This is a genomic window from Nitrospirota bacterium (assembly GCA_040752355.1).
In the GTDB taxonomy this organism is placed as follows: Bacteria; Nitrospirota; Thermodesulfovibrionia; order Thermodesulfovibrionales; family Dissulfurispiraceae; genus JBFMCP01.
This window is the reverse complement of the sequence record JBFMHE010000005.1, coordinates 1-57098: the sequence shown is the minus strand read 5'-3', so window position 1 is coordinate 57098 and position 57098 is coordinate 1. Positions and strand designations below refer to the sequence as shown.

Annotated in this window: 51 protein-coding genes (1 of these 51 running past the window's edge); 14 read left to right on the top strand and 37 right to left on the bottom strand. The window is 62.1% G+C overall.

Annotated features, from left to right (window positions below):
- From AB1805_05030 to lipA, 6 genes are all read right to left on the bottom strand, one after another.
- On the bottom strand, window positions 1–378 hold the 5' portion of the coding sequence (locus AB1805_05030; protein MEW5744790.1) for a M67 family metallopeptidase. 24 nt of this gene lie to the left of the window's left edge; only the first 378 of its 402 coding nucleotides appear in the window; it begins with the start codon at window positions 376–378; the stop codon falls past the left edge of the window.
- 228 nt (window positions 379–606) lie between these two features.
- A complete protein-coding gene (gene moeB / locus AB1805_05025; GenBank protein ID MEW5744789.1) occupies window positions 607–1416 on the bottom strand; it encodes a molybdopterin-synthase adenylyltransferase MoeB in 810 nt (269 codons plus the stop codon).
- A gap of 4 nt (window positions 1417–1420) precedes the next feature.
- Window positions 1421–1657, bottom strand: a complete 237-nt coding sequence (locus tag AB1805_05020) for a sulfurtransferase TusA family protein (protein ID MEW5744788.1) — start codon at window positions 1655–1657, stop codon at window positions 1421–1423.
- Window positions 1658–1694: 37 nt separating this feature from the next.
- Window positions 1695–3014 carry a homoserine dehydrogenase gene (locus AB1805_05015; protein MEW5744787.1) on the bottom strand — a complete coding sequence of 440 codons (1320 nt, stop codon included), beginning with the start codon at window positions 3012–3014 and terminating at the stop codon, window positions 1695–1697.
- Window positions 3015–3025: 11 nt separating this feature from the next.
- On the bottom strand, window positions 3026–4204 hold the full coding sequence (locus tag AB1805_05010; protein ID MEW5744786.1) for an aminotransferase class I/II-fold pyridoxal phosphate-dependent enzyme: 1179 nt from the start codon (window positions 4202–4204) through the stop codon (window positions 3026–3028).
- A gap of 163 nt (window positions 4205–4367) precedes the next feature.
- Window positions 4368–5222 (bottom strand): lipoyl synthase, encoded by an 855-nt coding sequence (gene lipA / locus AB1805_05005; GenBank protein ID MEW5744785.1) that lies wholly within the window; start codon window positions 5220–5222, stop codon window positions 4368–4370.
- 459 nt (window positions 5223–5681) lie between these two features.
- Here lipA and AB1805_05000 point away from each other — a divergent pair, with 459 nt between their 5' ends.
- The 5 genes from AB1805_05000 to AB1805_04980 all read left to right on the top strand — a co-directional run bounded on the left by AB1805_05000 (window position 5682) and on the right by AB1805_04980 (window position 16019).
- Window positions 5682–7472, top strand: a complete 1791-nt coding sequence (locus tag AB1805_05000; protein MEW5744784.1) for an autotransporter assembly complex family protein — start codon at window positions 5682–5684, stop codon at window positions 7470–7472.
- Window positions 7469–10930, top strand: a complete 3462-nt coding sequence (locus AB1805_04995) for a translocation/assembly module TamB domain-containing protein (GenBank protein MEW5744783.1) — start codon at window positions 7469–7471, stop codon at window positions 10928–10930. Before AB1805_05000 ends, AB1805_04995 begins: the two co-directional genes overlap by 4 nt.
- 192 nt (window positions 10931–11122) lie before the next feature.
- On the top strand, window positions 11123–12283 hold the full coding sequence (locus AB1805_04990) for a glycosyltransferase family 4 protein (protein MEW5744782.1): 1161 nt from the start codon (window positions 11123–11125) through the stop codon (window positions 12281–12283).
- 320 nt (window positions 12284–12603) lie between these two features.
- Window positions 12604–14826: an EAL domain-containing protein gene (locus AB1805_04985; protein ID MEW5744781.1), complete on the top strand. Its 2223-nt coding sequence runs from the start codon at window positions 12604–12606 to the stop codon at window positions 14824–14826.
- Between the two features lie 62 nt (window positions 14827–14888).
- Window positions 14889–16019, top strand: coding sequence for a M20/M25/M40 family metallo-hydrolase (locus AB1805_04980; GenBank protein ID MEW5744780.1), 1131 nt, complete (start codon window positions 14889–14891; stop codon window positions 16017–16019).
- A gap of 84 nt (window positions 16020–16103) precedes the next feature.
- Here AB1805_04980 and AB1805_04975 read toward each other — a convergent pair whose 3' ends face one another.
- The 3 genes from AB1805_04975 to AB1805_04965 all read right to left on the bottom strand — a co-directional run bounded on the left by AB1805_04975 (window position 16104) and on the right by AB1805_04965 (window position 22925).
- Entirely contained in the window at window positions 16104–17129 is a 1026-nt protein-coding gene (locus tag AB1805_04975; GenBank protein ID MEW5744779.1) for a chemotaxis protein CheB, read from the bottom strand.
- Window positions 17130–17198: 69 nt separating this feature from the next.
- Complete coding sequence (locus AB1805_04970; protein ID MEW5744778.1) at window positions 17199–19880, bottom strand: EAL domain-containing protein; 2682 nt, start codon at window positions 19878–19880, stop codon at window positions 17199–17201.
- Window positions 19881–19892: 12 nt separating this feature from the next.
- Complete coding sequence (locus AB1805_04965) at window positions 19893–22925, bottom strand: chemotaxis protein CheB (protein MEW5744777.1); 3033 nt, start codon at window positions 22923–22925, stop codon at window positions 19893–19895.
- Window positions 22926–23220: 295 nt separating this feature from the next.
- Here AB1805_04965 and AB1805_04960 point away from each other — a divergent pair, with 295 nt between their 5' ends.
- The 3 genes from AB1805_04960 (at window position 23221) to AB1805_04950 (ending at window position 25352) form a co-directional block, all read left to right on the top strand.
- Window positions 23221–23565 carry a TusE/DsrC/DsvC family sulfur relay protein gene (locus AB1805_04960; GenBank protein ID MEW5744776.1) on the top strand — a complete coding sequence of 115 codons (345 nt, stop codon included), beginning with the start codon at window positions 23221–23223 and terminating at the stop codon, window positions 23563–23565.
- A gap of 119 nt (window positions 23566–23684) precedes the next feature.
- Window positions 23685–24113, top strand: coding sequence for an OsmC family protein (locus tag AB1805_04955; protein MEW5744775.1), 429 nt, complete (start codon window positions 23685–23687; stop codon window positions 24111–24113).
- Window positions 24114–24326: 213 nt separating this feature from the next.
- Entirely contained in the window at window positions 24327–25352 is a 1026-nt protein-coding gene (locus AB1805_04950; protein MEW5744774.1) for a trypsin-like serine protease, read from the top strand.
- A gap of 51 nt (window positions 25353–25403) precedes the next feature.
- On the opposite strand, the gene AB1805_04945 is transcribed toward AB1805_04950, so the two are convergent.
- On the bottom strand, window positions 25404–25637 hold the full coding sequence (locus AB1805_04945; GenBank protein MEW5744773.1) for a YtxH domain-containing protein: 234 nt from the start codon (window positions 25635–25637) through the stop codon (window positions 25404–25406).
- A gap of 168 nt (window positions 25638–25805) precedes the next feature.
- On the opposite strand from AB1805_04945, the gene AB1805_04940 reads away from it, so the two are divergent.
- Window positions 25806–27704, top strand: a complete 1899-nt coding sequence (locus AB1805_04940) for a UvrD-helicase domain-containing protein (protein ID MEW5744772.1) — start codon at window positions 25806–25808, stop codon at window positions 27702–27704.
- Between the two features lie 10 nt (window positions 27705–27714).
- Here AB1805_04940 and AB1805_04935 read toward each other — a convergent pair whose 3' ends face one another.
- The 8 genes from AB1805_04935 to AB1805_04900 form a co-directional block, all read right to left on the bottom strand.
- On the bottom strand, window positions 27715–28116 hold the full coding sequence (locus AB1805_04935; protein MEW5744771.1) for a type II toxin-antitoxin system VapC family toxin: 402 nt from the start codon (window positions 28114–28116) through the stop codon (window positions 27715–27717).
- Window positions 28113–28343 (bottom strand): type II toxin-antitoxin system VapB family antitoxin, encoded by a 231-nt coding sequence (gene vapB, locus AB1805_04930; protein ID MEW5744770.1) that lies wholly within the window; start codon window positions 28341–28343, stop codon window positions 28113–28115. The genes AB1805_04935 and vapB overlap by 4 nt, the downstream gene beginning before the upstream one ends.
- A 175-nt stretch (window positions 28344–28518) precedes the next feature.
- The gene (locus AB1805_04925) at window positions 28519–29910 is read right to left on the bottom strand and encodes an amidohydrolase family protein (GenBank protein ID MEW5744769.1); all 1392 of its coding nucleotides are present in this window, start codon (window positions 29908–29910) and stop codon (window positions 28519–28521) included.
- 157 nt (window positions 29911–30067) lie between these two features.
- A complete protein-coding gene (locus AB1805_04920; protein MEW5744768.1) occupies window positions 30068–30607 on the bottom strand; it encodes a hypothetical protein in 540 nt (179 codons plus the stop codon).
- Between the two features lie 39 nt (window positions 30608–30646).
- Complete coding sequence (locus AB1805_04915; protein MEW5744767.1) at window positions 30647–30943, bottom strand: hypothetical protein; 297 nt, start codon at window positions 30941–30943, stop codon at window positions 30647–30649.
- A 94-nt stretch (window positions 30944–31037) separates the two neighbouring features.
- Window positions 31038–32453, bottom strand: a complete 1416-nt coding sequence (locus AB1805_04910; protein ID MEW5744766.1) for a sigma-70 family RNA polymerase sigma factor — start codon at window positions 32451–32453, stop codon at window positions 31038–31040.
- Between the two features lie 239 nt (window positions 32454–32692).
- On the bottom strand, window positions 32693–34852 hold the full coding sequence (locus AB1805_04905; GenBank protein MEW5744765.1) for a carboxy terminal-processing peptidase: 2160 nt from the start codon (window positions 34850–34852) through the stop codon (window positions 32693–32695).
- A 185-nt stretch (window positions 34853–35037) separates the two neighbouring features.
- Window positions 35038–35247 carry a hypothetical protein gene (locus AB1805_04900; GenBank protein MEW5744764.1) on the bottom strand — a complete coding sequence of 70 codons (210 nt, stop codon included), beginning with the start codon at window positions 35245–35247 and terminating at the stop codon, window positions 35038–35040.
- Between the two features lie 180 nt (window positions 35248–35427).
- Here AB1805_04900 and AB1805_04895 point away from each other — a divergent pair, with 180 nt between their 5' ends.
- Both AB1805_04895 and AB1805_04890 read left to right on the top strand, forming a co-directional pair.
- Window positions 35428–36456 carry a beta-propeller fold lactonase family protein gene (locus AB1805_04895; protein ID MEW5744763.1) on the top strand — a complete coding sequence of 343 codons (1029 nt, stop codon included), beginning with the start codon at window positions 35428–35430 and terminating at the stop codon, window positions 36454–36456.
- A 52-nt stretch (window positions 36457–36508) separates the two neighbouring features.
- Window positions 36509–36775, top strand: coding sequence for a PilZ domain-containing protein (locus tag AB1805_04890; GenBank protein ID MEW5744762.1), 267 nt, complete (start codon window positions 36509–36511; stop codon window positions 36773–36775).
- A gap of 32 nt (window positions 36776–36807) precedes the next feature.
- Here AB1805_04890 and xseB read toward each other — a convergent pair whose 3' ends face one another.
- Genes xseB through AB1805_04870 form a run of 4 tightly spaced genes read right to left on the bottom strand, consistent with a single transcriptional unit; the run spans window position 36808 to window position 39120 of the window.
- Window positions 36808–37092 (bottom strand): exodeoxyribonuclease VII small subunit, encoded by a 285-nt coding sequence (gene xseB, locus AB1805_04885; GenBank protein ID MEW5744761.1) that lies wholly within the window; start codon window positions 37090–37092, stop codon window positions 36808–36810.
- Entirely contained in the window at window positions 37028–38353 is a 1326-nt protein-coding gene (gene xseA, locus AB1805_04880; protein ID MEW5744760.1) for an exodeoxyribonuclease VII large subunit, read from the bottom strand. The genes xseB and xseA overlap by 65 nt, the downstream gene beginning before the upstream one ends.
- Window positions 38354–38413: 60 nt before the next feature.
- Window positions 38414–38620, bottom strand: a complete 207-nt coding sequence (locus AB1805_04875) for a hypothetical protein (GenBank protein MEW5744759.1) — start codon at window positions 38618–38620, stop codon at window positions 38414–38416.
- A gap of 50 nt (window positions 38621–38670) precedes the next feature.
- Window positions 38671–39120, bottom strand: coding sequence for a hypothetical protein (locus AB1805_04870; protein ID MEW5744758.1), 450 nt, complete (start codon window positions 39118–39120; stop codon window positions 38671–38673).
- A 458-nt stretch (window positions 39121–39578) separates the two neighbouring features.
- Here AB1805_04870 and AB1805_04865 point away from each other — a divergent pair, with 458 nt between their 5' ends.
- Window positions 39579–39962, top strand: a complete 384-nt coding sequence (locus AB1805_04865; protein ID MEW5744757.1) for a hypothetical protein — start codon at window positions 39579–39581, stop codon at window positions 39960–39962.
- A 197-nt stretch (window positions 39963–40159) separates the two neighbouring features.
- Here the strand turns inward: AB1805_04865 and AB1805_04860 are convergent, their stop codons facing one another.
- The 12 genes from AB1805_04860 to AB1805_04805 all read right to left on the bottom strand — a co-directional run bounded on the left by AB1805_04860 (window position 40160) and on the right by AB1805_04805 (window position 50932).
- Window positions 40160–41272: a radical SAM protein gene (locus tag AB1805_04860; protein MEW5744756.1), complete on the bottom strand. Its 1113-nt coding sequence runs from the start codon at window positions 41270–41272 to the stop codon at window positions 40160–40162.
- A 124-nt stretch (window positions 41273–41396) separates the two neighbouring features.
- Window positions 41397–43040, bottom strand: coding sequence for a GMC family oxidoreductase (locus tag AB1805_04855; GenBank protein ID MEW5744755.1), 1644 nt, complete (start codon window positions 43038–43040; stop codon window positions 41397–41399).
- 91 nt (window positions 43041–43131) lie between these two features.
- A complete protein-coding gene (locus AB1805_04850; protein MEW5744754.1) occupies window positions 43132–43731 on the bottom strand; it encodes a gluconate 2-dehydrogenase subunit 3 family protein in 600 nt (199 codons plus the stop codon).
- Window positions 43715–44158 (bottom strand): hypothetical protein, encoded by a 444-nt coding sequence (locus tag AB1805_04845; GenBank protein MEW5744753.1) that lies wholly within the window; start codon window positions 44156–44158, stop codon window positions 43715–43717. The genes AB1805_04850 and AB1805_04845 overlap by 17 nt, the downstream gene beginning before the upstream one ends.
- Window positions 44159–44371: 213 nt before the next feature.
- Window positions 44372–45391 carry a glycosyltransferase gene (locus AB1805_04840; GenBank protein ID MEW5744752.1) on the bottom strand — a complete coding sequence of 340 codons (1020 nt, stop codon included), beginning with the start codon at window positions 45389–45391 and terminating at the stop codon, window positions 44372–44374.
- Window positions 45392–45548: 157 nt separating this feature from the next.
- The gene (locus tag AB1805_04835; protein ID MEW5744751.1) at window positions 45549–45869 is read right to left on the bottom strand and encodes a BON domain-containing protein; all 321 of its coding nucleotides are present in this window, start codon (window positions 45867–45869) and stop codon (window positions 45549–45551) included.
- 118 nt (window positions 45870–45987) lie between these two features.
- Window positions 45988–46677, bottom strand: coding sequence for a GNAT family N-acyltransferase (locus tag AB1805_04830; protein MEW5744750.1), 690 nt, complete (start codon window positions 46675–46677; stop codon window positions 45988–45990).
- Window positions 46678–46762: 85 nt separating this feature from the next.
- Complete coding sequence (locus tag AB1805_04825; protein ID MEW5744749.1) at window positions 46763–47236, bottom strand: hypothetical protein; 474 nt, start codon at window positions 47234–47236, stop codon at window positions 46763–46765.
- An 11-nt stretch (window positions 47237–47247) separates the two neighbouring features.
- Entirely contained in the window at window positions 47248–47394 is a 147-nt protein-coding gene (locus tag AB1805_04820) for a hypothetical protein (protein ID MEW5744748.1), read from the bottom strand.
- A gap of 268 nt (window positions 47395–47662) precedes the next feature.
- Window positions 47663–49021, bottom strand: coding sequence for a sigma-54 dependent transcriptional regulator (locus tag AB1805_04815; GenBank protein ID MEW5744747.1), 1359 nt, complete (start codon window positions 49019–49021; stop codon window positions 47663–47665).
- A gap of 16 nt (window positions 49022–49037) precedes the next feature.
- Complete coding sequence (locus AB1805_04810; GenBank protein MEW5744746.1) at window positions 49038–49571, bottom strand: hypothetical protein; 534 nt, start codon at window positions 49569–49571, stop codon at window positions 49038–49040.
- Entirely contained in the window at window positions 49514–50932 is a 1419-nt protein-coding gene (locus AB1805_04805; GenBank protein ID MEW5744745.1) for a HAMP domain-containing sensor histidine kinase, read from the bottom strand. Before AB1805_04805 ends, AB1805_04810 begins: the two co-directional genes overlap by 58 nt.
- Window positions 50933–51438: 506 nt before the next feature.
- On the opposite strand from AB1805_04805, the gene AB1805_04800 reads away from it, so the two are divergent.
- Together AB1805_04800 and AB1805_04795 are read left to right on the top strand one after the other, a co-directional pair.
- On the top strand, window positions 51439–52029 hold the full coding sequence (locus AB1805_04800) for a PEP-CTERM sorting domain-containing protein (protein ID MEW5744744.1): 591 nt from the start codon (window positions 51439–51441) through the stop codon (window positions 52027–52029).
- Window positions 52030–52541: 512 nt separating this feature from the next.
- Entirely contained in the window at window positions 52542–52868 is a 327-nt protein-coding gene (locus tag AB1805_04795) for a hypothetical protein (GenBank protein ID MEW5744743.1), read from the top strand.
- 54 nt (window positions 52869–52922) lie between these two features.
- On the opposite strand, the gene prsR is transcribed toward AB1805_04795, so the two are convergent.
- From prsR to AB1805_04780, 3 genes are all read right to left on the bottom strand, one after another.
- Complete coding sequence (gene prsR / locus AB1805_04790; protein ID MEW5744742.1) at window positions 52923–54305, bottom strand: PEP-CTERM-box response regulator transcription factor; 1383 nt, start codon at window positions 54303–54305, stop codon at window positions 52923–52925.
- 70 nt (window positions 54306–54375) lie between these two features.
- Window positions 54376–56457 (bottom strand): XrtA/PEP-CTERM system histidine kinase PrsK, encoded by a 2082-nt coding sequence (gene prsK / locus AB1805_04785; protein ID MEW5744741.1) that lies wholly within the window; start codon window positions 56455–56457, stop codon window positions 54376–54378.
- 148 nt (window positions 56458–56605) lie between these two features.
- On the bottom strand, window positions 56606–57098 hold a 493-nt coding region (locus AB1805_04780), incomplete at its 5' end, for a carboxypeptidase-like regulatory domain-containing protein (protein MEW5744740.1).

Below are 57098 nucleotides of genomic sequence, written 5' to 3'. Positions count from 1 at the left end.
GGCCACCTCGCCGCCGCGCAGGGAAAAGGCCTTCACCACCGGCTCTCCTTCAGCCAGGCCCACGATGACATAGAGGGAGTCCTCGTAGAAGGCGAGGCTCTGGTCTTTTGCCGAGGGGTAGGCCGGCGATTGAGGGTGGGAATGGAAAACGGCGAGCATCTGCATACCCTTTTCCCGCATATCCCGGAATGCGGTGAGCTGCTCCCCCGGCTCCATCAGGTAGCTCACCGGCGAGGGGTCGGCATTGGTCATCGTATAGAGTACGGCGACTTCACTTCCCGTACCCGCGAGAATGCCGCACGCCTCATCCGGCAGCCCCGCCCTGCAGTGGGCGACCATGCCGTCGAAAATATGCCGGGGAATTATCAACCGATCCATAATAGCCTGAATAATAGACGTAAGAGCGCAGCCTGTCCTCATAGGATGAGACTAGTCCGTGCACGCAAGGCGCATCGTCACGAGATCGAGCGAAGGGCTTTCTGTGCGAGGCGGAGGGGGAGAAGAGCCCGGAGGCGTAGCAGCGCTACGTCGAGGACTATGCTCCCCTGACAACGAAGCACGGGAACCCTGCAGCCGATCGCAGTAGATGTGCCTTGCGTGCACGGACTAAAGCCTGCAATACCCGCCCTCGTAGTCCTGGAGCTCGGTGATGGTCGGGTGCTCGCCGCAGACGCGGCAGTCGGGGTTCTTGGGGACCCTGACGCGCCGGAAGGTCGCCTTCAGGGCATCGTAGATCAGGAGGGCGTTCGTCAGCGCCTCGCCCTTGCCGAGGAGCACCTTGATCACCTCGATCGCCTGGAGCGAGCCGACCACGCCGGTGATGGCGCCGATGACGCCGGCCTCCTGGCACGAGGGCACGAGCCCCGCAGGCGGCATATCCTCGAAGAGGCAGCGGTAGCAGTGGCCCTTGCCGGGCATGATCGTGGTCACCTGTCCCTCGAACCGCAGGATCGCGCCGCTCACGAGCGGCTTCCGGGAGAGCACGCAGGCGTCGTTCACCAGGTAGCGCGTCGGGAAGTTGTCGCTCCCGTCCACCACGACATCGCAGTCCCTGATCAGGTCCATGATGTTGTCTCTCGAGATGCGCTCCTTGATGCCCACCACCGTGACATCGGGATTGAGGGTCTCGAAGGTCGCCTTGGCGGAATCCACCTTGAAGGCGCCCACCGTCTTCGTGCTATGGGCGATCTGCCGCTGGAGGTTGCTCAGCTCGACGGTATCGTTGTCGATCATCGCGATGGTGCCCACCCCGGCAGCAGCGAGATAATACCCCACCGGGCAGCCGAGCCCCCCGGCGCCGACGATGAAGACCTTTGCCCCGAGGAGCTTCTTCTGCCCCTTGCCGCCCACCTCGGGAAGGATGATATGGCGGCTGTACCGCTGCAGCTGATCGTCACTGAAATCGAAAGCGCTCATTCCCCTAGTCCCTCTCTTTTCGTATCACTACCACCCAGCTGGTATCGTTTACCTTGCTCACTCCCAGCACCGTGTGCCCGTGGATCTCCATCGATTGGGGGATGCTCCGGGACGCCTCCTCGTAGTCGAGGAGGATCTCGAGGACCTCCCCTGCATTCATCTCCTCGATGGCGAGCTTGGCCTTGACAAAGGTATACGGACAGACCAATCCCCTTATATCGATGCGCCTATCTATCTTCATCCCTTCCATATCGTTGGCCAGCAGCTGACAGCCGCCGCTATTCCTCTTTGCCCTCGACCCTTATATAGAGTGTCTTTTCGGTCACCACCGGCAGGGCGTCGATCTCTCTGAGCGCGCTGACGACATCCCGCTCGCGGGCGCGGTGGGAGAGGACGACCAGCGGGACCGCTCTGCCGACCCGCCTGCCTTTCTGGATCACCGAGGCGATGCTGATATTGTTGTTCCCGAGGATGCCCGATATCTTCGAGAGGACGCCGGGCTCGTCCAGGGCGGAGAAGCGGAAGTAGTACATGCTCTCGATATCCTCCATCTTCCTGATGCGCTTCGGCCCTGAACCCTGGACTCCAGCTCCGGATATGCCGGGGACTCTCATTACGCCGCCGCGGAGGATATTCCTTCCGATATCGACGATATCCGCGACCACCGCACTGCCGGTCGGCAGATCGCCCGCGCCCCTGCCGTAGTAGAGCGTCGAGCCGACGGCGTCGCCCTCGACATAGACCGCGTTGAAGACGCCGTCGACCTTCGAGATCAGGTACTCGTTCGGCACCATGGTGGGGTGCACCCGCATCTCGACCTCGCCGTTCGACGCCTTGGTAATGGCGAGGAGCTTCACCTTATAGCCGAGCTCGGAAGCGAACTCGATATCCTGGGCGGTTATCTTCGTAATCCCCTCTTTATAGACGCTCCCGTAGGAAAGCGGGATGCCGTAGGCGATCGAGGCGAGGATGGTCAGCTTATGCGCGGAGTCGATCCCCTCGATGTCGAAGGTCGGATCGGCCTCGGCATAGCCGAGCCGCTGGGCCTCCTGCAGGGTCGTTGAAAACTCGACCTTCTCCTCGGTCATCTTCGTAAGGATATAGTTGCAGGTCCCGTTGATGATGCCGTAGACCGCGACGACATTATTGGCGACGAGCCCCTCGCGCAGCACCTTGATGATCGGGATGCCGCCCGCCACCGACGCTTCGAAGCCGATCTCGACACCCGCCTTCGCCGCTTCCGCAAAGAGCTCGTTGCCCTCGGTGGCGAGCAGCGCCTTGTTCGCCGTAACCACATGCTTCCTGTTGCGCAGCGCTTCGAGGATGAGGTCCTTTGCCGGCCGGATGCCGCCGATGAGCTCCACGACGATATCGATGTCGGGATCGGTGAGGAGCGACCGGGCATCGGTCGTCAGCACCCCTTCAGGCACGGCGAATCCCCTGTCCTTCGTGACATCGAGATCGGCGATGCGCTTGAGCACGATGTCGAAGCCGGTCCGTTCCCGCAGAAGGCTCCTGTTCTCAAGCAGTATCCGTGCAGTCCCTGAGCCGACCGTCCCGAAGCCGATGATGCCAACCGATATGCTGTCCTTTTTCATAACCGCTGCGATTACCCCTTATTGAGCGCTTTTTTTATTCCTGCCGTCGCCTGACGAATACGATGCTCGTTCTCGACGAGAGCGAAGCGGACATAGTGATCGCCGCCCTCGCCGAAGCCGATGCCGGGAGATACCGCCACCTTGCCTTCGGTGATCAGGTATTTGCAGAATTCGAGGGAGCCCATCTTCCTGAACGGCTCCGGGATCCCGGCCCAGACGAACATGGTCGCTTTCGGCGGTTCCACCTGCCATCCGGCGCTCTTCAGCCCTTTGATGAGCGCGTTCCTGCGCGACTGGTAGACCGTGCGGATGTCCGCAACGCAGTCCTGCGGCCCCCGCAGCGCGACGATGCTCGCGATCTGTATGGGCTGGAACATCCCGTAATCGAGATAGCTCTTGATTTTTATGAGAGCAGCCACTACCTCTCTGCTGCCGCAGCAGAACCCGACCCGCCAGCCCGCCATGGAGTAGCTCTTGGTGAGCGAAAAAAACTCGACCGCCACCTCCTTCGCACCCGGCGCCTGGAGGATGCTCGGCGCGGTGTAGTCATCGAAGACCAGGTCGGCATAAGCGAAATCCTGGATCACGATGATGTTGTTCTCCCTGGCGAAGTCCACCACCTTCGTGTAGAAATCGAGTCCTTCGACAACGGTCGTCGTCGGGTTGTGCGGGAAGTTCAGGATCAGCATCTTGGGACGCGGCCAGGTCTTCTTGAGCGTCTTTTCGAGCTCCTCGAAAAAGTCGTATCCCGGTCCGATAGGCACAGTGATAATCTCCCCGCCGGCGATGATGACGCTGTAGGGATGGATGGGATAGGCGGGCGTCGGCGTCATCACCACATCGCCGGGCTGAATCGTGGCGAGGGCGAGATGCGAAAGCCCCTCTTTGGAGCCTATGGTCACCACCGCTTCCGATTCGGGGTCGATATCGACATCGAACCGCCGCTTGTACCATTCCGAGATGGCGCAGCGGAGCTGCGTGATGCCCTTCGAGGCCGAATAGCGGTGGTTTTTCGGGTTATTGGAGGCTTCGCAGAGCTTGTCGACGATATGCCTCGGCGTCGGCATGTCGGGATTGCCCATCCCGAGGTCGATGATGTCCTCGCCCTTCCTGCGGTAATCCATCTTGAGGGTGTTGACGATGGCGAACACATAGGGCGGAAGCCGCTTGATCCTGTTGAACTCGAACATCCGAAGCTCCTCCTGATCTAGCCCTCAGCTCATAGCTGACAGCTCACAGCAAAGCTAAAGATAAACACCAGGACTAATAAGTTACTAAAAAAGCACTCTGCAATAACTATGTACCCTCTGAGCCGTGAGCTGTTTGCTTTTGCCGTGAGCGGAGAGCTGAAGGCTATGGGCTACCGTACATTTCTTCTGCATTCATCGAGCTCCGCACCAGCGGACCCGAGGCGACGAATGCGAAGCCGAGGCCGAGCGCCCGCTGCCGGAGCAGCTCGAAGGTCTCCGGCCTTACGTATTCTACTACAGGAAGATTCTTTTTTGCAGGCCTCAGATACTGCCCCACCGTGAGGATATCGCAGCCCGCTGCCCTCAGGTCGCCGAAGAGCGCGAGCACCTCATCCATGGTCTCGCCGAGGCCGACCATCAGCCCTGATTTGGTCATGATGTCCGGCGCGATCTCCTTTGCGCTCCGCAGCGCCTCGAGCGACCGCCGATATTCGGCCTGGGGCCGCACCGTGGGATACAGCCTCGGCACGGTCTCGACATTGTGGTTGAATACATCGGGTCTCGCGGCGAGCACGACGGCAAGGGCCTCCCGGTCTCCCTTGAAGTCAGGCGTGAGCACCTCGACCTTTGCATCGGGGAGCAGCCCCCTCACCTCCCTGATCGTCGCCGCAAACTGCGCTGCGCCGCCGTCGGAAAGGTCATCGCGCGTCACGGAGGTGACTACCACATAGCGCAAGCCGAGCTCGGCTGCGGCAGCAGCAACCCGTCCGGGCTCGTCCGCATCGACCTCTGCCGGCCCTCCTGACGCTGCGCTCCCTTCCTGTACCGAACAGAAGGCGCAGCTCCTGGTGCAGCGGTCCCCGAGAATCATGAAGGTGGCGGTCGGCTTCGAGAAGCAGACGCCCCTGTTCGGGCAGCGCGCCTCCTCGCAGACCGTGGTGAGCCGGTGGTTTCTGAGGACATGCCTGGTGGCGTGGAGCCCCGTCGTTTTTGTTCTGATCCACTCGGGCAGATGCATGAAGCTCCTACAATACAGAAAAAGGGGATGTTATACAAGTGTAACAGCTTCTCTTCCCGGAAGCTATGCGCCCCCCGCGCCCCCATGGATCCGGAGAGGGGAGGAGGCGGGGCATTTGGAGCGGCACGGGCAGCCCAAGCGGAGCCAGGATGGCGGGAGCGGGCTGCCCCGCCTCGGAGACGGGCCGGATGCCCGTCGAGAATGAGCGCAAATGACTCGCCTCCTCCCCTCTCCTCGCTCAGAAGGACTAATGCGATTATCCCTATACAGCGATGGGACATTCGATCGAAAGTACGCGCAGTTGGGTCTTTGCCGGTGATCGGCTATAATATGAGAGTGTTGTTTTGTTTTCTCTTTTTCGAGCGGTGCAGCGCACCGCTCTCTGTACGCTTCGGCTCCGCAGGCTTCGGGCAACTCATCGGGAACAGGGCTGCTGTGCAGTTGTGCGCGAGGGCGTCCATGACCATTTCCAGAGCACTCATCAGGCTTCCGGTCCTCCTCCTGGCGCTGCTCCTCCGGATCGCTCCGGACGCATCGGCAGCAGAGCCCGCTGCGCCCCCGCGTGCAGCTCTCTCACCGGCAACTCTCTCGGTAGAAGTAATCGGCGTCGAGGACCCGCTGCTGGGCAACATCCTCTCCTTCCTCGCGATCGAGCAGGAAAAGAGCGATCAGGCCCTTACAGCGGAAAGGATCGAACGGCTGCACGAGCGGGCCCCGGAAGAGATCAGGCGGGCGCTCCAGCCCTTCGGCTACTATACGCCCGAGATACGCTCCGACCTGGTGCGGAGCGGCAGGCTCTGGACCGCACGCTATGTCGTGGAGCCGGGGAGACCGGTCCTCATCGGAGATATCGATCTGGTAATAACCGGCGAAGGCTCGGGTAACGACCGGATCGAGCGGGTGAGGAGAGATCTCCCCATAAGCATAGGAGACCGCCTGGTCCATCCCCGCTACGAAAGGGCGAAGCAGGAGCTGCTCGAGGCGGCGACCGATCAGGGATATCTCGATGCCGAGTTCCTGACGAGCGTGGTCGAGGTCTATCCGGAGCGGCATACCGCTGCCGTCACCCTGCATCTCGACACCGGTCCGCTCTACCGCTTCGGCGAGGTGACCTTCGAACAGGAAGCGCTCCGGCCGGAATTCCTCGCGCGGTATGTTCCCTTTGATGAGGGAGACCCCTTCCGGCTCTCCGGCCTGCTCGAGCTCCAGAATGCGCTCGGCGACAGCGACTATTTCAGCTCCGTCGAGGTGGAGCCCCGGTATGCCGAAGCCGAGGACCTGACCGTTCCCGTAGACGTAAAGCTCGTCCCGAGAAAGCGTCAGAGGTATACTGTCGGCGCGGGCTACGGTACCGATACCGGGTTCCGCGCCATTCTCGGCTGGGAGAACCGGCGGGTGAACCGCAGGGGACACCGCTTCACCAGCGAGCTGCGGCTCTCCGAGATCAGGCAGAGCCTTACCGCCCGGTATCTCATCCCCATGAAAAACCCCCGCACCGACCGCCTCGAATTTTCGACGGGCATCTCCGAGGAGGATACGAAGACGAGCGAGAGCCGGATCTATGCGCTCGGCGCGAGCTACACCCGCAAGCGCGGCGAGTGGCAGGCTACTTTCTATACCAACCTCCAGCAGGAGCGTTTCAGTGTGGGCGATGAGGAGGGCAGCTCGCGCCTCATCATCCCCGGGACGATATGGACCCGGTACAAGGCGAACGACCCGATCTACGTGACCCACGGCAGCAGGATAACCCTCGAGCTGAAAGGCGCGCATACGGCGCTCCTCTCCGACACCTCCTTCATCCAGTTCCGGGCCGCCACCTCGTTCATCCGCTCGCCCTGGCGGTCGGGAAGGGTACTGCTCCGCGCCGGCTTCGGCTTCAGCCAGGTCGAACGGTTCAGGGACCTGCCCGCCTCGCAGCGTTTCTTTGCCGGCGGCGACAGGAGCGTCCGGGGATACGGGTATAACACGCTCGGGCCCAAGCGCGACGGCAACGTGATCGGCGGCAAGCATCTCATCGAAGGCAGCGTCGAGTACGAGCGCCGCCTCACCTCCTCCTGGAGCGCCGCGGCCTTTTACGATGTGGGCAACGCGCTCAACAACCTCTCCGATCCCCTGAAGCAGGGCGCAGGGGTCGGGGTGCGGTGGAAATCCCCGGTCGGGCTGGTGCGCGTCGACGTCGCCCTGGCGCTCGACCCCGAGCCGGACGAGCGGCAGTGGCGCATTCACCTGAATATCGGGCCGGACCTATGAAACGCGCCCTTCTCGCGCTCTCTGCCAGCGGGGTGATCCTGCTCGCTGCCATCGCCGGCGGCATAGGGTTCCTCGTCGCGACCGAAAGGGGGCTGCAGTTGCTCTTGCCGCGGCTCGTCACCTTCCTGCCGGGCGAGGTATCGATAGAGGAGGCCCGCGGCCGCCTGATAGGCCCGCTCTCGCTCAACGGCGTACGCTACCGCGCCGGCGGGACAACCGTAACGCTCGAAAGACTCTCCCTCGACTGGATGCCGTATTTCCTCCTTTCGGGAGAGGTCTATGTGACGGAGCTCAACGCCAGGGGGATTACCGTTACGACCGCCGGCGCCGAAGAGGGGAAAGCCCCCTCTCCCCCGCAGCTTCCCGAGATCCGTCTCCCGCTCGCGGTCACCGTACGGAATGCGCTGCTCAGCGATATCACGCTCGTGCGAGGCGCTCCAGCGCCTCCGGTGATCATCAACCGCATCGCTCTCGATATGGACTCCGGCCTCATGCAGACGCTCCGCATCCGGAAACTGGATATAGAGATGCCTTCTCTCTCTGCACGCCTGAAGGGTTCAGTGCGCACGGCGCGGAACTATCCGTTCGACCTCACTGCCGAATGGACAGCGGCGTCCGAAGGGTATCCTCGGATGGAGGGAGGCGGGGCCGCCGAGGGCACGCTCGAACGGTTTATAGTGCGCCAGCAGCTGCGCGCACCGTTCGAAGCGACTGTCACGGCCGTGATAGCCGATCCCTTTACAACGCTGCGCTGGGGAGCGCATCTCCGCATACAGAAGCTCTCGCCCCGGACGATACGCGGGGAGTGGCCTGCCGTGCTCCTGCAAGGCGCCTTCAAGGGACAGGGCTACGGCTCATCCTTCGACATGGAAGGAGACTTCACCGCTGCCGATACCGGCTATGGAACCCTGAAAGGCGAGGTCTCCCTTTCCCGCGGCGAGGAAGAGCTGACGGTCCATCGCCTCGTCCTGGCGCTGCAGGAGAGCACGGCGAGGGCAACGCTGAGCGGCACGTATGTCCCCGCAGGTCCCGAAAAAGGGCGGGACCCGGTCTCGGCCCGCGGGTCGTGGAGCGGCCTCACCTGGCCGCTGCGGGGAAAGGACCCCGCGCTCGCCAGCCCGCAAGGGAGCTTCACCGTAGCAGGTTCTCCTGACGCCTACCGGTTCACCATCGATTTCGGTCTCGAAGGGAAGACGGCGGCTGCCGGAGGAGAGGGAATACGCTGGACCGCGCACGGGACCGCTGCCGGCCATGGAGATACGAGCTCCGTGACGGTGAAGACCTTCCAGGGCAGGACACTGGAAGGGACCGTGAGCGGCAGCGGGAGCATTGCCTGGAGACCCGCGCTCGACTGGACCGTATCGCTACGGGGGAAGGGAATCAACCCCGGCGTCCTGTGGCCGGACTGGCAGGGATCGATCGGTCTTCGCGCCTCCCTCTCGGGCAAGGACCGTTCGGGCGCCGTGCTGACGACGATCGATCTCCAGGAGGCGCGGGGGAAGGTGCGCGGGTATCCCCTCGCCGCAGCGCTGCGCCTCTCGATGAGCGGCAGCGCTTACTGGCTGCAGAAGGCGCGGCTCTCCTCGGGAGGGACCGTGATCACCGCTTCGGGAGCGGTCGCCGATACCTGGAATCTCTCGTGGGAGCTCGTCTCGCCCAAACTGGATGCGCTCCTGCCTGCAGCCAGGGGATCGCTCAAGGGCAGCGGGTCGGTGAACGGGCCGCGGGCCGCTCCCTTCATAGCAGCCGCCCTGTCGGGCAGAAATCTCGCCTTCCGGAACCATAGCGCGGAAGCCCTGGATGCAGAAGTCGGACTCGATATGCAGGATATCAGGCCGTCGCGTATCGATCTCAGCGCCGCCGGCCTGCGTATCGCGGGACAGACGGTCAGGGCAGCAGCGCTGAAGGGGACCGGCAGGCTGTCATCGCATACGCTCTCCGCAGAGATCAGGACCGGCCGGGTCACCCTCCCGTTGCGGGCTGAAGGCGGATACCGCGACAAGGTCTGGCAGGGCAGCCTGACCCAGGCGCGCCTCATCACCGAAGACTACGGCACCTGGACGCTCGCCTCTCCCGGACCGCTGGCGGTCAATACGGCGACCGGTGCGGTGAGGACAGGAGAATGGTGTCTCGCGAATGCTTCTTCCCGGCTCTGCCTGTATTTCACTTTTTCCTGGAATACCCAGGCGATAGAGGGGACGATAAACGCGGAGCTGAGAGAGCTCGGGCTCATCGCCGCTCTCGTCCCCACGCTTCAGAATACGAGCGGCCTCCTGAAGGCCGACCTCGCCTTTTCCGGCACTGCGGCCGAGCCGCAGGTTGCGGGACGCCTCGCGCTGGAGCAAGGAGCGGCGACCGTGCCGGACCTCGGCATCAGGCTCGTGGGAATACAGCTCAGCGCCTCGGGCAGCGGTGGCGGTCCGCTCAGGATCGAGGGGCGGGCTCTCTCGGGGCCCGGCAGCATAACGGTAAGCGGCACCGCGTCGCTGGGGCCCGGGCAGGCGCCGTCCCTTTCTCTTCGGGTTACGGGGAGAGAGTTCCTCGCCTATCGCAAACCGGATGCGCGCATTCTCGCTTCGCCCGATATCGCGGTGACTATCAAAGGACGCTGCGTCGAGGCATCGGGCGAGCTGCTCATTCCCGAGGCGTCGATAACGCCGCGCAGCGGAGCTGCGGCGGTGCCGGTCTCGGAGGATGTCGTTATTGTCTCCGAAAGGGAAGAGAGGAAAAAGAAGAGGGATGAAGAGGAGTGGAAGATCTATGCCCGTATCAGGATCGTGCTCGGAGACCGCGTCTCCTTCAGCGGGTTCGGGCTGAACGGAAACGTCAGGGGGAGCGTCCTCGTCGTGGACGAGCCGGGGCAGCTCACCACCGCCCAGGGAGAGCTGTCCATCGTCAACGGCCGCTACACGGCGTACGGCCGGTCGCTCCAGATCGACCGCGGGCGTCTTCTCTTTGCCGGCGGACCGGTCACGAACCCCGTGCTCGATATGAGCGCCGTGCGGAAAGCCGGCGACGTAACCGCCGGCGTCAGGGTCCAGGGAAATCTCAGGAACCCGCGCCTTACGCTGTTTTCCACGCCGACCATGGAGCAGACCCAGATACTCTCCTACCTCATCCTGGGCCAGCCCCTCCAGAGCGCGACGAGCGAGGAGGGGCAGCTGCTCTACCGGGCAGCCACGTCCCTCTCCCTCAGCGGCGGCGAGTTCCTGGCGCGCCGCATCGGCAGAACCTTCGGCATCCAGGATATCCGCATCGAGAAGGGCACCACGATAGAAGAGGCGGCACTCGTGCTCGGCACCTATCTCTCTCCGCGGCTCTACGTGAGCTACGGCATAGGCCTCTTCGAGCCGGCGGGCAGGCTCCTGCTCCGCTACGACCTCAGCAGGCGGCTCCAGCTGCGGGTCGAGTCAGGAGTCGAGAGCGGCGCCGACCTCCTGTATCAATTCGAGCGATAGGCAGTTCGAACGGTAGGCACTTCGAGCGAGAGAGATCATACGGAGCGCCTCGCCCCTTGAAGGGTGTAAGAGGGCTTTACACGTCCCGTCGGAGCTCCTTACAGAACGGGATCGCGGCGCCTTATCGTTTGTTGATCTTTCGAGGGAAAGCGCCCTGCGCCGCATGGCACGTCACTTGCTTTCAAGCAGGCCATGAGAGAGAGAAAGCAGGCAGCGCCGAAGAGCGATTTCAGGATTCTACAGAACCAGGACAGCTTCAGGAATGAGGAATACAGGGCGCATGCAGTGCCGCTCCTGGCCGTGCTGAGCGAGAGGGGGTATCCCGATGCCGTCAAACGGCTGCGCAGCAACGGCTTCATAGCAGGCCTGCTCCTGTATCTTTTTGCCCGTGAGTTCAAGATCATCGTCACCGTCGGCCACCGGGCGGCGATGGTGTACGGCCTGCTCGGCCGCCTCCTGGGCAGGCGGGGAAGGGTCCACCTTGCCAAGGAGTTCTTTTTCGAGAAGAGCGAGAGGCCCTCGCTCCTGAAAAAAATCTCGGCAGGGATCATGCGCTTCGCGCTCCGCGATGTCGATGCCGTGGTGGTGAACGCCTCTGCCGAAGCGCGCGCGTATGCCGGGGCCCTGGGGCTGCCCGAGAGCAGGCTCAGGTTTATTCCCTGGCCCACCAATATCGATCGTCCCGAGATGATCCCGGACAGCGACGGATCGATCGTAGCTGCCGGACGGAGCCTGCGCGACTGGCCCACGCTCTTTTCCGCAGCAGAAGGCATGGGCAGGCGCATCATCGTCATCGCATCACGACAGGACGTCGCCGCAGCAAGGCCGCCCTCATCGGTCGAGCTGCTGTGCGATATCCCTTATCACCAGTATATTGCGCTGCTGAAGAAAGCCGAGCTCGTGGTCATCCCCCTGTACGATACGCAGCGCTCGACGGGCCAGGCCTCGTTTCTCGAAGCCATGGCGTTCGGCAAAGCGGTCATCGTCGCCGATGTGGTCGGCGCCAGGGATTATATAGAGAACGGCGTGAGCGGGCTCCTCTACCGTCCGGGAGACGCCGCCGAGCTCCGGCGGAAAATGGAGGCGCTCCTCTCCGACAAGGAGCTGCGGGAGCGGCTTTCCCGTAGTGGATATGCAATGATAGTCGAACGCTTCAACAAGCAGCGCTATGTAAAGGAAATGCTCCGGCTCATACGGGAATGCAGGGCCAAGGCAGATCAGGAGGCGCTGCCCCGCTACACGGGCGAAGAGATACCCGTCCTGTCGATCCCCGGTCCGGCAGAGCCCGTCCTCGGACAGAAAGAGGCGGCGCACGGAGGCGGCGTGAAACCGCAGGAAAAAGACGCGGCATAAGCAGGCAGAGAGGCCGGCTGGGCGGCGCCGACCTCCTGTATCACTTCGAGCGATAGGAAGTTCGAGCAGTTCCCTTTCCCTCAGCGCATCCCGCGGAGCCCGCCATACGTTTCGCGTGTAAGGCGTTGTTCCAAAAAAAAAAAAAACACGCACACACTCACCCGCCGCCATATCGGGGCATGCACTCCTGCTCGATAAACGCTACACTTTAAGTAGACGCGATGCCTGTCAGTGCAGCACGCCGGATGAGCGTGCCCGTGCGCTGCGGCCCCTCCTCGGCAACCTGCCGCAACATACCCGCACTTTGAAAGGAATATTTCATGGACAAGGGAGAGAAGCCAGGCCATCGGAAGAAAGCGGCGGAGAGAGCTCCGGACAGCAGGAGAAAGCGGCGGCTCATCTGCCGCTTGGGGCGTACGGAGGAAAGGGCGAAGGGAGCGATCGATAGGGCGTATGCCGAGCTGGAAGAACGATTCGAAGAGAGGACGCGCGAGCTGGAGGAAAGCCGCGCCCTCCTCACCGAGATCGCCGACAACAGCCCGGCGGTCATCTACTCGAAGGACCTCGAAGGCCGCCTCATATTCATCAACAAGGAATATGCCCGACTCTTCGGCATCCCTAGGGAATGGATGATCGGCAAGACCGATTACGACATTCTCCCCGGGGATATTGCGGAAGAGATCCGCGCCAACGACCGGGAGGTGATCGAACGGGGCGCGCCGGCCGAATACGAGGAGAGCATCATCTCCGGAGGCGAGCGCCGCACCTATATCTCCATGAAATTCCCTTTGCGCGACGCAGCGGGGACTATCTACGGCATGGCAGGGGTATCCACCGATATCACCGAAAGGAAGCGCGCCGAGGAGGCGCTCCGGGAGAGCAAGGAGCGCTTCCAGACCCTGGCCGACAACATCGCCCAGCTCGCCTGGATGGCGGATGCATCGGGATGGATCTTCTGGTATAACAAACGCTGGTTCGACTATACGGGGACCACGCTCGAAGAGATGCAGGGATGGGGCTGGCGGAAGGTGCATCACCCCGACCACGTGCAGCGCGTCGTCGAGAAGATCGGCCGCTGCTTCCGGACCGGGGAGGTGTGGGAAGACACCTTTCCGCTCCGCGGGAAGGACGGGCGCTACCGCTGGTTCCTCTCACGGGCCATCCCGATCCGCGACGAGCAGGACCGTATCCTGCGGTGGTTCGGTACGAACACCGATATCACCGACCGCATGCTTATGGAGGAGGAGATCAGGCACATGGCGCACCACGACGCGCTCACCGGCCTGCCGAACAGGCGTCTCTTCCTCGACATCGTCACCATCGAGACAGCCCAGGCCCGCCGCCATGCTAAAAAGCTGGCGATCCTCTTCCTCGACCTCGACCGCTTCAAAGAGGTCAACGACACCCTGGGGCATGAGGCAGGCGACAGACTGCTCAAAGAGGTCGCCGAACGGCTCAGGGAGAGCGTCAGGGAGTCGGACACCGTGGCGCGCATCGGCGGCGACGAGTTCAATATCCTCCTTGCCGATATCGTCCATACCGAGGACATTGCCCTTATCGCCCGCAAGGTCGTGGACGCTTTCCGGAAGCCCTATACGGTTAACGGGCACGAGCTCTCCATCACCACCAGCATCGGCATCAGCGTCTATCCCGACGATGCCGAAGAGATAGAGCCGCTCTTCCGCTACGCGGATATCGCCCTGTATCATGCCAAGGAGAGGGGCAGGAACGCCTACCAGTTCTTCAGCGACGAATTGAACAGCCGGACTGTCGAGAGGGTGCGGATAGAGAGCGACCTGCGCCGGACCCTCGAGCGGGGCGAACTGACCGTGCATTACCAGCCCCAGATCGATATCGCCTCCCGCACGGTCGTCTGCGCCGAAGCGCTGGTGCGATGGCAGCATCCCGAGGAGGGGCTCCTCGGTCCCGTGCGCTTCCTGCCGGTCGCCGAGGAGACCGGGCTCGTCTCGGCCATCGACGAGTGGGTGCTGAGGACCGCATGCGCCCAGGTGCGCGGATGGCAGGAGGAGGGATGGTCCGGCCTCTTTATCACCGTGAACCTCTCGGGGCGTCAGCTCCACCACCCGGAACTGGGCACCCTCATAACGGGCATATTGGAAGAGACGGGGCTCACCCCGGAGTGCCTCGATATCGAGGTCGCCGAGCGTGTCGTCATGAGCAACATCGAGAGAGCGAGCACCCGCCTGAACGAGCTGGCCCGGAAGGGGCTGCGCATCTCGATCGACGACTTCGGCACCGGCTGCTCGTCGGTGATCCACCTGAAGCGCCTCCCTGTCCAGCGGCTCAAGATCGACCGCTCCTTTATCCACGACATCGCCACCGATCCCGACGACCGGGCGATCATCACCGCCGTAACCTCCCTGGCGCACAGCATGCAGATGAGGGTCGTGGCCGAAGGGGTCGAGACCGAGGAGCAGCTCTCGTTCCTCAGGGCGAGCCGGTGCGACGAGATGCAGGGACACCTCTTCAGCGCCCCGCTGCCTGCCGGGGAATTCGGAGAGCTGATGCGCCGCGGCGCGTAGGGCCACTCCTTTCAGCAAAAATTATATAATAGAGGGAACACTCCGCAGTGAAAGGAGCACCCATGTTCGCCCCTCATATCAACCGCAGCCGGCTGGTCGAGACCTTTACGGAGCTCGTCCGCATCAACGCGCCCTCCTTCGGGGAGCGGGAGATCGGCGCTGCCCTCGCCCGGATGCTCGAAGGGGCGGGATGCAGCGTACGCTTCCAGGAATACGGGCAGTCGTTCAACCTCATCGCCCTGAAAAAAGGAGAGAGACCGAATACCCCGCCGCTCCTCCTCAGCGCCCATATGGACACCATAGAGCCTACGGCAGGGATCAGCTTCACCGTGGACAGCGATGCAGTGCGGACCACCGGTCCCACCGTGCTCGGCGCGGACGACAAGAGCGCCCTCGCCCAGATCGTCGAGGCGGTGACGGCGCTCGACGAGCGCGCGATCCCGCACGGCGATATCGAGATCGTCTTCACCTCTGCCGAGGAGCGGGGGCTCGTGGGAGCGAAGCGGCTCGACTTCGGCAGGCTCGCGAGCCGGCACGCCCTGGTGCTCGACTCGAGCGGCGGCATAGGGAAGCTCATCACTGCAGCTCCCACCCAATATACCTACGAGATGCGGGTTACCGGGAGGGCGGCGCACGCGGGCATCGAGCCCGAGCGCGGCCTCAATGCCCTCAGGGTTGCGGCCGAGATCATCGCAGCAGTGCCCGACGGCAGGATCGATGCCGGGACGACCGCCAATATCGGCGTTGTCCGGGGAGGGACGGCGACGAACGTGGTGCCGCACGAGGCGGTGATCAAGGGCGAGTTCAGGAGCCACAGCGACGCGAGGATCGAGACGATCAGGCGGGATATATTCGATACCGCCCGCCGCATCGCTGCGCAGCGCGGCGCGCTCGTCGCGATCACGGAACAGGAGGAGTACCGGGCGTTCAGGATAGACGAGCGGGACGCGTTCTTCTCCTTCATGCACGGTGTGCTCGCCTCGTGCGGCATCACGCCGGTCGCCGCGCGCACCGGCGGCGGCTCGGATGCGAACGTATTCAACCGCCACGGCATCACCGCCCTCAACATCTCCAACGGCATGCAGAACGTCCACTCGACCGAGGAGTTCATCACCATCGACGACCTCTTCAACGGCTGCCTCGTCGTGCTCACTGCCATCGTCTCGTTCGGGGATCACTTCAAAAGGGCATAGCTCTCAGCCGTCAGCTCTCAGCGATCAGTCATCAGCCACAGACTATAGACCAAAGACGATACGCTATGGGCCATCGGCCATGAGCTAAGAGCTTCTGTCCGTTACGGCCTCTTGCGGGGCGTAGCCCTTCATGATCAGGTCCCTGATCTGCCGGGCGTGCGCCTTCGACTCCCCGGCCTCTTTCTCCCACTCGCGGGCGCTGCTGCTCCTGCCGCCCCGCTCCCTGCTGTTCCGGGCCATCCGCGAGAGGATGCCCGCCCGCTCTTCCAGGGAGCGTACCGCCGCCCAGAGGGCCGACTCGACAACATTGTTCTGGCTCGACAGCAGCGTGTTTTTGCTGTAGGCGTGGCCGGTGTTGCAGCGGTAGCGGAGCACGGTGTCGTTCTTCATCTCCCAGAGGCCGCCGCCGCACTCGGGGCAGACGAAGGGCGCTTTCTCGGCCATCGTGTCGATAACGCCGATGTCGCTCATCGCGCGTTCGGCAATCTGAGACTCCAGGATCACGTCTTCGGGTATGGGGACTTCCTTAGCCACAGGCTGCCGGGCGAGGCGGTCGAGGGCGGAGGGCAGTTCGCCCAAGGGCAGGCAGACGTCGATATCGACCGACTCGAGGGCGCTCCGTGGCATGCCGGGGAATTCGGCGTCGCGAGGGTCCTGTATGCAGCTTATGCCGCCGCACCGCTTTACGGTCGCGAGCCCTGCGGTGCCGTCGTCGAGCAGCCCGGTGAGAACGACACCTACCACATGCGCGCCGTACGCCGCGGCAGCCGAGCGGAAAAGGGGGTCTACGGCGGGACGGGTGCGGTTCTCCCGCGGCCCGCGAGAGAGCACGAGATGATCTTTCTTGACGATGAGGTGGCGGTCGGGAGGCGCAATGTAGACGGCGCCCGTGTGGAAGTGCTCGCCGTGCTCGGCGTATTTTACCGGGAGGCGTCCCGCGCGGCCCAGGATCTGGTCGAGGACGCCGGGAGATTCGGGAGAGACATGCTGCACGATGAAGAGGGGCGCGGGTATGTCTTCGGGCAGGGCTGCGATAACCTTCGAAAGCGCCCCGATGCCGCCGGCGGAAGCGCCGAGGGCGATGACTCTGTTTCCGGATCGTCCAGGCATGGCCGTCACCTCGGGAGGGGAGGGTTTACTAAAAGTGTAGCCGAAAAGAGGGCAAAAGGATAGGTGCGGTTATCTGTACAGCGCGGCCACTTTCATGAACTCTTCGGCGGGGAGGGCTTCGCTCACGACAAAGCCCTGCAGCTCGTCGCAGCCGGCGGAGCGCAGGTACGCCACCTGCGCTTCGGTCTCGACGCCCTCGGCGACGACGGCGATATGCATGCTGTGGGACATGCCGATGACCGCGTTCACGATCGCCTGGTCGTCGGGGTCCCCGGTCAGGCCCTTGATGAAGGACTTGTCGATCTTGAGCTTCGCGATGGGCAGCCGCTTCAGGTAGCTCAGGGATGAATAGCCGGTGCCGAAGTCGTCGATCGAGCACTTCACGCCCAGGCTGCTCAGTCCCTTGAGGTTGTCCATCGTAATGGCCGTTTCCTGCATGGCGATGGTCTCGGTGATCTCGATCCCCAGGTACTGCGCGCCGAGGGAGGTCTCCCTGAGGATGCGGCTGACCAGGTCGACGAGCCCCGGATGCTGGAACTGGCGGGCCGAGAGGTTGACGGTAACGCAGAGCGGCGGCGCCCCCTCGTCCTGCCACTGCCTGTTCTGCCTGCAGACCGTGTAGAGCACCCACTCGTCGATAGGAACGATGAACCCGATCTCTTCGGCAAGAGGGATGAACTGCTCGGGGCCCAGGAGCCCCAGTTCGGGGTGCTTCCAGCGCACGAGCGCCTCGGCGCAGCCGACCTGGCAGGTCGCGATATGCATCTGGGGCTGGTAATAGACCGTCAGCTCGCCCCGTTCCAGGGTGCGGCGGAGGCCGTTTTCGAGGATCATCCGCTCGATGGTCCTGATGTTGAGGGCGGGGCTGTAGAACTGGTAGTTGTTCCTGCCCTGCTCCTTGGCGTGGTACATCGCGATGTCCGCGTTCTTGAGCAGCTCGTCGGCATACTCGCCGTCCTGCGGAAAGACGCCGATGCCGACGCTGGCGCTGACGCTGAAGTCGTGGCTGCCGAACGAGAAGGGCTTCCGGAAAGAGGCCATCACCTTTTTTGCGATCGCCGCGGCGTCGTCGGAATACACGATGTCGGTGAGCAGGATAGTGAACTCGTCGCCGCCTATGCGGGAGACCGTATCGGACTCGCGGACCGCCGAACGGAGCCGTTCGGCGACCTGCTTGAGCAGCTCGTCGCCCACCCCGTGGCCGAGGGAGTCGTTGATCGTCTTGAAACGGTCGATGTCGAGGAACATGACGGCGAGCAGGGTGTGATGCCGCCGCGCCTGGGCTATTTCATGGTTCAGGCGGTCCATGAAGAGCGTCCGGTTCGGCAGGCCGGTGAGGAGGTCGTGGGACGCCTGGTAGCGTATGGCGTCTTCCATCTGCTTGCGCTCGGTGATCTCCCGCCAGGCGATGACGCCTTTCACGATCCTGCCCTGCCCGTCCCTGATGGGGCCGGCGTTGCAGAGGAGCATGAGCGTCGAGCCGTCCGGCTTCCGTACGGTCCACTCCTCGTTGATAATCACCGCGCCCCGCCGTATGGCCCTGAAGAGCGGAAGCTCTTCGGGTGAAGCGGGCGCGGCGCCGTCGGGCCTCATGACCCGCCACTCCTCGGGCCTGGCCCCTGCAATCGGGCCGATGATCTCCTGGCCGTAGCGGCTTATCATGCGGAGCGTTACATGGGGCGCGTCGGCGATGGCAATGCCCTCGGGGATGAACTCCAGGAGCGCGTCGAGTATCCGCCTGCCCTCCTCCGCCTCCTGCCGGGCGGCCCGCTCCCGGCGCAGCACCTCTTCGCGCTCTGCTTCGGCTTCCTTGATATCGGTGATATCGACCGTGCTGCCGACATAGCCCAGAAAACGGCCCTCCGGCGTGAAGCGGGGCCGGCCCGTCGATTTCATCCAGCGGTAGACGCCGTCGGCGCGGCGGAACCGGAACTGCGCTTCGAACGGCGCTCTCCGTGCAAAGCAGTCGAGATAGGCGGCGACGTAGCGCTCGCGGTCCTCGGGATGGACGAACTTCGCCCAGTCGTAGCGCCGGACCTCCACTTCCCGGGAAACGCCGACGAACTCGATATAAGCGCGGTTGACGAATTCGGCGCCTTCGAGCCCGTTCACCCAGATGAGCACCGGCGCGCTGTCAGCCAGGATGCGGAATCGTTCCTCGCTCTCTTTCAGCGACTGCTCGGCTCGGACCCGCTCGGTGATATCGATGAGGGCGGTGCGCATATGAACCGGGTGGTCGCCGAGGTCGAGGGCGGCGATGCTTTCGAGGCGGACAGGGAACTCGCCCTGCTCCGTGCTCCTGAGCCTCAGCTCGCAGGCCTGGCGGGTGAGCTGCGTGAAGACAGCGTCGATATGGCTCCTGAAGCGCGCATGGTCCTGTGCGACGATGTTCATCGAGAGACGGCGGCCGCGCAGGGTGCGCTTCGGTTTCTCGAGCAGGATTCCGGCGGTGTGGTTGGCCTCGAGTATCATGCCGTCGCGGTCCAGGGTGAGATAGCCCACGGGCGCGAAATCGTAGAGGTCGGCGTATTTGCGGCGCGACTCCTCGATCTCTTCCTGGGCCGCGCGCAGCTCCTCGTTCTGCATCTCGAGCTCGATCTGGTGCGTGCCGAGCTCGTGGACGAGCCGCTCGATATCCTGCTTCGACAGCTCGCGCAGCAGGGCCGTCTGCTGCCTGAGCCGCTCTTCGGCCCGCTGCCGCAGACCCGGGGTGCCGGCGGGGCCACCTGACTTTTTAGTGCGCTTTTTCATCGGTGGATACCCTTACTTTTTCCCCGTCACGTCCTCTATCGCCAGGAGGATGGTATTCGTCCTCTCTATCCGCCGCGCGTTCAGGAGCATCTTCCGCCTGCCGATGCGGGGGAAGTCGTGCTCCACGCTGAAGTCGACGAACTGTGAGCTCTCGGGGAGTATCTCCTCCAGGAGCTTCTTGAGGGCCGGGATGTCCCACTGCCGGCCGCCGAGCTCGTAGACGAGCTTTCCTTCCGTATCCTTCTCCAGTACCTTGAAGGTCTCGTAAAAGGCCCTGTTCGCCGCCAGCACCTTCAAGCTCTGGTCCAGCACCAGCAGGGGCTCGCGTACGGTCTCGACGATGCCCCGCGAGAATTCGAGGAGGTCGCCCAGCTCCTGCATCTTGCGCTGCACCTCGATGAAGGTGATCACGACGCCTTCGATGACATTGCCGACGGTGCGGTAGGGGATGATCCTCGTCAGGTATTGGAGGCCGTTACGGTGCTTGACGAGCCGCTCCCTGGAGGTGAGGGACTGGAGCACCTGGGCCGCGTCCCGCGCCAGCTCGGGATAGTCGAGCTTCGAGACGATGTCGGTCACGGGGCGGCCGATGTCGCCCTGGATGAGGTTGATTACGTCCGTTGCCGAAGGGGTAAAACGCTTGACCTTCAGCTCCTCGTCGAGGAAGATGGTGGCGATCTGGGTGCTGGCGAGCAGGTTGTTCATGTCGTTGTTCACCTGCGACAGCTCCTCCATCTTGTGCTGCAGCTCGGAGTTGACCGTCATCAGCTCCTCGTTGGTGGACTGCAGCTCCTCCTTGGAGGTCTCGAGTTCCTCGTTGGTGCTCTGCAGCTCTTCGTTCGACGACTGCAGCTCCTCGTTGGTCGCCTGGAGCTCCTCGTTCGAGGTCTCGAGCTCTTCGATCGTGGTCTGGAGATGCTCCCTGGTCGATTTCAGCTCGAACTCGAGGTCGGCGACGCGCCTGTCCATCTTCTCACGGGAAAGGGGGCGGCCCTCGGCCGCCTTCTCTATAGAAAGCGTCGGCATGTCCCTGAAGACGACCATCATGAGCCCCCGCAGGTTCTCGGGCTCCTTGAGGTAGCGCACTTCGAGGGTGATCATCTGGATGCTGCCGTTCGTCCTGACGCCGATCCCCTCGACGGTACTATCCTTCATCTGTTTGGAGACCTGGCGGAGGGCGGTCCGGAGCTCCATGCGGAGGCCTTCCCGCGCCATCTCGACGACATTGAGGGAGGCCTTGCCGGCAGCGGGCTCGAGGTACTTGCCGGTCTTGCCGTGGACATGAACAATGTCGCCGTTCCTGTCGACGACGACGCAGGGCGGCGAATAGTGGGTGAGCAGGAGGTCCGCGGTCAGCTCGCCGATATCCGGCTCGCCGGCCGCCTTCGGCGCGGCCGCCCGCACCCGCTTTCCGCCTTCGGGGAGAGGGACGCGCTGCAGCTCCAGCGGGATGAGCGCGGGCGTCTCGATCCTGCGGGCCCGGTAGAGCTTCCACTTCTTGTCGATGACGGTGAAGAGGTCGCTGTTGTCCCCCACGCTCTCCGAGGAGCCGAGGAAGAGGATGCCGCCGGGGTTCAGCGAGTAGCGGAGGATGGGCAGCACCTTTTTCTGGAGGTCGGCGCTCAGGTAGATGAGGAGGTTGCGGCAGCTTATCATGTCGAGCTTCGAGAAGGGCGGGTCCTTGATGATGTTCTGGGTGGCGAAGACGAGCAGCTCCCTGATCTCCTCTTTCACCCGGTACATGTTGTCCTTCCTGACAAAGAAGTTCGCCAGCCGCTCGGGCGAGACATCGACCGAGATATTCGACGAGTAGAGGCCGGCGCGGGCGATCTCGATCGCGCCGGCGTCGATGTCCGTAGCGAATATCTGGAGCTTGTAGCTGCCCTTGAGGGTCCGCATATATTCGCTGAAGACGATGGCGAGGGAATACGCCTCTTCGCCGGTGGAGCAGGCCGGCGCCCAGATGCGGACCTGGTGGCCGTGGGGTTTGTTCTCGAAGAGGAGCGGGAGCGCCTTGCTCTTGAGCGCCTCGAAGGCCTCGGGGTCGCGGAAGAAGTTGGTGACCCGGATGAGCAGCTCGCGGAAGAGCGTCTCGACCTCGGCGGTATGGTTGCGGAGGTACTCGTAGTATTCGGCGAGGACGCCGGCCTGGACCACGGCCATGCGGCGCTCGATGCGGCGCATGACGGTGTTGTGCTTGTAGAGCGAAAAGTCGTGGCCGGTCTGGGAGCGGATGAGCACGAATATCTTCTGGAGCGCGTCGGCGGGCTTGGCCCTCTCGGCCTCCCGCGGCGGCAGTGAGACCCTGCCGGTGGCGCTCCGCGCATACCGGAGGAGCTGCTCGGGCATCTTGTCGGGAGGCAGCACGTAGTCGACGAGGCCCGTGGCGGTGGCGCTCCGGGGCATGCCGTCGTAGCGGGCGGTCTTGGGGTCCTGGGCGATCACCAGGCCGCCGACGCCTTTGACCTCTTTAAGCCCCAGCGTCCCCTCGGTGCCGGTGCCCGAAAGGATAATGGCGATGGCGCGCTCTCCCTGGTCTGCGGCGAGGGAGCGGAAGAAGAAGTCGATGGGGTGGCGGAGGCCCCGCCGCTCGACCGGCTTGATGAGCTGGAGCCGGCCGTGGAATATGGACATGTCCTTGTCGGGCGGAATGATATAGACACGGTCGGGCCTCACCTGCACGCCGTCCCGGGCCTCGAATATTTCCATCTTCGTGTAGCGCCCGAGCAGGTCGCTCATGATGCTCTTGTGCTCCGGCGACAGATGGGGGATGAGGACGAAGCCCATGCCGCTGTCCGCGGGCATGGCGGTGAAGAACTGCTCGAAAGCCTCGAGCCCGCCGGCAGAGGCCCCGATGCCGACGACGAAGAAGCTGCCGTCCCGGTCTTTCAGAAGCTGGTCTCCGCTCTCCTGGGGGGCGGCCTTCGGCGCGGGCCGTGCGGCAGGGGGTGCGACAGCGCGGCTAGGACGCTCGGGTGCGGCCGGTTTTTTGACCGTTTTCTTTCCGCTCTTCGAAGCCGCGGGCTTGCTCTCCTTCCTTGCCACTGACGCGCTCTCCTCCTGACTGCCGGGGATGACGACTGCACTGCGACTAAAGAAGCTTACCGGAAAAACAGACGACGAATGGACCGAAATACGGCAAACCGTATTATACCTGCCCGGTCCTAATAAATTATACCTTGAATCATACCGTGAATCCCTCATAGAATTGCCCCCTTCAGCACGACAGCTGACGGCTGATAGCTGATAGCTGAGAGCTGAGAGCTGCCGTTGCTGCGTTGACGACCACGCGGCGATGCCGTAGAATGGAAAGAGAACATGCCTTTGCAGGAGGTGCATCATGCCGGTGATCGAGTACGGGAGCATGGCGGTCGCGGTCGATGACGAGGGCTACCTCGTCAACACTGACGCGTGGGACGAAAAGGTAGCCTGCGCGCTTGCGGAGCGGGAGGGGATCGATGAGCTGACGCCGGAGCGGATGGCGATCATAACGTTCATGCGGCAGTACTACCGGCAGTACAACGCCTTCCCCATCCTGCGGGCCGTCTGCAGGAACGTGCAGCAGCCGAAGGAGTGCTTCAGCGAGCACTTCATCGACCCGCTCAAGGCGTGGAAGATCGCGGGGCTCCCGAAGCCCGACGAGCATGTCATCGCCGACCTGCGGGGAGAGGGCGGGGTAACGTAAGCCCGCGTAATTGACTTTTCTTCGTGGTGTTGTAGACTTTAGGAGGAAGCGGGAGATGAACGCCCCTTCCTCACAACGGCCGTGATCGACAGGCCGTTATACCGCTGTGGAGGTAGGATATGCCGGTACGCAGGGCTGAAGCAGTGTGGGAAGGGGCGCTGAAGAACGGGAAGGGCAGCATGAAGCTCGGCAGCGGCGCCTTCGAAGGCGCTTATTCCTTCGCTTCCCGTTTCGAGGAGGGGACCGGCACCAATCCCGAGGAGCTGATCGCTGCGGCCCATGCCGGCTGCTTCTCGATGGCGCTGTCGTTCATCCTCGAACAGGCCGGGTATACGGCAGAACGCGTCCATACGATCGCAAAGGTAAAGATCGAGAAGGTCGGCGACGGGTTCGGCATCACCTCGAGCGCGCTCGAGACCGAAGCCCGGGTGCCCGGCATCGATGAGAAGACCTTCATGGAAAAGGCCGAGGCGGCCAAGAAGGGCTGCCCCGTATCCAAGGCGCTGGCAGGAACAGAGATTACGCTCAAAGCGACGCTGCTCACCTAGACACGCTCCCGGTTCCGGCAGAGGCGTCCCCTCCCCTCGAGATGAGGACGCCCGCTGCACCGCCGGTCACCAGTACTCTCTCTCATCACTCGTTCAGCATTCCGAACCGCTCGTCTCTCAGCACCCCTGCTCGCTCGTAACACGCCACCCTCAATGCTGCCGCCGGGGCAGCGGCACCCGCTCCCGCTGCGGCGCAATGAAAGGAGCAGAGGCATGATACGTACAGCTTGCATCCCAGACCGAACCGACAGAACAGTATCGGCCGCGCGCGCAACCGCCCTCTTTCTTTTCCTGCTCACGGTGATCCCCTGCATCCCGGTACAAGCGGCGGACGACCCCGGAGGGGGCTTTCTCTCCCTTCCCCCCTCCTCGCGCCCGGCGCTCACCACGGCAGGCGCTCCCGCAGACCGTGCGGTGACCCCGACGAGCTTCTACGACGGCGTTGCCCGGGTGCTCATCACCACCCCGGCCGGAACGGTCGGATGCACCGGCGCCCTCCTCAACAGCGGCCTCCATGTGCTCACCGCAGCGCATTGCCTCACCGACGATACGGGCAGGCTTGCCGCGCAGTCGGCGACAGCGAGCTTCTTCTTTTCGGGCGGAAGACAGGACGTTCAAGGTGCGTCGTATGCACTGCATCCCGGATGGAACGGCGATATCGGCCACGGCAGCGACATCGCGCTCATACGGCTCTCCGGAAGGGCCGGGACGCGCGGCTACGAGCTCTTCAGGGACGAGGAGTTCATCGGCGGCGTCGCCGACCTGGCGGGCTACGGCGATACAGGGACCGGCACGACGGGATCGGTAGAGGGCTCCTTCGGCGCCCTGCGCGCAGGGACGAACCGGCTCGACACCTTCTGGGACATCCCGGGCCTCCCCTTTGCCTACGACTTCGACGACGGGTCAGCGGAACGGGACACCATCGGCAATCTCTTCGGCGTCCCCGACCGGGGGACCGGTGCGAGCGAGGTGATGACCGCGCCGGGAGACTCGGGCGCGCCTGCCTTCATCGACTTCAAGATCGCGGGCGTCCACTCCTTCGGCGCTACGTTCGGCGTTCCCTTTGACATCGACAATGAGCTGAACGACACCTTCGGAGAGCTCGGCGGCGGCACGCGCGTCGCCCCATACGCCTCCTGGGTCGACGGCGTCGTTGCAGCGCCCGAGCCGGGCACCTTCGCCCTCTGCGCATTGGGCGCTATCGCCCTGATCTCGTACTATAGAAGAAAATCTCGATAGGGGGAGAGGGGGCGGGGAATGGTATGCCCCGCCCCCTCTCTCAAACAATTATTATTTTGACATCTTGCCCATGCTTTTCTGCACGCGCACTGCGTATTCTTTCGCATCGTCGGCCATGCGGTTCGCGTAGTCCCGCGCATCCTCGGCCATGTCGGTGATGCGCCGACGCATCTTCTTGCCCGAATGCGGGGTAAGGAGCATCGCCAGCCCCGCTCCGACAAAGCCTCCTATCAAAGCCGAGTAGATGATGCCGCTCCGCCCGTTGTCTCTTCCGCTGAAAAACATAGAGCACCTCCCTGACAGGAATAAAAACAGACGTTCTTACTTAAAGGGTACCACTAAGCTGCTCCATGGTCAATGAAAGGGGGCAATAAAGGCTCGGGGGAGGCCCGGGGCAACGGCATCGTGCCCGCCGGCGCCCCCAGCTGTTATAATAGCGGAGAGGCGTTTATTTTGATACTCGACGATCTGAATCCACAGCAGCGCGAAGCGGTCGAACACTTCGGCGCCCCCCTGCTCGTGCTCGCCGGCGCCGGCTCGGGCAAGACAAAGGTCATTACCCACAAGATCGCCTGGCTCATTCAGGAGAAGGGGATCAGGCCGAACCGTATCCTCGCCATCACCTTTACCAAAAAGGCTGCCCGGGAGATGCAGGAGCGCGTGGAGCAGCTGCTCGCCATCCGGCCGAAATGGATATCCACCTTTCATGCCTTCTGCGTGCGGGTGCTCCGCGAGAGCGTCGAAGCCCTCGACCGGGGCTTCGACCGGAAGTTCCTCATCTACGACGAAGACGACAGTATCAAGGTCCTGAAGGATATCCTGCGCGGTCTCAACAGGGATATCCGGGAGGCCGACAAGGCGAAGGCGGTCATCTCGAAGGCGAAGCAGGAATACCGGGAGAGTATCGTCGACTACGTTTCCCGGCTGGCCTTCCCCGCTTCGACCTATGCGGCCGTCGCCGGGCAGTACCAGGCCGAGCTCGAACGGAGCAATGCCATGGACTACGACGACCTCATTTATTATGTGGTAGACCTCTTCGTAAAGAAACCCGGGCTCCGGAAGCTCTGGCAGGAGCGCTTCGATTATATCCTCGTGGATGAGTACCAGGACACCAACAAGATCCAGTATATGCTGGTCAATCTCCTCGTCGGCGACCGGGGGAATATCTGCGTGGTCGGCGATCCCCAGCAGTGCATCTATACCTGGCGCGGCGCCCATCCGCTGAACATCCTCAATTTCGCCGAGGACCACGCGGCGCGCGAGACGAAGCTCGAGGTCAACTACCGCTCGACCAGGAAGATCCTCGACATCGCCAACAAGATCATCGCCCGGGCGGACCGGGTGTGGGAGGGCAAGATCCTCGAGCTCTCGACGGTCAGGGAGGACGGGGGCGAGGTGCGGTATACCCGCGGCTACGATGACGAGGCCGAGTGCTCCTTTATTGCCGAGAAGATCGGCGACCTCGCGGACCAGGGCTGCCGCTACGCGGACATGGCGGTCCTGATGCGCATGTCCTTCGTGTCGCGGGGGATCGAGCATACCTTCGTCCGCTACGGCATACCCTACGAGATCATCGGCGGCCCGGCGTTCTACGACCGGGCGGAGATAAAGGATATCCTCTCCTACCTCCGCGTTATCGCGAACCGGAGAGACAAGGCGGGGTTCGACCGGATCGTGAATGTCCCGCCCCGCTCGATTGGCGCGCAGACGCTGGCGAAGATAAAGGAACGGTTCGTCACGGACTGGGTGCAGGCGCTGCGGGATACGAAGCTCGGAGCGCGCCAGCGGGCCCATGCCGACCGGCTCGCCGATATCATCGAATCGTACGGGGACAGCGTCGAGGAGAAGCCCTACACGGTCATGATGGAGCTCCTGCGCGACCTGCACTACGACGATTACCTCGTCGACCATTACAAGGACGACTACGAGGACCGGAGGGGCAATATCTCGGAACTGGCCAATGTTCTGAAGACGGTGGAGAGCGAGGGAACGCCGTTTTCCGAGTTCCTCGAAGAGAACCTCCTCTCCCAGGACCAGGACCGGATCGGCGGCGGCGATACGGTGAAGGTGATGACCATCCATGCTGCCAAGGGCCTCGAGTTCCCGGCCGTCTTCGTCATGGCGCTGGAAGAGGAGATATTCCCCTCGGCGAGGGCGCTCGAGAGCCTCTCCCAGATGGAAGAGGAGCGGCGGCTCTTCTATGTCGCGGTCACCAGGGCGAAGGAGCGGCTCTATCTCTCCTCAGCGTCGCGCAGGATGCGCTTCGGCGACGTGATGTTCTCGCTCGAGTCGCGCTATATCGACGAGATACGGGACGAGCTGACGGCTCGGGAAGAGGAAGAGGCGTTCTGATCTCCTGCCGTTAGGCGGTCCAGTCGGTAACTTTCAATCCCTCTATTCGGCCGAATTCTCTCATATTGTTCGTAATGAGCGTCACGCCGAGGCTGAGGGCATGCGCTCCTATGAGCATATCCATTGAGCCGGCAGGCATACCGTTTTTCTCGAGCATCGATCGGACCGTGCCATACGCTTCCGCAGCACGCTCGTCGAACGCGGCGATCTCGAGGGGCAGGATGAATTCATGCAGCGCAAGCCGGTTTCTCTGGACATGCCGGCTCTTTGCAACACCGTACTCGAGCTCGGCAAGAACGATGGAGGAGATGCCGATATCGCCCACGGTGTACGCTTTGAAGCGATGCAGCACTTTTTCCGGCTTTTGTTTGATAAGGTAAATACAGGTATTGGTATCCAGCATGAACTTCACGAAAAGCTCTCCCGCGTCTCTGTCTTTGGCTGCACCCTCTCGGACATGAAATCATCCGAGAATTTTCTCAGGCTCTCTACGAGAGGATCCCAGGAGCTGCTCTTGGGGATAAGCACGACCGCGCCTCCTATTTTCTTGATGAATACCTGGTCGTCCTTGAACCTGAATTCTTTGGGCAGCCGCACCGCCTGACTCTGGCCGTTGCGGAATATTTTTGCCGTCTTCATTACCCCACCTCCATAATATATATTACGAGTATATACTTTGGCAGGGAAATACGCAAGGATGGCAAACGGCAGGGAGCTCCCCGCGTGCTCGATGAAGATCGTATCGGGCTCGAAGAAGTTCCGCGGCAGAGTCGCCTCTGCCGCGGAACCGTGAGCGAATAACGCGGTAAGTTTTTTATCGCTGCGCCTTCACCAGGTCGGGCCCTGCCTCGGTCTTCACCTTGTAGAGCCGCGCCCCGTTGCCGGCGAAGATCAGCTGCTTCACTTCGCCGTCGGCAGGACCGAGCGGCGTATAACCGAACTTTTTCTGCAGGTCGGCAGGGATCTCGATGCGGCGGAAGGCCTCGATCTGCCACTGGGGCGAGCCGTAGAACACCGAGTCCGTGCCCCAGAGCACATGGTCCGCGCCGAGCCCTTTGATCAGGGTGCCCAGTATTCCCGCACAATAGCGGGGGCTGCTGACCGCGGTAAGCGCAAAGGTGTTGCCTATCTCGCCGTAGACGTTCTTCACCCCGTACTGCTGGGGTATGGCCGCCAGCTCGCTCACCCACGGGATATGCCCCGTCCTCTCGAAATTCTTTACGTCATCCCTGGACGGCGGCTCTCCTTTCATGATGCCCGCGTGATAGATGATGAAGTTCAGCTGCGGCCAGTCCTTCGCCGCCTTCCCCACATCGGCGACCGAGCCGTACCGCCAGGTCTTCCCCATCGTCTTCTTGTACCCCGGGGGCAGCAGCCCCTTATGGATACAGACGTTGGTGATGCCCGCCTTCGCCATCCTCTCATAAGCGGGGTAGACGAGCTTCTCGTCATCCATCCTCCAGGGATACCGGGAGCTGTCGAAGGGCGCGCCGGTGGTGTAGCCCTTCCAGGCGTCAGGCTGGTACTCGACAATAGCCCGGTCCAGGGCCTCCCTCCACTCCGGATGCCCCGGCGTGAACACGGCATGGCTGTACATGATCTTCCTTCCCGCTTTCCTGTTCACCGCCTCGCGCGTCTTCGCTATCTCGTCGTTATGGATGAACCACTTCTTCGGGTCGTCGTTGGGAGCGCTCGTGAGGAGCGCTATCTTCGTGTCGCTGAGCTCGTAGATCTCCCGGTAATAATTATCGAAACGGATCTTCTCGAGGCTCTCCTGTTCGCCCTTGAGCTGAGGATTCCATTTTTTCGCCATCTCCCTGAGCTTCAGGATAGCTTCGGAACCGTACCGCGGGCTGACAAAGTGGGTCTGGACATCGAAGATGAACTGGCCGGAAAGGGCGTCCCTTCTCGCCTGGGCGAATGCGGGGTCAGCGGCCTCTGCGGGATGAACGGCAAAGAAGTCGCCGAATACCGAGTTCAGCGCCATGAATGCTGCCGCCATGCCGCAGCTCGTTTTGAGGAACTCCCGCCTGGTCATGCCCAGTCGCTCCCCGCAGGTCCCGGCCAGCTCCCGGGTAATCGCCTCGACCCTTCGCTGCTCCGCCGACTGGAGCGGCCGAGCGGGGTCGGTCTCGAGCACGCTGGTGACCGGTACGGGAAATGGGAGAGCTTCTTCTCCCCTGCGCTTACGGCGTTGAGTGCCCATCAGCTCCTCCTCATGGTTTTCAGGCAAGAGTTAATAATAGTCGGCTGTGCGGAATGACGATACTGCAGCGGCACGACAACTTACCTAGAGTCTATCATGGATATACGGCAGGGACAATGCCGGTCAGCGCCGCTCGAAAAGGCAGGCGGGCCCCCCGTCAGTCGAGCCTGACGAAGGGATACTGCCGCAGCTCATCCCGGGTCCAGAGCGAGAGGCCGGCGCGCTGGTCGACGGTCTCGACGGCAATGATGAGGTCGGGGTCATCGAAGGTGATCCGGCTAGGAGCCCCGAGCCGCTCGGCTGCGGCGAGGAGCGCCGCGTCGAGGAGATGCTCTTCATCGAGGCTCGAGAGCCTGCCTTTGAAGCCGCGGCGGTGCATCCTCACATGGAAGCTCTTTCCCGCAATGGCCGGCGCCCAGGAAAGGACGGCCTCCTGCGCAGAGCGTTCGAACTCTTCCGGGGATTGGAACATGAAGGTACGGCTGACCGGTACGATCCGGGAGAGGAAGGAGAGTGACGGCGGGTCCTCCTCGTGCACCCTGCGGAGCCCGTCGAGCAGGCGGCGCGTATCGTCCACCTGCATGACGAGTATGTTATAGAAGGCGGTCTTGCTCAGCCGTCCGAGAGGGCCGAGCACCCGGAAGGCCTGCTTGAACCCGTGCTCGTTGACGCTGACGACCACGTTCCAGTCATGCATACTCTCATGGTAGCATGTTTTGGAACAGCGGTCACCCTGTTACCGGAGCGAAACGGCTGCATCCATTGCACGCGGCGCACGCGGTCCCGCTGCGGTCTTCGCCACCATGTCCAGCAGCGTGAGCCTGTGGGCCGCGCTCATCCCGGCCATGGTCGCGCAGAGCTCGAACCCTGCTCCCTTGAAGAAGCTGAAGCCCTCCCTGCTGCGCGCAGGGGTCCAGAGGTCCTCGAGAGCCTGGAGGATAATCGATTCCGCAAGCTGCTTCAACGGATGTGCTTCTGCGACTCCTGATGCCCCGACGGCACGCTTCCTGATCGAGACGGCTCCCGTAGTCATAATGCCCTCCTGCAGTATCGTTGAACTGCCCCTCAGCTATCGGCCCCTTAGTTATCGGTTGAAGGACCTCATTCTTTACCGGCCTCCTCCGCGCTCAGCTCAACAGGGCGCCCATCGGGGCCTGGAGCTTCCGCATCGCCCGCTCCTGGAGCTGTCTGACGCGCTCCCGGGTCACCTCGAACTCCTGTCCTATCTCGTCGAGGGTGAGCGGCTGCCCGCAGCCGATGCCGAAGCGCTTCCTGATGACCATCTCTTCTTTCGTCGAGAGCGACGACAGTATCCTGTCGATATGCAGCTTCATCTCTTCGCGGACCGCCCGGTCGAAGGGCGAGGGGGTGGAGGTGTCCTCGATGAACTCCTTCAGCAGCGCGTCATCCTCGCCGACGGCGGCGTCGAGGGAGAGCGGCTCGTCGGATATCTTCAGGACATCGAAGACCCTCTCGACCGGGAGCGCTGCCCTGCGCGCAATCTCTTCGGGCTCGGGCTTCACCCCGAACTCCTGGGTATAGGTGCTCATTATCTTGTGCACCGCGTACATGTTCTCGATCATATGGACCGGTATGCGTATGGTCCTCGAATAGTCCGACACCGCCCTGCCGATCGCCTGCCGGATCCACCACGTGGCGTAGGTGCTGAACTTGAACCCCTTCCGGTAGTCGAACCGGTCCGCGGCCTTCATGAGGCCGAGGTTTCCCTCCTGGATGAGGTCCTCGAGGCTCAATCCTTTGCCGCTGTAGCGCTTCGCCACGCTGACGACGAGGCGGAGATTCGGCTCGATGATCTGCCGCCTCGCCTCGTCCACGTCCGCTTCGGCGCGCTCGAGGCGGGCCAGCGCCGTATCAAAGGCGGGAAGCTTCAGGCCGATGCGCGCCTCGAGCGCGGTAATGCGCTGCCTGCTCCGCCTGCCCTCGGCAGTGCGCCGCTGCCGCTGCTCCATGCCATCCCAGCGGGCCTGCGCCTCCCTGAGCTGCAGGGCGAGCTCCTTCAGCTCCCGGGAAAAAACGCTCAGCGCCTCGTCGTTCATGTGCAATGCCCTGACCTTCTCGATTACCGCATCGCCGGCGCTCCGCGCCGTACGCTGCTGCAGCGCCTCCCGCAGCGCCCTGATGCCCTGAATGAATTTCTTCCGCTGCTGTGCGCGCTCCCTTTCGGACCACTCCTCATCCTCTTTCATCACCGCTGCAAGGGGGAGCTCGCCTTTCTCGACCATCGTGCCGAGCTCAACGAGCTTTGCGAGGGCGCAGGGCACGCTGAAGATGACCGCATACACCCGCAGCTTCGTCTCTTCCAGCTGCTGCGCGAGCAGCCGCTCCTTGTCCTTGTTCAACAGCGGGGTCGTGCTGATCTCTTTAAGGTAGACATCGAGAAGACCGTCGTCATAAGCAGAGGCGCTCTCGCATTGCTCCTCCCGCTCCTCCAGCGAGGGCACGGAGTCGTCGGCGAAATCATCGGTGAGCTCCTCATCCCGGCAGGTAAAATTCTCCTCGTACATGCTCAGTAGTTCTTTCAAGGGCTCCTCCTCTTCATTGCGTTCGGCGTTCGGCGTTCGGCGGCAGGCGGCTGCCAACTGTCGCCGCTGTGCCTGCTATTACGGGCAATCTCTTCCCTGCACCATGCATCGTTTCTGAAGCCGTCAAAAATATTGTGGCCACTCTCATTGCAAACGAGATGCCAACAGTGTTTTTTATTTAGTTTCAACCTCTTTCTACAGAGGTTGGACGCGCGGTCATTAAAAATGACCGGTCCAGGCTATCTATTTTGAGCTGGTCGGCCCTCGAAAACTGCTGAAAAAACAGGCATTCGCACCTGCAGGGAGCAGGCAGGCCGGCGGCAGGGACGGAAACAAAAAAGGCCGCGCTTCCCGGCTCCGCCGACTCCGGACGCCCCATGCGCCGACCCGGGCACGGAGAGAATGCCGTCAACGCCTTTCAGCTTGAGGGCGGCCTGTGCCGACTCCCGCTCCTTGCGGGCCGTATCGAGGCGGAGCGACTGGAGCGTCTTTTTCCGGTGCTCCTCGAGCCTGCTGCCATCGCTGATAATCGCGGCGAAATCCTTATCGTCCTTGATGCGCTCGCTGCTCTTCAGCTTGAGGGCATTCACCTCGGGAGCAGGGGACTGCCACTTTGCATAGGGCACGGGATTCACCGTATCCCAGGGGAGGGCGAAATCGAGGTACTGCTCGCCTGTCTTCAGCCCTTTCAGGGCATCGGGCAGGATGATATCCGGCACGACGCCCCGGTACTGGGTCGATTCTCCGCTCACCCGGTAGAACTTCTGGATGGTGATCATCAGCGCCCCGAGCGGTTTGTACTGTTCCATGCCGCCGAAAGACATGCTCTCGTTGAGGTCCAGCACCATCTGGACCGTCCCCTTGCCATGGGTATGCTCCCCGCCGATGACAACAGCACGGCCGTAGTCCTGGAGGGCGCCGGCAAGGATTTCGGAAGCCGATGCACTGAACTGGTTCACGAGCACGACCACCGGCCCCCTGTAGTAGACTTCCGGGTCTTCATCGGAGAGGACCGTTACCTTGCCGAGGCCGTTCTTCACCTGGACCACCGGGCCCTCCCTGATGAAGAGGCCGGCGATGTCGACGGCATCGGTGAGGGCGCCGCCGCCGTTGTTTCTCAGGTCGAGCACGAGGCCGCTGATACTCCCGGAGGCGAGCTTCTTCAGCTCCGCCTTCATATCGTCCGTCGAGGTGCGGGCCCTTTCCCCGCTGCCGTGCTGCTCGAAGTCGCGGTAAAAGCTCGGCAGCTTGATATAGCCGAAGCTCTTCCCGCTCTTCTCATCGGTGAGCGTCGTCCCTTTTGCGAAGGTGTCGTCGAGCTGAATCACATCGCGCACAATGGCGATAACGAACGAAGGCATGCCCTGCCGCTTGACCGTGAGCTTCACCTCCGTGCCCTTCTTGCCGCGGATCAGCCTGACGGCGTCCCGGAGCCGCATCTCCGTCACGTCGACCGGGTCGCCGCCCGCCTCGGCGACCTTGAGAATGAGGTCGCCGGCAAGGAGCTGCCCCTGGCGTGCAGCAGGGCCGCCGAGCTTCACGCTCTCCACTTTGATGTTGCCGTCCTCTTCGCGGAGCACCGCCCCGATGCCCTCGAGGGTGCCCTTCATGCTGATATCGAAGTCCTCCTTGCTCGTGGGCGGCATATAGCTGGTATGGGGATCGTACGCCCGCGTTACTGCGCCCAGGTAGCGGTCGTACCGCTCCGACTTCTTCTCCTGCCGCATACGGGCGAACGAGTCTTCGTAGCTCTTCAGCACCTTCTCCCGGGCCTTCTTCCGGAGGTCGGCAGGGCTCTTCTCTTCCTTTCCGCTGCCGGCGCCTTCGTTCTTCTTGCCCCCGGTCTCTGCCTTGGCGTCCTTGGCGTCGTCGAGCAGGGTGAGATACTGGTTGAGCACCTGGTACTTCAGCATCTTGCGCCAGCGCTCCTTCAGCTCCGCCTCGGTGGCGCAGTACTCGAGCTTGTCGGCGTCGGTCTCGACAGTCTCGTCCGCCGAGAAATCGAAATCCTTTGCGAGCAGCTCCTTGATCATTTCCCGTACAGCCGCGGTCCGGCGGTCGACGATCGCCACGCTCACCTCGGGCAGCTCGATCTTCCCGGTGATGAGCTCGTCGTCGATCCTGTCGGCGTAGGTCCTGAGCTTCTCGACATCGTCCCTGAGGAGGAAGCGCTTCTGCCCGTCCAGCTGCTTCAGGTAAAGACCGAAGGCGTCCCGCGACAGGGCGTCGTCCAGCTTCTTCTGGCTGAAGTTGTTCGCTTTGAGGTACTGCAGGAGAACATAGCCCAGCAGGCGCGCCCGGTTGTAGTCCGTGTCATCGGAAGACGGGAAGGCCTGCGCTGCGGGTACCCCCAGGCTGAAACAGCAGATAACAAAACTGACCACGATGCGTCGTATCATATGCGTACATCCTTTCACTGCACGTTACTCTTACCGGCATGCATTATCACGAACCATGTATGCCTGCCCCCCCCTAAAACCAATGATACCAGAAGAGAGCGGGCTATGGAAAGGAATGCCGCCCGGCGTAGGGAATGAGGAAGACACTGTTTACGAGGCGGTCTCTCGTGATGAATACGCGAGAGTTACCCCTCCTTGAGTCTCCTCAGGCCCCGATAGAGCACCAGCATCCCGACGGCGGTGATCGCAGTGTCGAGATAGGGGTAGAGCCTGAACGTATACTGGTAGACGAGCGGCACCTCCTGCACCGGCCGGACATTGCCGATAGCCGCCCAGTAATATGCCGACGCCAGCGTCATGAGCCCTCCGACGACGAGCTCCGCATTGATCCTCATCCCTGCTCCTCCTTGTGGGCCGTATCCGTAAAGCGGGCTGCTCTACAATAGCACACTCCGCCCGGTCCGGCAACGGTATGCCACACCCGTGGTGCAGCCGTTGTACGTTGTCCGGTCCGGCAGTATAATGAGAGTATATCACCGCAGGCAGTTGCGCTCATAACCAAGAAGGAGGTGGCGATGGCCCGCTTGCATGTAACGATAGTGATGATCGGTCTCTGGATTATGAACGCCGTGCTCCCTGTTCCGGCAAATGCGGGGTGGCGCGTCTTCGTACCGTGCAGGCACGCGAACGAGGTCGCCGTCGTCGATATCGACAAAGGCGAGGTGATCAAGACTATTCCCGTCGGCGCCGATCCCTCCTACATCGATGTCAGCCCCGACGGAAAGTACGCCTTTGCCGTCACCACGGCAGCGCAGAAGCTCTACGTCATCAACACCGGCTCGCTGACAGTAGAGCGGGAGCTCCCGCTCGGCGATGCACCCAAAGGCGTCGGGGTGACACCCGACAGCAGGTTTGTCTATGTCGTGAACGAGGGGAAGCGGTCGAATAACGTCTACGTTTTCGAGGCGGCGACGGGAAAGCAGGTCGCGACAGTCCCGGTGGGCACGGCTCCCCATAATGTGGGCTTCAATCCCGTCCGTCCGGTAGCGGTGGTGACCAATGCAGGGGACAACAGCATCACCTTTGTGAATACCGCCGCTCATCGCCCCATACACGATCTCGCCCTGGGGCCGAAGGGTGACGGCCACGATCACGGGCATGGAGCGGAACACTCCCCCGGCGGACCGGGCCATCCCCACAATATAGCCATCACCCCCGACGGCGTATACGGCATGGTTACCAATATGGGCTCCGACGACGTCTCGGTCATCCGGCTCAAGGAGGACAAGCCGCTCCTGCGCATCCCCGTATCAAAGGGACATCACGGCATCGACATAAGCCCGAAGGGCGATTATGCCTACGTCTCGGGCGTGGGCGCCGGTCTCATCACCGTGATCGACCTCAAGACCTGGAAGCCGGTCGCGGCGATCCACGTCGGCAAAGGGCCTCACGGAGTCAAATTCAGCGGCGACGGGAAGTACGCGTTTGTTGCGGTGACGGGCGAGAACACCATCGTCGTTATCGATCCTGAAAAGCGGACCGTGACCAAGAGGATACCGGTCCCCAAGTTCCCTTTCTGGATAGGGGTGCAGGAGGTACGATAGCACCGTACGCCGCGCGTTGCACTTTGCTCGCACCGTATGGTATTGTGTTCCCATGAAAGAGACGAGGCGGGAAAAACGGATGCCCTACGACGCCGAGCTGCGCTATTATTTCTACGGTGAAAGCGGGCAGAAGCGGTATACCTGCCTTGCCATCGATGTGAGCAACAGCGGCCTGGGCATCATTACCGAGACGCCCCTCGAGTTCGGGCAGTTCCTCGCCTTCGAGAGCCTCAGCGGCGGGTTCTCACCCCTGAACGCCGTCGTCCAGTGGAGCATGCCGCTGGCCGGGAAATTCAGGGCCGGCCTCTTTCTCTTCTAGACATCCTGGCGCTGCCCGGCACTATGCAGCGATCAGGGTCCGGTATCGAGATCGTCGGGATCGGCAAGCTCTTCTGCATCGCGCTCCTCCCCATCTTCAGGCCGGCCTTCGGACTGCGCCTCGGCCTCTGCCAGGATCCTGCCGACCTCCTCTTCGGTGGCGCGCAGCCGCTCCTTGCAGAAGGAGATGAGCGTGGTGGCGCGCTTCACCTTTTCGGAGAGCGCATCCACGTCGATATCTTCCGCCTCTATCTCACTGACGATCCGTTCCAGCTCGCTCAAAGCCTGGGAGTAAGCACGTTGCCTGCTCTTGCTCACGCTGTTTCGCCTCCTTCGTCTGTCCGACAATGCTGGTGACCGTCCCGTTATGCAGCCTGGTGGTGATCACCGCCCCCTTCTTCACCTGTGACGCCTCCTTGACCACGGCGCCGTTGCAGCGCGTGATGCTGTAGCCCCGCCGGAGCACCTTGGCGGGATCGAGGAGCCGCACCGCCTGCGCGCAGACCTCCAGTCGTGAGTGCTGCCGCAGCAGCGCTTCCCGCAGCCTTCCCTGAAGCTCCCGCTCCAGGAGCAGAAGCCTGTTCCGCGGCGCGGCGAGACAGGCGGGGATGACGACGAGCTTCTGGGCAATACCGTTCAGCGCATACCGGGCGTCCTTCAGGAGCCGCTCGGCAGAGAGCGAAAGCCGGTGCTGCAGGGAAAGGATACCCTCTTCGAAGCTCCTGATGCCCGACAGGAGGAATTCGGCTACGGCGGTGGGGGTCTTCATCTTCGTATGGGCGACCATATCGGCGATCGTGTCGTCCTTTTCATGGCCGATGCCGGTGATGACCGGCAGGGGGAAACGGGCGATCGCTGCGGCGAGGTCATAGCTGTCGAAGCAGCTGAGGTCGATGGCGGACCCCCCTCCCCTGATGATGACCACGACATCGAAGCGGTCCTGCAGCCGCCTGATCTTCTTCAGCGCGGCAGTGACGGACAGCTCCGCCTCCTGGCCCTGCATCACGGCGGGGAAGAGGATATGGACGAGCTTGTACCCGTAGAGGTTGCCGTCGAGCTGGTTGAAGAAATCGCCGTATCCCGCGGCGGTCGGCGACGATATGACCGCGATATGCTGGGGAACGAGGGGCAGCGGCCGCTTCTTGTTCTCGTCGATGACGCCTTCCCGTCTGAGCCGCTCGATGATCTCCTTTCTCTTGCGCGCCATTTCGCCGAGCGTATAGGTGGGGTCGATATCCTTGACGTTGAGGCTCAGCCCGTAGACCTCGTGAAACGATACCGAGACGAAGAGCAGGAGCCTCATGCCAGGCTTGAGCGGCTCCCCGGCTGCGGCCTTGAACTTCTGGCTCAGCCTCCGGTAGTCGTAGGCCCAGATCGTCGCCTTGACCTGCGCGATGATTTTATCCTCTTCCTTTTCGACGAGCTCGAGATAGCAGTGGCCGCGCTGGTTGCTCTTGCATTCGGCGATCTCCGCCGTCACCCAGCAGGCCCCGGGAAAGGCGTCGCCGAGAGCGGCCTTGATGATCGCTTGCAGCTCGTACAGGCGGTAGGCGGTCCTGTTCGTCGCGGGAGATTCCATGTACGTAATTATACTATAGAACAGGAGAGGGACGACAGGAGCGCAGCAGGTCCGCGGGGCTCAGTTGAGGCAGATCTCGATATCGGTGAGGTTATAGCCGAACGGGTCGAGCGGCGGCGACGTGATCCTCACGTAGAGGCCGTTCTCCCTGAGGAACTCGTGAAAGCTGAAATTGATATCGTAGCGGTAGGCATAGTAGTCCTTCCAGTAGCCCCTGATGGTATTCTCATTCACGTTGGTCAGGACAAAATATTCGTTATCGACCATGAAGAAGAGCATCCTGCATCACCTCCTTGCCGTACCCCCTCGCTCCGGGATTACTTGGTGAACATGTCGACCGTCCTGTATATGAACGACTGCTTATCGATCTCGTATTTGTCCATGAGCCTCCTGAGGGTCTTCTCGAACCGCCGCACGATGAACGAATCGACCATCAGCAGGAAGACGATCGAGAGCATGACCGCCGCCTCGGCAATAAGGCTGAACGAAGGCTCTATGTTGAGCACGGCGGCCGCGGTGAGGAGCAGCACGACGCACATGAGGAAGCCGATGATGTTCACCAGCACGCCGTTGTACCTGACAACCCGCTTCGTGTTCCTGAGCAGCTCGAATTCCAGCTCCGTATTGAACAGCTCTTCCGCATGCTGCCGGGCGCGCTCCACTTCGTTTCTCCTGATCCTGCACTCGATCAGGTTGAGCAGGCGTCTCCGCTCGAAGTCGAGCTCCTTGTCGATACTGCGCCGTTTCCCGGTCTCCCATCTGTTCATGATATACGGCACCTCCTTTTCCGGCTCCCGGCTCCGGCGCCATACGTACGCTCTTTCTTGCGGTGCATCGGTGCATCGGGCCACGATACCGGGGATGTCAAACAGCCGCAGTGCCTTTACCTCATTAATATCGTCTTTTTTGTGCGCTCTTTGACAGTCGGGCGAGACAATTTTGTATCTTCAGGGAACATCTCTGATAACTATGCCGCAGCACGTACAGGAACAGTGGATGGAGGAATGTACGGTGTGCCGGATACAGGCGGCGCCCTTGCCATGCTTCGAGAGCTCCGAATGACCGCTGCCATTGCCGTCGCCCGTTTATTGTTAAATACTATCGCCCCTGACGGGATGTGTCAAGAAACAGCACCCTGCGCAAGGGAAGCGGGCACGGTTTTACACAGCAAAGCATATCCGCTATGCTTTACTGAGGGCCTCTATCGCAATGAGCGGTCAGGACTATGGTGCAGCTCCATCACGCGAATTATAAGCGCCTCCTCCAGGGCAGTCTCATGGGAGCCGTAGGATACCTCCTATCGCCGCTTTCGCCCTGGAACGACGTCTTCCTCAACATCCCGCTCGCCTACTTCGGCGCCTGGGTGGCGAGCCTGGTCTGCCCGGCGGCCTTTCTGCCCGCGTTCATCATCGCCTACTGGATAACGAATATCGCCGGCCTCGTGATCCTGCACAAGGGAGCTGAAACGATAGTGAGAAAGGAAGGAGGGTCAAAACCGTACACCAGGAGGGACGTCATAAGGGACCTGGCCCTCTCCGCGGGCTATACCGTCCTGATCGTGCTCCTTGTCAAGCTCGAGGTCATACGGTCTCCCGGTGAATACTTTTAAAAATGAAAGAGTTTGGAGTCGGGCGAGGTAGAGTAGGTGAGCGGTATTAGCAGCCCAAGCGGAGCAATGGACTGCGGAGCGGGTCGGTACGACTCGATTCCGAGCTGGTACCTCGGAGGCAAACAGGATGTTTGCCGAGAATGAGACGAACATGCTCTACCTCGTCTGACTCCCCTCTGCTCATTCCGTTAGACACTCTAAGGGAGCTCACTGCCGATCGCAGGGGAGAGCCTGAGCTGCGCGTACTCCTTCAGCAGCACGGGATAGAGGGCCGGGTTGAAGAGGATATTGGTCATGAAATAGCACTCGTGCGTACAGCAGCACCGTCCGGCCCGGATGCTCTCGATACTCTTCTTCGCCGAGGCCGAGCGGATTACCGTGCCCATATCGTACTGGCAGTCCCTCACATTGCCGAAGGGCTCCGTCAGCATCTCGCAGGGGAAGACATCGCCGCATTCGGTCAGCACGAGATTGAGCCTGCCCGCATAGCAGGGAACGATCCGCTTCTGCTCGCGCCAAGTGCGGTGAATGAGGCGGCGCTGCAGGATGTCCTGCGCTGCCTTGATCCGCGCTCCGCGGAACCGGTAGACGGGAGCGGTCCTGTCTCTCAGGTTCTCCTCGAGCCGGGCGATCGCCCGGTCATACTTTTCGATATCGATATCTTTATAACGCCTGTCGGCCAGGTCGCCCCGCACCATCGAGATCGTATGCGTCTTTACCGCGGCGAGCCCCTTCACGAAACCGATGATCGCCTCCATCGCGTCCTGGTTTTCGGCGCAGAACACGGTATTGATGCCGAGCTCGAAGTGAGGATAGCGGTCGACAAGCCGGCCCAGCAGCGCACAGGTCTCCATGGTCTTCGCAAAACTGCCCGGGGTGGCGCGCAGGCGGTCGTGGTCGTCACCGAGGCCGTCGAGAGAGAGCTTTACGGCGATGACGCTCTCCCTGCAGCTCCTCACGATCTCCTCCGTCTTGTCCCTGATCACCTCGGGCAGCAGGCCGTTCGTCGGGAAGAGCATTATGGCGGGCCTGTTGTTCCGGTAGAACGTCTCCGCTATGGCGACGAGGTCGCTCCTGAGATAGATCTCTCCTCCCGAAAAGGCGAGCCAGAGGAGCGTGCCAAGGGACCGGGAGACCTTCTCTATCTCATCGAGAGAGAGCTCGGGACGGCCGCCGGAAGGGTCATTGCCGCTCTTGAGATAGAAGCAGAAGGGGCATCGGGCATTGCACCGCCTCGTCAGGAAGAAGGTGAGGTGAATCGGTCTGCTCTTGCGGAAGACCTGCCCTATATGACGCGCCGGCGAGTACATTACCTACCCTAACAAATCTCCGGGCCAAATGCAAAATGCGCCCCGGCCCGCGGACGAGGCATGGCCTATGCTCAATCAGTGCGTGATGCCGGGCGCACCGGCATGACGGGAGGCCGGGACGGCGTCATTCCCAGCGGCGCGCGGGCGAGGGCTCTTCCCGCGCCCCGGCGACGATTGTCCGCCTCTGCGCATGTCTCTTGCCGTGTTTCCGTATATGCTCGGCTGTCCGTACGGCAAGGGCCTGGATGGTGAGACTGGGATTAACGGCGCCGCCGGTTACGAAGACGCTGCCGTCGCAGATGAAGAGATTGGGGATGTCGTGGGAGCGGCACCACCTGTCGATGACCGAGGTCTCCGGGTCATTCCCCATGCGGCAGGTGCCGAGCAGGTGGATCGTCCCCGGCATGCGATAGATATCGCGAGCGCCCGCTGCCCTCAGGACCTCCTCGCAGAGCCGCATGGAGGCTTCCGACATCCTCTTCGAATTCTCGCTGTGCGAGTAGGTGACTTTGGCAACAGGGACACCGTAGTGGTCCCTCTCTTCAGCGAGGCTCACGAAGTTGCGCTCATCGGGCAGCACCTCTCCCACGTTGCCCAGGACAGTATAGGCGTCGTACTGATCCACGATGTCCATCAGCCGCTTCCCCCAGAGATAGGGGTTGGTCTCGACGAGCGTGGTGAAGAACTCCACCGGAAACATATTATAAGCCTCAAGGGTGTAGCCGCGGACAAAATCGGCCTTCGGGTCGGTGCTGTACCTGTCCTGATTCATGATGCCGACCGGCGGCGTGATCCAGTTGTCGATCGGCCTGTCGAACCTCCCGATGACGTTGTCGCCGAGGTGCACCATGAAATTCCTTCCGACCATGCCGCTCGAGTTCGCGAGCCCGTCAGGGGACCGGCTGTCTGCCGAATTGAGCAGCAGGCGGGGCGTTTCGACGGCATAACAGGAGAGAACGATGATCTCCGCCTCCTGCTCAAGCGTCTTGCCTTCGTGGATATAGCTCACCGACCGCGCCATACCCCGCTTGTCGGTATTGACCCGGACGGCGAAACAGCGGTCGCGGATCTCGGCGCCCGCTTTCACCGCATCGGGGATATAGGTGACGAGCGTACTCGATTTTGCATCGGACTTGCACCCGTTGGCGCAAAAGCCGTACATCATGCAGGGCGAACGGTCTCCTTTGCTGCCCATGATAATGGCATGGGGCGCTTTTGCGGGGGTCAGGCCCATGTTGATCATGCCCTCGCCGAGCAGGCGGTCCCGCGCGCTCCAGGGCAGCTCCGGATGCGGATAGGGTCCGTAAAACGGGGGCCAGGGGAAACGGCGCGGTCCCGATACGGCGAGGTAGTGCTCGACATTCCGGTAGTAGGGCTCCAGCTCCCGGTACGTAATCGGCCAATCGTCAGCTACCCCCTCGCGGGTTTTCACCTGGAAGTCCTCCTCGTGGAGGCGAAGGGTGACTGCGGTATAGTGCACCGTGCTGCCGCCGACCGCGCGGCCGGTGTTGTTCCGTCCCATCGCAAGGGGGTCCTCTCCCGCGGTAATGCGCAGATCGTCCCAGTCGAGGCGCCCGTCGAGCATCGTCAGCTCGTCATTGACGAAGTCTTCCCGCGTATCGAGCCAGGGGCCCGCCTCGATGACCACCACCGACAATCCGCCTTCTGCCAGCTCTTTAGCGACGACGGCGCCTCCGGCGCCGGACCCGACGACGCATACATCGACAGGGCCGTTGTACCGCCTCATCGTCTCCCGCATCGGTTTCATAAAGCCCTCCCTGGAAGTCGCCAATCACCACGATAAAAGGAGCATCACCGCTGTCCACGTATTGCGCAGTCAGGCGGTTGAGGTTCGCTTTTCAGAGCGTTTTCCACCCCGGGAAGTGTCTGCGTCTCGCTTGGACTTCCTGCTCCGTGATCCAGACATAGCCCTCGGGGTAGCTCGGCCCCGGGAACCCCATGCGCATCCATGCAAAAGGGTGGGCGCAGTAGCCGGTCAGCGCCTTGGTCATGAGCCTGGTAAAGAAATACGGGGAAGGGATATCCCTCCATACCCCTCCTTTCGCAGCCCCGTCCTGTATGGCGCCGAGGACCGCATCCTGCTGGGTTTCATGCAGCTCGACGAAAGACCTGCCGAACATGGCCTGGGCGGTCTCCTGGATCCCCGTCAGGCCCTTATGGAACAAGCCCGCTTCTTCGGGAATGCCTTCCCGGCGATCACCCCGTCCCAGCGGTTTCCCGAGCGCTCCATCGACAAAGCCGACGAGGTCGATCCTTTCGCCTTCATCCTGGGGGATGAGCCGGTCGAGCACGGCCCCGAGCAGCACCGCCTCATCGCTCGAAAAATGTTCGAGCGCAAGACGCCTGAAGCGCTCCTCCATGCGCAGGACCAGGACCGCGCGGGTCCGGTCGTCCCAGTTCTCCATGTAGCCGCTCAGCTCTTTACGGGATAAACGCATATCCGCCTCCCGCCGGTCCCGTCACCGGTCCCGGCCATGCGAAGTACACCAGCAGCGCCACGAGGGAGAGCGTCATGAACATCATGGGCAGGATCGGCGGCGGGCCGACCATGAAATTCCTGAGCGAGAAGCCGCCGATATAGTGTTTAACGCCCTTGAAGTGGAAGAGGGCGCCGAGTATGCCCTCGATCGCTCCGACGGCAAAGAGAATGACGAACAGCCAGTTCAGCCACCCGCCGTACATGAAGGAGTAGAGAATACCCATAACCGCCAGCACCGGCGCAAAGAGCACCGGTCCCCACATGGACCAGTGGCGGAAGGCGCCGCGCCAATGAAACAGGAGCACCTGCACCCAGAGCATCAGATAGGCGAGCCCTATGAAGAGATAGAAAAAACGCTGCGGAGGCCAGCTTTCCCATGTGTCCATGCACACCTCCTCGTCTCCGGCTGCTCCGGGCCGGAGATCCTGATATCACTCAGGGCCGGGCCCTCGTGCCGTTTCTCGAGACACCGTTCATAGCTACTTAAAATATAGCCGTAGAAGTACTCTGACGCAAGTGCCCTCGCTGCGGTCAGGGGGTCGGGGTCCCTTCCGAGCATGTACGTCTCGGGCGCCTCATTGCTCCGACCCGTGCAGGATTCACTGAGGCGCCCTGCCGGCCGGTGGGGCAGTGGTGCGGAAATAGGCGAGCACTCCTGCGATGGTCCCTGCCCAGATCGCTGCCGGATAGACGAGCATGTAGTACGCGGCAGCGCGCAGGGCGAAGGCCCGCCCGCCGGTCCCGGAGAAGGCGGCGAGGAGTTCCTTGCTGACCGCGACGTTGACGCCGGCAAGGAGGAGAGCTGCCGCGACCAGGGCGGCGGCGCCCGTGCCGGAGACTGTGCCGAAAAGAATGAGGAGCGCCATCAGAAGAAAGACGAGCCCGTTGAGCTTGAGCTCCACCGAGGCGGTGCCCGAATCGGCGAGGAGGTCGCGGTTCTTGAGTGAATAGACTATCCAGTACTTCGTCTTCTTGAAGGCGTTCCCGAGCGACCGCCTGAGCGAGTAATTGAAGATGTGCTGCACCAGAATGTCGGGGCTCATCATGAGCCTGTATCCCCTGCGGCGCAGCCGGTGGCTGAACTCCACGTCTTCGAGGATCGGCATGAACTCCTCGGCGAAGCCGCCCGCCCTCTCGAAGGTCCGGGCGTCGATCGCCAGGGCATGGGTCGCCAGGTAGTCGGGATCGTCCTTCCTCTTCAGCTCGGAATAGTTAACGAAGACGGACTGGAAGAGGCTGAAGAAGCCCGCGTCGTAGGGGACGCGCGTGTAGGTGCCGCCGACGGCGGCGTCGGGGCCCTGCCCGGTTGCGATGCGGTTTGCCGCGGCAAGGGCGCCGGGAGCCAGGAGGCAGTCGGCATCGGTGAAGAAGAGGAGCTCCCCGCGGCTCTCCTGTGCGCCGCGGTTGCGCGCCTTCGATGCGCCGCCGTGCGCGGCGAGCCGGACAAGGCGGCAGGGATACCGCCGGATTACCTCGACCGAGCCGTCGGTGGAGCAGTCGTCGACGACGATCACCTCAAAGCGCGGGTAGTCGGAGGCGAGCGCAGCCTCGATGCTGAGGCCGATGGTCGCGCTGCCGTTGCGGTTGGGGATAATGACGGATATGAATTTCTCTTCCATGCGGCGCCGGTCCGCAGATAGTTCTCCGCTGCCTCTCTTCTAATGGTGCATTATTATACTCCATCCGGGAAAACCCGGCGCACCCTGCCGAGAGCGCCGGGGGTAAGGGAGAGGGGAGAGCCGGGCCGGCGGATATCCAGCGGCAACCGGGACAGCGCTACTGCGGGGGCTGAATGACCAGGTTGGTCTTCACGCTCTTGACGCCCTCGGTGCTCTTCACGATCTCGACGAGCCTGTCCTGCGCAGCTTTGCTCGGCACCGTCCCGGAGAGGGTCACAGCTCCCTGGAAGGTATCGACATCGAGCTTCAGGTACGAGAGCTGGGGGTCCTGAATGATCTTCCCGTTGATCTTCGTGGTGATTGTCGAGTCATCGATGGTCTGCCCGGCCGTCCTCCCGGTCAGTGTTGCGCAGCCGGTGGCGAGGAAGACCGCGAGTACCAGCATCAGGAATGCTCTCCGTGCGTCCGCCTTTCTCATAAACTCTGCCTCCTTATTGAAGAGATGGCACAGCACTCTCTTTGAGTATAAGCAAGATGCATGCCTGCCTCCGTCTTCTGCCCCGGCAGTGCCCTGATAAAAGGGACAATCCTTCGCCTTATGAATACGGCGCCCGGTGTGCGGCGGATCCGGAGCAGGCAATGCTGTCGGTACGGTTTACAGAAGTGTAAAATTCCTCCCGCGGTCTGCAGAGGAGCTGCAGAGCGCCTCTCCTGCTCATTGCCGCCCCCTTGAACAGCGTATCGACCTCGGCGTAAAAGGGAGTCCTGATGCCATGGTAGGCGACGGAGGGGCCCGCTGCGGTGAAGCTCAGCCCGCACGCTCTCAGTAGACGCTCGAGGCCGGTCGTCATTGCAGTAAACACACGCTCGATATTCAGCTCCCGCAGCGTATGGTAGAGCTCCCTGATGAGGCCGAAGGTAACCTCGCTCTTAACGATCCGCAGCCGCGCCGTCGCTTCCGCGCTCACGGCAAGGCGCGAGATCTCGGCGACCCCGGCTGTTTCATTGCAGCGGTTCCGCACCTGCACCCTGCAGTAGCGCTCTACAGGAAACCCGAGGGGGTTGGGGAGAATAAGACGCACCGTGCCTGCCGGTACCACGACATCGCGAAGGGCCGGGGCATACGCGATGAAATGGACCGAGTAGGGATCGTAGCCGTCAACCTCGACCTTAGCCGGATAGTCGTCAGGAGGCTCATAGCCCCGTTCGAGACAATAGACGGCATACCGCAGCGCGTGCACGTCCTGCAGCTCACGTTCTGAAGCGGCTCTTTTTATGATCAGCATATGCCTGCCTCTTACCCGCTCCATGCAATTTCAGGACCAGAAAGTTTTCAAAGGGAGACCTCCCGGTTATGTTCTGCAATAGAACCTAATCGTCGTGGTCGCGCTTGTTCCTGTGGCGCTCCTTCTCGTGCTTCCGGTGCTCCCGCTCCGCCTTCTTCCACTCTTTCTTCAGCTTCCCGTAGGGCATACGCTCATGCCTGTCGTAATCGCGGTGGTATCCCTTCGGCAGTTTGACGAATACCACGGGAACCCTCCGGGGGGGCAGGTGGATCCAGGAGCCGTCATACCGCGCAGCACGGTACCAGGCGCTTCCATGCCGGCGGTACCAGTAGCCCGAATAGAAGAAGAGCTCGCTGTCGCCGATGTCGGGCGCAAAATATACTCTCGTCCCGGGGATAAGAACCACCTCCGGAGGCCGCTCGACAACGATAACGGGAGGGGGCAGCGGGGCGCCGATGCCTATGTTGATACTCACCTCTGCGTCGGCGCGGGAGAGCAGCGCAGCATCCCCCAGCGGCAGGAGCAGGAGGCCTGTCATCAAAAGAACCGCTTTATCCATGCGCACGCTCCTCAGTTCAGCAGTTTCGGGGCTTCGATCTCGTCGAAGGCCTCCCGCGCGTAGCGGGGGAGGCGGGCGAGCGACAGAGGAACCCCCTGCGTAATCACCGGCTCATCAATGGTGACGAGCTCATACCAAAAAACGACCATACGCTTCATGCTGCACTCCTGGCTTACGTAGTTACGATCTCATCAAGACCTCAGGAGCATCAGCAAAGTGCATACCCGACAGGCACGAGGCGGCAAAGCGCTGTTTTAGCAGGAAAAACAGAGAACATACCCTTGAGAGGAGAGCGGGGGTGAAGGTATTTTCATACACCCCGAAAAAGGAGGGCAGCAGGATCACCCGGACCGAAGGTGCGGGAAAAGAGCTACTTACCCGCTGTATGTTTCTTCATACAGGCGACGGCGAACAGAAGCCACACTGCTAGGGATTCTTCTTGAAGACATCGGGGTTGAGATTATACTTCTTCATGAGATTGTAGAAGTCGGCCCGGTACTTGCCGGCCAGCATCGACGCCTTGCTCACGTTCCCTTTGGTGAATTCGAGCATGCGGATGAGATAGCCCCGTTCGAAGGCATCCCGCGCCTCTTTGAGCGGCTTGATCTCCTCGCTCTGGACATCCCTGTTCTGGAGGATCAGGTCCTCGGTGATGGTCTCCTGGTGCGACATGGCCGCGGCGTACTCGATGGAGTTCCTCAGCTCCCGCACATTGCCCGGCCAGTCATAGGACATGAGCTTCTGCATCGCTTCAGGAGTAAACCCTTTGAGCGGCTTGTTCATCTGCTCGGCCATGTTCTTCAGATAATAATCCGCCAGGAGGGGGATGTCCTCGCGCCGGTCCCTGAGCGGCGGCAGGTAAATGGGGATGACATGGATGCGGTAGAAAAGGTCCTCCCTGAAACTCCCCTTCTTCACCTCGGCTTCGAGGTCCTTGTTCGTGGCCACGATGACCCGGATGTCCACCTCGGCCGGCTTTTCACTCCCTACGGGATAGAACTGCCGCTCCTGGAGCACCCTGAGCAGCTTCGCCTGAATCGAGAGCGGCATATCGCCGATCTCGTCGAGGAATATCGTGCCGCCGTCCGCCTGGGCGAAGAGCCCCCGCGAGCTCTTTACCGCGCCCGTGAAGGCCCCCCGTTCGTGGCCGAAGAGCGCGCTTTCGAGGAGGGTTTCGGGGATGGCGGCGCAGTTGATCGCTACGAACGGGGCCTCGTTGCGCAGGCTGGCGAGGTGGATCGCCTTCGCGATGAGCTCCTTGCCGGTCCCGCTCTCTCCCTGCACATGCACCGTGCATTCCGTCTTCGCGATGCGCGCCACCTGCTCCAGGACCATCTGCATACTCTCGCTCCGGGCGATGATATTGGAGAAGGTAAAGCGCTCTTCCACGAGCCCTTTCAGCCGCCTGATCTCGTCGTTCAGCCTGCGGCTCTCGAGCGCCCGGTCGATCTGCAGGAGCAGCTCCTGCGGGTCGAAGGGCTTGGTGAGGTAGTTATACGCCCCCCGCTTCACGGCATCGACCGCACTCTCGATGCTGCCGTGCGCGGTGAGAATGATGGCGGGCATTTCAGGGCTGATCGCATGGAGCTCCTCCATCAGCAAGATGCCGTCCCGCCTGAGCAGCTGCAGATCGATAATGGAGAGATCGATCGGCTGCTGCCGCAGCGCCTCGAGCGCGTCCTCCTCTTTGCAGGCGGTTACCACCTCGTACCCCGACGACTCGAGCCGCATCGTGATCAGCTCGAGGAGGTTCTTGTCATCATCAACGACCATTATGCGCGACATAGCCACTCCGTCCCCCTTACCGGTTTAATTCCTTTTTCATTTCTTCGATCTCGATGTCCACCTGCTTCGACTGCTCGATAACCTGGAGCACGCCGGCCCATATCCTGGCCTGCTCGGCCAGGGGGCTCTGCGGATACTCCCGTACCAGCCGCCTGAACGCATCGATGGACTGCTTGTAGTCCCGGTGCGAGCTCTTATAGTGCACGAAGGCGAGACCCATGGTAAACAGCGCCTCATCCGCCGGCGGGTTCTTCCCCGCCAGGGTCAGCGCCTTCTGGCTCTCCCGCAGCACGCCCTCCGGGTCTCCCTGGACGAGCAGTTTTCGCGCCGACTGCAGATGCGCCGCAGCCGCCCTCCCCTGCTCTCCCTTGCTCTCCCGTTCATCCGCCCTCTGCCGGGGCTTTCGGGCGGCTGTTTCCGCCCGCTGCTCTTCCCGTGCGTCATCCCGCACAGCCTCGTGCACTACCGCACAGCCTGCCAAGAGCAGCAGCGCTATGCAGGCAATACAAAAATGAACGAGCTGCCCTGTCCTGGCTCGCTCTCTGCCCATACGCTTCCTCCGTGAGCGGTGATAATATGGTTGACGATAGCGAGCCCCAATCCGGTGCCTTTGACCTTATACGAGTCGGCAAGGGGGACCTGCTGGAACTTCTCGAAGACGACCGTCAGGTACTCTTTTCCGATGCCCGGACCGGTATCGGAAACGGCCACCCGCACCCCTCTGTCGTCATGCGCCGCCGCAACCGAGACCCGGCCGCCCTCCGGCGTAAACTTGATCGCGTTGCCGATCAGATTGCGCAGGGCCTGGAGTATGCGCTCCCCGTCCATGCAGACCGCCGGAAGGTCGGGCGCGCAGGAGATGTCGAGCGCGATCTTCTTGACCGATGCGAGGAGCTCGGCCTCGGCCGCCGCTTTATGGAGCAGCGGCGCAAGGGCGGTATCGGTGAGGGTGAAGGCCATCATGCCCGCCTCCATCTTCGACAGGTCCATAAGGGAGTTGACGAGACCGATCAACCGATTGCTCTCTTCGGAGATGATCGTGAGGAGCCGCCGCTGTTTCTCGGTCGCCTCGCCGCCCTTGCCTTCGAGGAGGAGGCTCGTACCCTCCCGTATGGAGGTCAGCGGCGTGCGCAGCTCATGGGACATGGTAGAAAAGAAGTCGGACTTCATCTTATCCAGCGCCCTCAGCTTCCTGCACATGGCATTGAACGAGGTCGAGAGCTCGCCGATCTCCGGGGGCGAGGAGAGCGCGAGATCGCCCTTGAGCACGCCGTTCGCCACCTCCCTCGTTTTATCGATCATAACGGCTATGGGCCGCGTAATGCTCCTCGTGATCACCACGGATATGGCGACGCCGAGCACCAGGGCGGCTACCGCCAGCCCTCCCATCACGCTGCGGGCCCGGACGCCCGCATCGCCCAGCTGCCTGATGCGCTCGTAGGTATTCTGCTGGGAAGAGGCCCGCAGCCGCTTCAGCTCCTCCATGGCATCCGTGATGGCCAGCTCCTTCTGCTGCCGGTACCACGCCTGCTCATAAGAGACCGCTCCCCGGACCAGTGCGGCCTCTTTCTCGAAGAGCGCTACGTAGTGTCCGTGGTGCCGCCGTATGCGGTCTACCCCCTCCCTGTGGAAGTCGCCCCCAAGGGAGAGGGCCGCATCGATGGAGCGGGTGAAGTCGCCGGCCGCGGCGATGAACTGGTCGTAAAGGGCGCGGTCCTTGATGATGAGATACTTGCGTTCATAGCGCACCTGGGAGAGCAGCGAATCGGTGAGCCTCTTCTCGTAATCGATGAGCCGGTTATCGATCTCGAGGATATCATGAGTGGTTGTGCTGAACTGCCGGAGCTGTATCACGGCATAGATGCTCACCGCCATGACGAGCAAGAAGATAGCGATATAGCCGACGATCATCCGAGAAAAAATACTCAAGCGCATATAAGCATTATACTCTGTATAACAGGGTTTGTACGGAGCGCCTCACGGGGAATACCGGGTGAGCAACGGCGAGATCGGAAGAGGTGAAAACGGACATTCCTTCACTGCTCAGCACTGCACACAGCCATTACATCACGGAGCGACCACGGGTACGAGCGCCTGCGCACACGACAACACCCGAAAACCAAAGCTCCCTATAATAACATTTTTTTCTCCTGCCGTGCACGAGGATATGCGCGGCAAAGCCCGCAGGAAGCCGGTTTGCCGGGAACCGGCGGTCGGAAATCTTTACATCCCGCTTTCTCTGCCTCGAGAGGCCGCCGCCATGCCAGGCAAATCAACGGCATTGCAGAGAGGCATGCATCTTGCTATCATTTGAAGAGTATCTACACACCTTTCGGGGAAAGGAGGTCTTGTCGAAAAAGGAGCTCATCGCCGCCGAGGCATGAGGAGCACGGAGATCACACATTCAGGGGGAGAACATGAAAAAGTTTCTTGCGAAGTGGTTGAAGAGGAAGAAGGTCGCCCTACCCGTCTCCGCCTTTCTGCTGCTTTTGTCATTTTCATTGCTGGCTCAGGTTGCGCCCGCTATCTCGAATTCCTTTGCGCCGAAACCGGCCGTCATCATCGAGTACACCCCGCTCCAGGGCCTCGTTGTTCACTCCGGGGCCAGCGAGTTCACCGGCTGGGCAGGAGGAGGATCACCGGAGACACTCGCGCTGGACGACAAGAGCATACGCGCTGCAGCCGGCTCCGTGGGGGATATCGATGCGGGCGTCCTGGCCGACGCGAGCGGGCTCTACTCGTCTCCGGCCCGGGAATATGTCCCGGGGTTCGGCAGCTACGCCGTAGGCGACATTCCTGCTGCCGCCGCCGTCGCCGGCAGCCTCTCGGGAGTGGGGAGCAGCATATCGCTCGCCTCAGATCCCGTGATAGCCATCATACCGCGCGATCCTCGAGGTAACGACCCCGGCAATACTGCCATCCCCACTCCTGAACCGTCTCCCTTTATCATGCTCGGTGCAGGACTTGCGGGGATGACCCTCGTGATGCGGAGGTTCAGAAGAACGTAGAGCGAATTTCGAAGGGCCCTCAAAACGAGAAGGGGCTGCCGAACGGCAGCCCCTTCTCGTTTTGCAGTAAGCGCAGCTTTACACTTTTGTCGACATTGCTTACACAACCGCGCAGAGTCCCGCCGCTACCATAGTGAAATAAGGGCGTGAAATGCAGGGCATAGGCCGCTGTCCATCCGTGGCATACCGCTTGCATCAGCATACGGCAGATGGTGGACCGCCCGCCGCTCACGCACTGCGGCTCTCCTCAGCCCGTATGAACGTCGCATCTCTTGCACCTGGTCTGTCCTGCTATGAAACGCCTGGCATCGATAGTAATGGAATCCCCGCTCTATCTCAGGCTTCCTCTCAAGGAGCGTTTGCGTCTGCTGAACTATCTCGCAAACAAGTATCTCGAGCTCCTGAGCCACTGATCGTTTCCGTTGCCGCACTGCTGCGGCATCGTCCGGCGGGATTATCTTGCAGAGAGCGGTCGAGCGCTCTCACCACCATCGCACAAGGAGGGAACTGTCATGAATGGAGCCGAAAGAGCTTTCGGGATATGCCTGCTTCTTCTCTTCCTCCTCTCTCCTGCCGCCGCTCCCGAGTGCCGCGCACTCGTCATAACCCCGGCGGCCGATGCCGTGAGCCTCGCAGCCTCGCTGCTGTCGTATGCGAGCGATACGGCATCTCCCGTCGATGCGCCGGGACATGCAGCATACAGCTATCGCGAAGCGCAGGAGGGAGGAGGAGCGCTCCCCGCTATCGCGGATGCGCGGTCCGACGATCTCCTCGACAGCGCCATCCACGCGACCAGCCTCTCGGGGCTCCGGGTGATCGTCCAGGACCACGGATCGTAAAGGATTCGAGGCGAGCAGGACGCCCCCGGGGAAGGGGGGAAGATGAGGGGCGCCCTAAAACTGGGGCGCCGCGTTGAAGAGGCCGTGCTTCTTCATGATGTCGTAGAGCGTCGGCCTGCTGATTCCCAGGTCCTCTGCGGCGCGCGCAATATTGCCGGTATGCTTCTCGATCGCCGCGATCGCCATGTCGCGTTCGAGCCGGTCCCGCGCCTCCCTGAGAGTGCCGTTCTCGATTATGCTCGCTTGCGGAACCGCCGGACGGTCGGTAAAGCCCAGGTCGTGGGGCTCGATCATCGAATGCTCCGACATGATGACGGCCCGCTGCACCCTGTTCTCCAGCTCCCGTACGTTGCCGGGCCACTCGTAGGACTCGAGCAGCTTGATGGCCGCCGGGCTGAACCCCCGTATCTTCTTCCTGAACTCCTCGCTGAACCGCCGCAGAAAGATATTCGAGAGCAGCAGGATATCGTCACCGCGCTTTCTGAGGGTGGGGAGATTGACCATGAGCACGCCGATGCGGTAGTAGAGGTCCTCCCTGAACTTGCCCTCTTTTATCGCCTTGCCGATATCGATATTCGTGGCAGCGAGGATGCGCGCATCGACATGGAGGTCCTCTCTGCCGCCGATACGCTGGATGGTCTTCTCCTGGAGGAAGCGGAGCAGTTTGACCTGCAGGCTGGACGGGAGCTCGCCGATCTCGTCGAGGAAGATGGTCCCCTTGTGCGCGTACTCGACCTTGCCCTGCACCTGCACGTGGGCGCCGGTAAACGCCCCCTTCTCGTGCCCGAAGAGCTCGGATTCGAGCAGGTTCTCGGGGATAGCGCCGCAGTTGATAGGGATGAACGGCCCGTCCTTCCGCAGGCTCATCGAGTGGACGGCCCGGGCCACCAGCTCCTTGCCCGTACCGCTCTCTCCCATGATGAGCACCGAGATGTCGGACGACGCCACTTTCCGTATGGTCGAGAAGACCTTCAGCATCTCGGGGCACTGGCCCATCATCCCGCCGAGCTCGGTGGTCTTCTCGTCGAGGGAGAGGTGCAGCCGCCGGTTCTCTTCCTCGATGTTATTGAGATAGAAGGCCCTCGCGACGATGATCTTCAGCTCGTTGAGGTCGATGGGCTTCTGGTAGAAGTCATAGGCGCCCATCTTGACCGCCTTGAGCGCGTTCTCCCGCTCGTTGTTTCCCGTGATGACGACGACTTTGGTGGAAGGGACGTGCTTCAGGAGCTCATCGAGGCAGCGGAAGCCCTCCTCCGTTCCGCTGTCATGGGGCGGCAGGCCGAGATCGAGCGTCACCACCTTCGGTTGATGCTTCTTGAAGAGCGCGACCGCCTCCCGGGTATCGCCCGCGGTGAGCACCGTGTACTCTCTGCCCAGCCCCCACTTGAGCTGCTTCCTTATCTCTTCGCTGTCATCGACGACGAGTAACCGTTCCATAGGCGTGCAGTGACCTCCCTCTACAGTAAGATGGTTCGTACCTTCAGGATAAACGCGCCATCGTGGCTATTCAGTGCGCGACGCATGCCGTCTCCTGTGCGGCGGGAAGGTGGACGGTAAAGCTCGACCCTTTGCCGACCTCGCTGACGACATCGATCCGGCCGCCGTGGGCCTCCACAATGTGTTTGCAGTGATAAAGTCCTATGCCGAGGCCCTTTCTCTTGGTAGTGGAGAAGGGCTTGAACAGGCGGTCACGCTGAAACTCCTCTGTCATTCCGCAGCCGGCGTCGGCAACCCTGATAAAGGCGTTCGCGGCGCCGCCCAGCTCCACCGCCACCGGCCCCTTGCCGCCGGTCGCCTCCAGCGCATTAAGGATCAGGTTGAGCAGCACCTTCTGTATCGCCTCGCTGTCGATCCTCGCGTATACGGAGCGGGCGCGGACGCTCACCCCTCCGTTGGAAACCATCGCGACCGTCGCCGCAACGACCCGGGAGAGGTCGGCAGTCTCGAGGGAGAGGCAGGGCGTTTCCTCGATATTGCGCAGCTTCATCGTCAACCGCCGCATCTTCTCCATGGTCGTTCTGAGCGACCGGAGCATGTCCTTCTGGAAGGCGGGGTCGTCTATGTACTCGTGCGCGTTTTCCGTGACGAGAGAGAGGGTCGAGATGAGATTTTTGAGATCATGCACCACGAAGGTCGCGATCCTGCCGACCGTCTCCATTTCCCGCGACCGCGCGAGCTCGTCGGCAAGGCGGAAGTTCAGGAGCGCCCAGGCGGCATGGCGGCCGAAGGTCTTCATCAGGTCGTAGTCCTCATAGGTATACCGCTCACTGGCATTGATCGGCCTTCCCATGGCAATGAACCCCTCCAGGACGCCGTTCGCCATGAGCGGGACGACGAACGAGAAGGCGTGCTGCCGGAGGAAGCGGCTCCCCTCTTCGGTAAGCGGCGGACGGTCGTCCCCGGCCGTAACGACCCATCGCCGCTCCCGCATAAGCTCGACCAGCCCGCTGTCGTGAGCGACGACCGTCTTGACCGGGGGCATCTCGAGCGAGAGGGTATTGCAATACCCTCCCTTGCCCCTGTCGTAGAGGAAGAGGGCAGCGCCTTCCGCGCCGAAGGTCTCGCAGAATTCGAGCAGCATCGCCTTCAGCACCTCCTCGCCTGCCCCTGCAGAGGAGAGGCGGTCCGTGAACTTCAGCCACTGGATCCGGTAGTCATATTTGGTGATGTAAAAATGCTTGTGGAGCAGCACCGTGATCTTACGCTTGAAGGTCTCCGAGAGGAGCGCCGTGGCGAGCGCAATCCCGGCGACAAAGGCGAGGGCGAGGGCGAGGGCTTTCTGGGCGCTCCCCCCGAAATACCGCATCCCCTCACCGAGGAGCCCGAGCCCTATGAAATAGAGCCCCACCATGAAGATGACGACGGAGCGGTACGCCATCTGCTTCGATACCTGCACCCTGCCGCCGCTCCCGCGCCGCGCCTGCGCATAGGCGATGAGCGCTATCCCGAGCATAAGGACGAGGGAGCGCACCGGCAGGAGGTTCATATTGATGGACCGGTAGAGGAACGCCTGGCTGTAGTAGAAGAGCAGTACGGCGATCATTGCGCCGGCGCCGAGGACCTGGAGCTTTATCTTCCAGCGCGCCGTCATCCCCGCGGAGACCAGCGTGCCTTCGAGCGTGGCAAGCGCGACGACCATATACGCTACAAAGAAGAGGTAGTAAAAGAAACCCGCGGTCCCGAGGAAGAGCATCCGCTCTGCGGCAAAATCGGGTGACGCGAAAAAGCCCCCCGGGGGGATGAGCAGCGCGACGATCAGGAAGAACGGCGTCCCGCCGGCGAGCGCCCGCTGCAGTACCGGCGACGATCTCCAGCGCCAGTCACGGGAGAAGGTGAGCGAGAAGAAAAGCCACGACGGGGGAAGGAACGCTTCCGCAATGATGCCCAGCCTCTTCCAGAGGGCGAGGCGCTGGGGCTCGAGCACGCTCATCAGGTCGAAGAGCTCGAGGGCGGCGCCCGCGGCGAGCGCGGCGGAGAGCGCAAAAGAGGAGGGCGTCCGCTCACGCCGCGCCAGGGTATGGACCGAAAACGCGAGGGCGAGCACGGCTGCAGCGATCGCCGGCGCCTGGTACAGCATCGTGGTCGTCATGGGTTCTGCGGCATCCTTTTTGAGAAAAGGAAAGGCACGCGGTGATGCGAGAAGGGTTTTTAGTGCACGTGAGAGACTTATTGAGAGGCCGGCAAGAGGATGGTCCGGGCAGGTGCGCTCCGCACTGCCCGGACGGTTGAACGTACGACTACAGAACCACCTGCACCGTCTGATTTCCCGCAACGGTGACGGTCTTGGTTACCGTCCTCCCGTCTTTGGTCACGACGATCGTATGCGGGGTCCTGGATACTCTCGACTCTTTGCGGACAACGACACCACCGGAGACATTAGTCCGGAGGTACTGGGCGACATCCGCCCGCACACTGCCGTTTCCGTTCGTCGAGCCGTTGAATATAACCGCTCCCGTGTTGGTCTTCACCACGACCGAAGCGCCGCCGAGCGGAGCACCCGAGGCGTTCTTCACCTGGATATCCACGTGCCAGCCCACCTTGATCTCTTTTTTACCGGGTCCCCAGAACTCGAGGTCGACGCTTTCCGCAGACGCGCCATTTGTGAATTTATTGCCGATGAAGTCACCGGTGCTGGGGAACGAGGAGTACTGGCTCTTGATGGTCCGGTAGCTCGCGTGATTGTCCTGCTTCACAAAGGTGTTGTCCACGAACTTCGGATAGCCGTTGGCC

What these genes read in the sequence shown, in the direction of transcription:
- AB1805_04840 (MEW5744752.1), bottom strand. Translation starts at nt 45,391, where the DNA reads ATGGAAGAGAAATTCATATCCGTCATTATCCCCAACCGCAACGGCAGC.
- prsR (MEW5744742.1), bottom strand. Translation starts at nt 54,305, where the DNA reads ATGGAACGGTTACTCGTCGTCGATGACAGCGAAGAGATAAGGAAGCAG.
- AB1805_04875 (MEW5744759.1), bottom strand. Translation starts at nt 38,620, where the DNA reads ATGGTCGATAACGAATATTTTGTCCTGACCAACGTGAATGAGAATACC.
- AB1805_04900 (MEW5744764.1), bottom strand. Translation starts at nt 35,247, where the DNA reads ATGAGGATCAATGCGGAGCTCGTCGTCGGAGGGCTCATGACGCTGGCG.
- AB1805_04920 (MEW5744768.1), bottom strand. Translation starts at nt 30,607, where the DNA reads ATGCATGACTGGAACGTGGTCGTCAGCGTCAACGAGCACGGGTTCAAG.
- AB1805_04795 (MEW5744743.1), top strand. Translation starts at nt 52,542, where the DNA reads ATGAATGGAGCCGAAAGAGCTTTCGGGATATGCCTGCTTCTTCTCTTC.
- AB1805_04970 (MEW5744778.1), bottom strand. Translation starts at nt 19,880, where the DNA reads ATGAAAAAGCGCACTAAAAAGTCAGGTGGCCCCGCCGGCACCCCGGGT.
- AB1805_04915 (MEW5744767.1), bottom strand. Translation starts at nt 30,943, where the DNA reads ATGACTACGGGAGCCGTCTCGATCAGGAAGCGTGCCGTCGGGGCATCA.
- AB1805_04955 (MEW5744775.1), top strand. Translation starts at nt 23,685, where the DNA reads ATGCCGGTACGCAGGGCTGAAGCAGTGTGGGAAGGGGCGCTGAAGAAC.
- AB1805_05015 (MEW5744787.1), bottom strand. Translation starts at nt 3,014, where the DNA reads ATGAAAAAGGACAGCATATCGGTTGGCATCATCGGCTTCGGGACGGTC.
- AB1805_04860 (MEW5744756.1), bottom strand. Translation starts at nt 41,272, where the DNA reads ATGTACTCGCCGGCGCGTCATATAGGGCAGGTCTTCCGCAAGAGCAGA.
- AB1805_04855 (MEW5744755.1), bottom strand. Translation starts at nt 43,040, where the DNA reads ATGAAACCGATGCGGGAGACGATGAGGCGGTACAACGGCCCTGTCGAT.
- lipA (MEW5744785.1), bottom strand. Translation starts at nt 5,222, where the DNA reads ATGCATCTGCCCGAGTGGATCAGAACAAAAACGACGGGGCTCCACGCC.
- AB1805_04945 (MEW5744773.1), bottom strand. Translation starts at nt 25,637, where the DNA reads ATGTTTTTCAGCGGAAGAGACAACGGGCGGAGCGGCATCATCTACTCG.
- AB1805_04835 (MEW5744751.1), bottom strand. Translation starts at nt 45,869, where the DNA reads ATGAGAAAGGCGGACGCACGGAGAGCATTCCTGATGCTGGTACTCGCG.
- AB1805_04850 (MEW5744754.1), bottom strand. Translation starts at nt 43,731, where the DNA reads ATGCGTTTATCCCGTAAAGAGCTGAGCGGCTACATGGAGAACTGGGAC.
- AB1805_04825 (MEW5744749.1), bottom strand. Translation starts at nt 47,236, where the DNA reads ATGGATAAAGCGGTTCTTTTGATGACAGGCCTCCTGCTCCTGCCGCTG.
- AB1805_04995 (MEW5744783.1), top strand. Translation starts at nt 7,469, where the DNA reads ATGAAACGCGCCCTTCTCGCGCTCTCTGCCAGCGGGGTGATCCTGCTC.
- AB1805_04815 (MEW5744747.1), bottom strand. Translation starts at nt 49,021, where the DNA reads ATGTCGCGCATAATGGTCGTTGATGATGACAAGAACCTCCTCGAGCTG.
- AB1805_05010 (MEW5744786.1), bottom strand. Translation starts at nt 4,204, where the DNA reads ATGTTCGAGTTCAACAGGATCAAGCGGCTTCCGCCCTATGTGTTCGCC.
- AB1805_04890 (MEW5744762.1), top strand. Translation starts at nt 36,509, where the DNA reads ATGAAAGAGACGAGGCGGGAAAAACGGATGCCCTACGACGCCGAGCTG.
- AB1805_05020 (MEW5744788.1), bottom strand. Translation starts at nt 1,657, where the DNA reads ATGAAGATAGATAGGCGCATCGATATAAGGGGATTGGTCTGTCCGTAT.
- AB1805_04820 (MEW5744748.1), bottom strand. Translation starts at nt 47,394, where the DNA reads ATGAAGCGTATGGTCGTTTTTTGGTATGAGCTCGTCACCATTGATGAG.
- prsK (MEW5744741.1), bottom strand. Translation starts at nt 56,457, where the DNA reads ATGACGACCACGATGCTGTACCAGGCGCCGGCGATCGCTGCAGCCGTG.
- AB1805_04975 (MEW5744779.1), bottom strand. Translation starts at nt 17,129, where the DNA reads ATGCCTGGACGATCCGGAAACAGAGTCATCGCCCTCGGCGCTTCCGCC.
- AB1805_04870 (MEW5744758.1), bottom strand. Translation starts at nt 39,120, where the DNA reads ATGAACAGATGGGAGACCGGGAAACGGCGCAGTATCGACAAGGAGCTC.
- moeB (MEW5744789.1), bottom strand. Translation starts at nt 1,416, where the DNA reads ATGAGCGCTTTCGATTTCAGTGACGATCAGCTGCAGCGGTACAGCCGC.
- AB1805_04950 (MEW5744774.1), top strand. Translation starts at nt 24,327, where the DNA reads ATGATACGTACAGCTTGCATCCCAGACCGAACCGACAGAACAGTATCG.
- AB1805_04845 (MEW5744753.1), bottom strand. Translation starts at nt 44,158, where the DNA reads ATGGACACATGGGAAAGCTGGCCTCCGCAGCGTTTTTTCTATCTCTTC.
- vapB (MEW5744770.1), bottom strand. Translation starts at nt 28,343, where the DNA reads ATGAAGACGGCAAAAATATTCCGCAACGGCCAGAGTCAGGCGGTGCGG.
- AB1805_04985 (MEW5744781.1), top strand. Translation starts at nt 12,604, where the DNA reads ATGGACAAGGGAGAGAAGCCAGGCCATCGGAAGAAAGCGGCGGAGAGA.
- AB1805_04905 (MEW5744765.1), bottom strand. Translation starts at nt 34,852, where the DNA reads ATGATACGACGCATCGTGGTCAGTTTTGTTATCTGCTGTTTCAGCCTG.
- AB1805_04830 (MEW5744750.1), bottom strand. Translation starts at nt 46,677, where the DNA reads ATGCTGATCATAAAAAGAGCCGCTTCAGAACGTGAGCTGCAGGACGTG.
- AB1805_05000 (MEW5744784.1), top strand. Translation starts at nt 5,682, where the DNA reads ATGACCATTTCCAGAGCACTCATCAGGCTTCCGGTCCTCCTCCTGGCG.
- AB1805_04895 (MEW5744763.1), top strand. Translation starts at nt 35,428, where the DNA reads ATGGCCCGCTTGCATGTAACGATAGTGATGATCGGTCTCTGGATTATG.
- AB1805_04960 (MEW5744776.1), top strand. Translation starts at nt 23,221, where the DNA reads ATGCCGGTGATCGAGTACGGGAGCATGGCGGTCGCGGTCGATGACGAG.
- AB1805_04800 (MEW5744744.1), top strand. Translation starts at nt 51,439, where the DNA reads ATGAAAAAGTTTCTTGCGAAGTGGTTGAAGAGGAAGAAGGTCGCCCTA.
- xseA (MEW5744760.1), bottom strand. Translation starts at nt 38,353, where the DNA reads ATGGAATCTCCCGCGACGAACAGGACCGCCTACCGCCTGTACGAGCTG.
- AB1805_04925 (MEW5744769.1), bottom strand. Translation starts at nt 29,910, where the DNA reads ATGGGCACTCAACGCCGTAAGCGCAGGGGAGAAGAAGCTCTCCCATTT.
- AB1805_04805 (MEW5744745.1), bottom strand. Translation starts at nt 50,932, where the DNA reads ATGATCGTCGGCTATATCGCTATCTTCTTGCTCGTCATGGCGGTGAGC.
- AB1805_04990 (MEW5744782.1), top strand. Translation starts at nt 11,123, where the DNA reads ATGAGAGAGAGAAAGCAGGCAGCGCCGAAGAGCGATTTCAGGATTCTA.
- AB1805_04980 (MEW5744780.1), top strand. Translation starts at nt 14,889, where the DNA reads ATGTTCGCCCCTCATATCAACCGCAGCCGGCTGGTCGAGACCTTTACG.
- AB1805_04810 (MEW5744746.1), bottom strand. Translation starts at nt 49,571, where the DNA reads ATGGGCAGAGAGCGAGCCAGGACAGGGCAGCTCGTTCATTTTTGTATT.
- AB1805_04865 (MEW5744757.1), top strand. Translation starts at nt 39,579, where the DNA reads ATGGTGCAGCTCCATCACGCGAATTATAAGCGCCTCCTCCAGGGCAGT.